34 protein-coding genes and 1 pseudogene are annotated in these 45934 nt (G+C 67.7%); 17 read left to right on the top strand and 18 right to left on the bottom strand.

Annotation, left to right across the window (positions count from 1 at the left end):
* The coding region (rho, locus tag RWO33_RS06360; RefSeq protein ID WP_314103342.1) for a transcription termination factor Rho at positions 1–1590 on the top strand (1590 nt) is incomplete at its 5' end.
* 99 nt (positions 1591–1689) lie between these two features.
* Here rho and RWO33_RS06355 read toward each other — a convergent pair.
* Together RWO33_RS06355 and RWO33_RS06350 are read right to left on the bottom strand one after the other, a co-directional pair.
* A complete protein-coding gene (locus RWO33_RS06355; protein ID WP_314103340.1) occupies positions 1690–1920 on the bottom strand; it encodes a hypothetical protein in 231 nt (76 codons plus the stop codon).
* Positions 1921–2065: 145 nt separating this feature from the next.
* Positions 2066–4594 (bottom strand): exo 1,3/1,4-beta-D-glucan glucohydrolase, encoded by a 2529-nt coding sequence (locus RWO33_RS06350; protein WP_314103339.1) that lies wholly within the window; start codon positions 4592–4594, stop codon positions 2066–2068.
* Between the two features lie 331 nt (positions 4595–4925).
* Here RWO33_RS06350 and RWO33_RS06345 point away from each other — a divergent pair, with 331 nt between their 5' ends.
* Complete coding sequence (locus tag RWO33_RS06345) at positions 4926–5933, top strand: LacI family DNA-binding transcriptional regulator (protein ID WP_314103337.1); 1008 nt, start codon at positions 4926–4928, stop codon at positions 5931–5933.
* Positions 5934–5937: 4 nt separating this feature from the next.
* On the opposite strand, the gene RWO33_RS06340 is transcribed toward RWO33_RS06345, so the two are convergent.
* The gene (locus RWO33_RS06340) at positions 5938–7209 is read right to left on the bottom strand and encodes a sugar MFS transporter (protein ID WP_314103334.1); all 1272 of its coding nucleotides are present in this window, start codon (positions 7207–7209) and stop codon (positions 5938–5940) included.
* A gap of 422 nt (positions 7210–7631) precedes the next feature.
* Here RWO33_RS06340 and RWO33_RS06335 point away from each other — a divergent pair, with 422 nt between their 5' ends.
* The 3 genes from RWO33_RS06335 to RWO33_RS06325 all read left to right on the top strand — a co-directional run bounded on the left by RWO33_RS06335 (position 7632) and on the right by RWO33_RS06325 (position 13540).
* On the top strand, positions 7632–10640 hold the full coding sequence (locus RWO33_RS06335) for a TonB-dependent receptor (protein WP_314103331.1): 3009 nt from the start codon (positions 7632–7634) through the stop codon (positions 10638–10640).
* A gap of 64 nt (positions 10641–10704) precedes the next feature.
* Positions 10705–11721, top strand: a complete 1017-nt coding sequence (locus RWO33_RS06330; protein ID WP_314103328.1) for a cupin-like domain-containing protein — start codon at positions 10705–10707, stop codon at positions 11719–11721.
* 232 nt (positions 11722–11953) lie between these two features.
* The gene (locus tag RWO33_RS06325; protein ID WP_314103326.1) at positions 11954–13540 is read left to right on the top strand and encodes a sensor domain-containing diguanylate cyclase; all 1587 of its coding nucleotides are present in this window, start codon (positions 11954–11956) and stop codon (positions 13538–13540) included.
* A 14-nt stretch (positions 13541–13554) separates the two neighbouring features.
* On the opposite strand, the gene RWO33_RS06320 is transcribed toward RWO33_RS06325, so the two are convergent.
* The 9 genes from RWO33_RS06320 to RWO33_RS06280 all read right to left on the bottom strand — a co-directional run bounded on the left by RWO33_RS06320 (position 13555) and on the right by RWO33_RS06280 (position 21835).
* Positions 13555–14424 (bottom strand): hypothetical protein, encoded by an 870-nt coding sequence (locus RWO33_RS06320; protein WP_314103324.1) that lies wholly within the window; start codon positions 14422–14424, stop codon positions 13555–13557.
* Positions 14425–14481: 57 nt separating this feature from the next.
* The gene (gene aceK / locus RWO33_RS06315) at positions 14482–16218 is read right to left on the bottom strand and encodes a bifunctional isocitrate dehydrogenase kinase/phosphatase (RefSeq protein ID WP_314103321.1); all 1737 of its coding nucleotides are present in this window, start codon (positions 16216–16218) and stop codon (positions 14482–14484) included.
* A 69-nt stretch (positions 16219–16287) separates the two neighbouring features.
* Positions 16288–16614 carry a hypothetical protein gene (locus RWO33_RS06310; protein ID WP_222116611.1) on the bottom strand — a complete coding sequence of 109 codons (327 nt, stop codon included), beginning with the start codon at positions 16612–16614 and terminating at the stop codon, positions 16288–16290.
* A gap of 63 nt (positions 16615–16677) precedes the next feature.
* Positions 16678–17115 (bottom strand): roadblock/LC7 domain-containing protein, encoded by a 438-nt coding sequence (locus RWO33_RS06305; RefSeq protein WP_314103318.1) that lies wholly within the window; start codon positions 17113–17115, stop codon positions 16678–16680.
* Positions 17108–17656 carry an ATP/GTP-binding protein gene (locus RWO33_RS06300; protein ID WP_314103316.1) on the bottom strand — a complete coding sequence of 183 codons (549 nt, stop codon included), beginning with the start codon at positions 17654–17656 and terminating at the stop codon, positions 17108–17110. The genes RWO33_RS06305 and RWO33_RS06300 overlap by 8 nt, the downstream gene beginning before the upstream one ends.
* Before the next feature lie 2 nt (positions 17657–17658).
* On the bottom strand, positions 17659–18309 hold the full coding sequence (locus tag RWO33_RS06295) for a hypothetical protein (RefSeq protein WP_314103314.1): 651 nt from the start codon (positions 18307–18309) through the stop codon (positions 17659–17661).
* Between the two features lie 299 nt (positions 18310–18608).
* The gene (locus RWO33_RS06290; RefSeq protein WP_314103310.1) at positions 18609–20834 is read right to left on the bottom strand and encodes an NADP-dependent isocitrate dehydrogenase; all 2226 of its coding nucleotides are present in this window, start codon (positions 20832–20834) and stop codon (positions 18609–18611) included.
* A gap of 151 nt (positions 20835–20985) precedes the next feature.
* Positions 20986–21495, bottom strand: a complete 510-nt coding sequence (locus RWO33_RS06285) for a hypothetical protein (RefSeq protein WP_314103308.1) — start codon at positions 21493–21495, stop codon at positions 20986–20988.
* Between the two features lie 43 nt (positions 21496–21538).
* On the bottom strand, positions 21539–21835 hold the full coding sequence (locus tag RWO33_RS06280) for a LysM peptidoglycan-binding domain-containing protein (RefSeq protein ID WP_314103307.1): 297 nt from the start codon (positions 21833–21835) through the stop codon (positions 21539–21541).
* Positions 21836–21979: 144 nt separating this feature from the next.
* On the opposite strand from RWO33_RS06280, the gene queF reads away from it, so the two are divergent.
* Positions 21980–22798: an NADPH-dependent 7-cyano-7-deazaguanine reductase QueF gene (gene queF, locus RWO33_RS06275; protein ID WP_314103305.1), complete on the top strand. Its 819-nt coding sequence runs from the start codon at positions 21980–21982 to the stop codon at positions 22796–22798.
* A 229-nt stretch (positions 22799–23027) separates the two neighbouring features.
* Here queF and RWO33_RS06270 read toward each other — a convergent pair whose 3' ends face one another.
* Positions 23028–24341, bottom strand: coding sequence for a M20 family metallopeptidase (locus RWO33_RS06270; RefSeq protein WP_314103303.1), 1314 nt, complete (start codon positions 24339–24341; stop codon positions 23028–23030).
* A 253-nt stretch (positions 24342–24594) separates the two neighbouring features.
* Here RWO33_RS06270 and RWO33_RS06265 point away from each other — a divergent pair.
* The 10 genes and pseudogenes from RWO33_RS06265 (at position 24595) to RWO33_RS06220 (ending at position 41287) form a co-directional block, all read left to right on the top strand.
* A pseudogene (locus RWO33_RS06265) lies at positions 24595–25839 on the top strand (efflux RND transporter periplasmic adaptor subunit).
* An 86-nt stretch (positions 25840–25925) separates the two neighbouring features.
* Positions 25926–29156, top strand: coding sequence for an efflux RND transporter permease subunit (locus RWO33_RS06260; protein WP_314103301.1), 3231 nt, complete (start codon positions 25926–25928; stop codon positions 29154–29156).
* Positions 29153–32275 carry an efflux RND transporter permease subunit gene (locus RWO33_RS06255; RefSeq protein WP_314103299.1) on the top strand — a complete coding sequence of 1041 codons (3123 nt, stop codon included), beginning with the start codon at positions 29153–29155 and terminating at the stop codon, positions 32273–32275. The genes RWO33_RS06260 and RWO33_RS06255 overlap by 4 nt, the downstream gene beginning before the upstream one ends.
* Positions 32276–32624: 349 nt before the next feature.
* Complete coding sequence (locus tag RWO33_RS06250; RefSeq protein ID WP_314103296.1) at positions 32625–34685, top strand: TonB-dependent receptor; 2061 nt, start codon at positions 32625–32627, stop codon at positions 34683–34685.
* A 112-nt stretch (positions 34686–34797) separates the two neighbouring features.
* Positions 34798–35763, top strand: coding sequence for a hypothetical protein (locus RWO33_RS06245; RefSeq protein WP_145478943.1), 966 nt, complete (start codon positions 34798–34800; stop codon positions 35761–35763).
* 94 nt (positions 35764–35857) lie between these two features.
* Positions 35858–38041, top strand: a complete 2184-nt coding sequence (gene yccS / locus RWO33_RS06240; protein ID WP_314103294.1) for a YccS family putative transporter — start codon at positions 35858–35860, stop codon at positions 38039–38041.
* A 51-nt stretch (positions 38042–38092) separates the two neighbouring features.
* Positions 38093–39982 (top strand): MFS transporter, encoded by a 1890-nt coding sequence (locus tag RWO33_RS06235; RefSeq protein ID WP_145478941.1) that lies wholly within the window; start codon positions 38093–38095, stop codon positions 39980–39982.
* 199 nt (positions 39983–40181) lie between these two features.
* Positions 40182–40472, top strand: a complete 291-nt coding sequence (locus RWO33_RS06230; protein WP_260844119.1) for a CD225/dispanin family protein — start codon at positions 40182–40184, stop codon at positions 40470–40472.
* Positions 40473–40515: 43 nt separating this feature from the next.
* Entirely contained in the window at positions 40516–40794 is a 279-nt protein-coding gene (locus tag RWO33_RS06225; protein ID WP_145478939.1) for a CD225/dispanin family protein, read from the top strand.
* A 64-nt stretch (positions 40795–40858) separates the two neighbouring features.
* The gene (locus RWO33_RS06220; protein ID WP_145478938.1) at positions 40859–41287 is read left to right on the top strand and encodes a DUF2752 domain-containing protein; all 429 of its coding nucleotides are present in this window, start codon (positions 40859–40861) and stop codon (positions 41285–41287) included.
* 71 nt (positions 41288–41358) lie between these two features.
* Here RWO33_RS06220 and ampE read toward each other — a convergent pair whose 3' ends face one another.
* The 5 genes from ampE to RWO33_RS06195 form a co-directional block, all read right to left on the bottom strand.
* Positions 41359–42252, bottom strand: a complete 894-nt coding sequence (gene ampE / locus RWO33_RS06215; protein WP_314103289.1) for a regulatory signaling modulator protein AmpE — start codon at positions 42250–42252, stop codon at positions 41359–41361.
* Between the two features lie 114 nt (positions 42253–42366).
* Positions 42367–43272, bottom strand: a complete 906-nt coding sequence (gene nudC, locus RWO33_RS06210; RefSeq protein ID WP_145478936.1) for an NAD(+) diphosphatase — start codon at positions 43270–43272, stop codon at positions 42367–42369.
* 36 nt (positions 43273–43308) lie between these two features.
* Positions 43309–43698, bottom strand: a complete 390-nt coding sequence (gene erpA / locus RWO33_RS06205; RefSeq protein WP_145478935.1) for an iron-sulfur cluster insertion protein ErpA — start codon at positions 43696–43698, stop codon at positions 43309–43311.
* Positions 43699–43744: 46 nt separating this feature from the next.
* Positions 43745–44209 (bottom strand): polymer-forming cytoskeletal protein, encoded by a 465-nt coding sequence (locus RWO33_RS06200; protein ID WP_314103284.1) that lies wholly within the window; start codon positions 44207–44209, stop codon positions 43745–43747.
* Positions 44210–44213: 4 nt separating this feature from the next.
* Positions 44214–44969: a DUF6776 family protein gene (locus RWO33_RS06195; RefSeq protein WP_314103282.1), complete on the bottom strand. Its 756-nt coding sequence runs from the start codon at positions 44967–44969 to the stop codon at positions 44214–44216.
* Positions 44970–45152: 183 nt separating this feature from the next.
* On the opposite strand from RWO33_RS06195, the gene RWO33_RS06190 reads away from it, so the two are divergent.
* Positions 45153–45770, top strand: a complete 618-nt coding sequence (locus RWO33_RS06190) for a DUF4126 domain-containing protein (RefSeq protein ID WP_314103279.1) — start codon at positions 45153–45155, stop codon at positions 45768–45770.
* The last annotated feature ends 164 nt before the right edge of the window (positions 45771–45934 follow it).

Raw genomic sequence — 45934 nt, 5'->3', positions numbered from 1 at the left:
CCCCAGGCCCCGGCCGCATCCGGTGGCGATGCCCCGGCCCCGCAGGGCGGTGGCCAGGACGCCGGCGACGGCGGCCAGCGCAACAACAACAACAACCCGCAGGGCGGCCAGAACCCGTACCAGCAGGGCCAGAACCAGGGCGGCCAGAACCAGGGCCAAGGCCAGGGCAACCGCCGCGACCGCTTCCGCAATCGCCGTGATCGCGACCGCAACCGCGGTGGTGGTGGCGGCGGCGGTGGCTACCGCGACGACGGCATGCCGCAGGACAACGGCGAGCAGCAGCCGTTCGTGCGCAGCCAGCAGGCCAACGTGCCCGAAGGCTTCCCGGTCTATTCGCTGAGCGACCTCAAGCGCATGCCGGCACAGAAGCTGCTGGAAATCGCCGAGCAGCTGCAGATCTCCGAAGGCGTCGCCCGTGCCCGCAAGCAGGACGTCATCTTTGCCCTGTTGAAGGTGCTCACCCGCCATGGCGACGGCGTCGCCGCCGACGGCGTGCTGGAAATCCTGCCGGACGGTTTCGGCTTCCTGCGCGCGGCCGAAGCCAGCTACCTGGCCGGCCCGGACGACACCTACATTTCGCCCAGCCAGATCCGCCGCTTCAACCTGCGCACCGGCGACCACCTGTCCGGCCGCATCCGCTTCCCGAAGGACGGCGAGCGCTACTTCGCGCTGTCGATCGTGGACACCATCAACGGTGAGCCGCTGGAAGCGTCGAAGAACAAGGTGCTGTTCGAGAACCTCACCCCGCTGTTCCCGCGCAAGCGCTTCACCCTGGAACGCGGCAACGGTTCGTCCGAAGACATCACCGGCCGCATCATGGATCTGATGGCACCGCAGGGTAAGGGTCAGCGTGCGCTGATCGTCTCCCCGCCCAAGGCCGGCAAGACCATGCTGATGCAGCAGGTGGCCACGGCGATCACCACCAATCATCCGGACGTGCACATGATCGTGCTGCTCATCGACGAGCGTCCGGAAGAAGTGACCGAAATGCAGCGCACCGTGCGCGGCGAAGTGATCAGCTCCACCTTCGACGAACCGGCCGCGCGCCACGTGCAGGTTGCCGAAATGGTGATCGAGCGCGCCAAGCGCCTGGTCGAGCACAAGAAGGACGTGGTGATCCTGCTCGACTCGATCACCCGCCTGGCGCGTGCCTACAACAACGTGGTGCCCAGCTCCGGCAAGGTGCTCACCGGCGGTGTCGACGCGAACGCCCTGCACCGCCCGAAGCGCTTCTTCGGTGCCGCGCGCAACGTGGAAGAAGGCGGCAGCCTGACCATCATCGCCACGGCGCTGGTGGACACCGGCAGCAAGATGGACGAAGTGATCTACGAAGAGTTCAAGGGCACCGGCAACAGCGAAGTGCACCTGAACCGTCGCATCGCCGAAAAGCGCGTGTACCCGGCCATCGACATCAACCGTTCCGGCACCCGCCGCGAAGACCTGCTGATCGAACCGGAGCTGCTGCAGAAGATCTGGATCCTGCGCAAGCTGCTGCACCCGATGGACGAGATCGCCGCGATGGAGTTCCTGCTCGACAAGATGAAGAACACCAAGTCCAACGACGAGTTCTTCGGTTCGATGAAGCGCTGACCGGCGCGGAATCGAAAACCGGAAGGCCCCGCATTGCGGGGCCTTCTTCGTAGTGGCTGCCGCACCTTCCGGCAGGTGCCGACCGTTGGTCGGCACGCCTCACGGCCGCATGCGATCCAGCAACGGTCCGAAATGCAGCGGCCCCACCGGCCCCAGCGAGACCACCGGCTCCAGCGGCGGCTCCTCCACCTCCCCTGCATCGACCTCGGCGGCCTCCTCCTGCACTGCCGCCCCATCCCCGTGCTCGAACCCGATCCCCGCCCGCACCATGCTCGCTACCGCGACCAGGATCAGCAGCGACAGCCCTCCCAGGACATGCATCAGCGTCACATCGATTCCCCCGCGCCCGTGGAGCTCACACGCTACCCGTCACCCGGCGGGAATCCCCTGCAACAACTCCCATTTTCGCGGCAAACCCGACACATCCTGGCGTGGTAGCGCCGGCCGTTGGCCGGCCCACGCATCACCTGGCGCTTCACCGGCACGCCACCACACCCTCGGCCTTGTCCGCGTTCGTCGCCACCCGCACCTGGGTGAACGCAGCCGAGAACGGCGTGTCCGCGCTGACCACGAAGGGGGCTTCCACCGCGCCCAGGTCCACGCCCCTGCTGGCGAAGCAGGCCAACGGGATGGTCACGGTGCGCTTCTGGCCCGGCGCAAGCGACGCCAGCGCCGGCGCGATGTCGACCCCGCCTTCGCAGCCGGTCCCGCACTGCATGGTCACCTTCACTGCCGCGGCGGGTTGCCGCTGCACCATCACGTCGAACTGCAGCGCGCCGTTGCTCCGGGCCAGCGCGCCCAGGTTGCGCCGCGAGGTGCTGCGTGCGATCAGTTGCGCCGGGGCGAGCCAGGTCACTTCGCGCGCGTCCTGCTGGGTGTTGATCTGCACGGTGCGCACCTCGGCCACCGGCTTCTCCTTCGGCCAGCGCAGGCTGGCGTTGAGGTCGTTGCCGAGCGGCTGGGTGGCGCCGTTGGCGGCGATGTGCAGCGAGAACGGCACCGTGTCCACGCGGTTGAAGATCGGCAGCGTGGTCACTTCGCCGCAGTGGTCCGGGTTGGCTTCGGGCAGGCGTGCGACCTGCGCCGGCCTGGCATAGCTCAAGCCATAGCCGAATTTGAACAGGTCCGGGCGCTTCGGGTCCGGGCGGTCGATCGGCGCCGGGCACGGCACGCCCGGCCACGGGAAGCTCAGGCGGCCGCGGAAGTCGTGCGCCGGCCTGCCATCCGTGCCGGCCACCAGGACGTCGGTGATGCCCTTGCCTTCGGTACCCGGCAGCCACGCTGCCACGAACGCCTGCGACAGGTTCAGCAGGTCGTTGGTGTACATCGGGCGCCCGGAGAAGTACACGGTCACCAGCGGCTTGCCGGTGGCGGCAGCGGCCTTGAGCACGGCCAGGTCCTGCGGCTGCGCGCGGGTGTGGCTGACGGTGTCGGAGGCGAGGATGTCGCCGTTGGTTTCGGCGTACGGGGTTTCGCCGACCACCGCCACGACCACGTCGAACGCCGACGCATCGAGGTTGCTGGCGTCCGCGTTGAACGTGACCTGGCCCGCACCCAGCTCGGCGCGGAGCGCGCCCAGGACCGAATCGGCATGCGGGAAATCGGCATTGGTGTTTTCGGTGCCCTGCCAGGTCAGCGACCAGCCACCGGCCTGGTTGGACAGGTTGTCGGCGCTGCTGCCCACCACCAGCACGCGGGCGTTGCGCTTGAGCGGCAGCACGCGGTCCTGGTTCTTCAGCAGCACCAGCGATTCGCGCACCGCCTCGCGCGCCAGTTCGCGATGCTGCACGGCGCTGTCGTCGCCGGCGAAGCGGCTGTCGGAAGGCTTGTGCTCGAACAGGCCGGCGCGCAGCTTGACCCGCAGGATGCGGGCGACCGCATCGTCGATGCGCGCCATCGGGATCTCGCCGCTCTCGACCTGGGCGATGGTGTTGGCAATGAAGGCTTTCCAGTCGTCGGGCACCATCACCATGTCGATGCCAGCGTTGATCGCCTGCGCGCAGCTGTCGTTGCGGCAGCCGGGAACCTGCGCGATGCCGTTCCAGTCCGACACCACGAAACCGTCGAAGCCCATCTTCTCCTTCAGCGCGCCGGTCAGCAGGGCCTGGCTGCCGTGCATCTTGCCGTAGTCGACGCCAGCGGCGCGGTCGTTCCAGCTGTTGAACGAGGCCATCACCGTCTGCACGCCTTCGCCCAGCGCACCGAAGTAGCCCTGGCCATGCACGTTGATCATGGTGGCCTTGTCCACGGTGGCCTCGCCCTGGTCGCGGCCGTTGTCGGTGGCGCCGTCGCCGATGTAGTGCTTGGCCGTGGCCACCACGTTGCCGTCGCCGGTGAAGCGCCCCTGCGCGCCCCTGACGTAGGCGGTGGCGTACTCGCGGACGATGGACGGGTCGGAGGAGAAGCTTTCATAGGTGCGGCCCCAGCGCGGATCATGCGCCACCGCCAGGGTGGGTGCGAACACCCAGCCGATGCCGGTAGCGCGGGTCGCGGTACCGGTGGCCGCACCGATCCGCTCGATCAGGGCCGCGTTGCGGGTGGCGCCCAGCCCGATGTTGTGCGGGAACAGGGTGGCGCCGTACACGTTGCTGTGGCCATGCACCGCGTCGGTGCCCCAGATCACCGGCACCGGGGTGCGCGCATCGGTGGCCAGCGACGCGGCGTGGTAGGCGTCGGCGAGCTTGACCCAGTCTGCCACCCGGGCGTGCTTGTCCATGCCCGGCCACGAGCCGCCGCCGTTGAGCACCGAACCGATGTAGTACGTGCGCACCTGCTCGGGGGTGATCTGCTTGATCTCGGGCTGGGTCATCTGCCCGACCTTCTGCGCCAGGGTCATCTGCCCCAGGATGATGCGCACGCGGCTCTCGATGGCCGTGTCGCTGGCGATGGCGCTGGTCACCCGCGGCCAGTCCTGCAGCCGTTCCGTGGCGGGGGCAGCGTGTGCCTGGGCGGCCAGGGCGGTCATGACACAGGCGGCGAGAAGAGTCTTGCGGGCGCGGCTCACGGACAACTACCTCCAGGGAAAACCAGGGACAGGGAAGCCGATGCGGGCCGGTGCGGCGCATCCGCTGACAGCGCTGTCATATAAGCCGGACCGGGCGCTGTCAACCGCTGGCGCAGCGCATTGTCCTGCCTTCACCGTGGTTGCTGGGCTGGCGCCGGTACGGCCCGCTGTGCCGGTGCGGCTGCTGCTGCAACGCCGCATGGTTTTTGCCAGCTCGTGCACGAGCGCCTCGCGTCGTGGCACCATCCGCCTGCTTGGGTAACCCCGAAACGACACAGGCGCATTACCATCGGCAGCGGCCGACCGGGTCTTCCAGAGGAACCATCGCACCATGCGTAGTCGTATCGAGGATGTCGCTGCGGTTGCGGGCGTTTCGATCAAGACCGTGTCGCGCGTGCTCAACCATGAGCCGAACGTGCGCCAGGAAACCCGCGACCGCGTGCTCGCGGCGGTCACGCGGCTGGGCTACAAGCCCAACCTGTCGGCGCGCAGCCTTGCCGGACAGCGTTCGTATGCGTTGGCGCTGGTGTACAACAATCCGTCGCGCAACTACCTGATGGAAATCCAGAACGGCATGCTGGAGGCCTGTCATGCGCACCACTACAACCTGATCCTCGGACCGGTCGGGATCGGTCGTCGCACCCTGCCCGACCTGTCGGCCCTGTTCGAGAATTCGCGGCCCGACGGCGTGGTGCTGATTCCGCCGCTTACCGACGCTGCAGTGGTGCTGGCCTACCTGGAAGAGAACGACATCCCGTTCGCCAGCATCGCGCCGCGCCATGCCGATGGCATCATCGGCGTGCGCATGGACGAGACCACGGCCGTGGTGGAACTGATCGGCCACCTGGTCAGGCAGGGCCATCGCCGCATCGCGCACATCAAGGGCCCGCGCGCGCACGGCGCCTGCCAGTGGCGCCTTGCCGGTTACCGGCAGGCACTGCGCGATGCCGGCATCGAGTACGACCCCGCGCTGGTGGTGAACGGACAGTTCTCGTTCGAATCGGGGATCGACGCGGCCAACGCGCTGCTCGACCTGCCGGAGCCGCCCACCGCCATCTTCGCGGCCAACGATGACATGGCCGCAGCGGTGTTCCGCGTGGCCGGGCAACGCGGGTTGCGCGTGCCGCGCGACCTGTCGGTGTGCGGCTTCGACGATACGCCGATCGCCGGCCACATCTACCCTGCTTTGACCACCGTGCGGCAGCCGACCGACACCATGGGCCGGCTGGCGACCGAACAGTTGATCGAGCGCATCCGTACGCCCGGCGCCGGCCGCATGGTCACCGTGGACCATGCCGTGCTGGTGCGTGAATCCACCCACGCACCGCGCCGCCGCTGATCGCTCAGGTGGCCCGGCGCGAACCGCGCCAGGCGTAGAACACGATGAACAGGTAGCACAGCAGCGGCAGCAGGAACGACGCCTGCAGGCCATGCTGGTCTGCCAGCCAACCGACCGCGAGCGGTACCACCGCGCCGCCTACGATGGCCATCACCAGCAGGCTTGAGCCCTGTCCGGTGAGCGGGCCGAGGCCGCCGATGGCCAGCGCGAAGATGGTGGGGAACATGATCGAGTTGAACAGGCCCACGCTGACCACGCTCCACTTGGCCAGGTTGCCGCTGCCCAGCATGGTCACCGCCAGCAGCCCCATCACGATCAGCGCGAACAGCCCGAGCAGGCGCCGCGGGTCGAAGCGCGCCAGCAGTACCGTGCCGACCAGGCGCCCGACCAGCGCGCCGCCCCAGTACAGCGACACGTAATGCGTGGCCTGCTGTTCGGTGAGTCCTTCGCCGATGCCGGGCATGGACAGGAAATTGACCAGCACGCTGCCGATGGACACTTCGGCGCCCACGTAGAAGAAGATCGCCAGCACGCCAAACGCCAGGTGTCGGTGGCGCAGCGCCTGGCCCAGGGTGCCGTGCCGGGTGCTGTCTTCCACCCCGGCAATGCTGGGCAGGCGGAACATCCAGATCGCTGCGGCCAGCACGAACAGCGCGATGGCCAGGCCAAGGTACGGCACCTGCACCGACTGGGCTTCGGCGGCGCGGTAGGCCAGCGCCTCCGCCTGCGGCAGCAGCGCCAGCTGCTCCGCACTGCGCGGTTCCGCCGCCAGGATCAGCAGCCCGCCGAACAGCGGCGCGATGGTGGTGCCCAGCGCGTTCATCGACTGCGCCAGGGTCAGCCGGCTGGAGCTGGTCTGCTCCGGGCCCAGCAGTGCCACGTAGGGATTGGCCGCCACCTGCAGCACGGTGATGCCGGTGGCCAGCACGAACAACGCGCCCAGGAACAGGCCGTACACGTGCAGCGCCGCGGCAGGCCAGAACAGCAGCGCACCGACGCCGGCGATGGCCAGGCCGGCCACGATGCCGCGCTTGTAGCCCACGGCCGCGACCAGGCGCCCGGCCGGCAGCGACATCAGGAAATACGCGCCGAAGAAAGTGAACTGGATCAGCATCGCCTGCACCCAGGTCAGCGAGAACGCCGCCTTCAGGTGCGGGATGAGGATGTCGTTGAGGCAGGTGATGAAGCCCCACATGAAGAAGATCGCCGTCACCACGGCCAGGGCCGTGCGCGTGCTGTGTACGTGTTGCCCGCGAACCGCGGTGGAAGTGTCCATTGCCTGTCCTTCTGGAAGGGATCGCCAGCCACGCGGCGGCCAGACATGGAACCCGCTGGCGGCATCGTTGTCCAGCGCTGTCAGACAATCGGTCATATCGCGCGACAGCCTTGCCAACATCCGCTCCCTCCCGTTTCGCGCAGTTTCGTTCTGCACTGCACAACGGCCCGTCCAGACTGAATCGGGATCGACACGTCCCATCGAAAACCGCCGCGGAGGCCTGCATTTCAGCGCTTTCCGGCAATGCGCGCGTTCTCTTTTTGCATAGCTTTGGCAAGGCACCCTTCGAGGCCGAGGACGCGCCGCATGGCAGTTTGTTGACAACGCTGTCAGGCGTGGGCCCAATCCGCCCCACATCGTTGTTGCTTCGTGCCAGACGCCGTAGGACCGCCATTACCGATTTCCCTGGGGAGGGAGTGTTCATGAAGACGTACAAGGCCGTACCCCGCAAGGCAATGCTCACTTCCGCGCTGCTCGCCGTACTGGCCGGGCCAGCGTGGGCCCAGGATACGACCCGCGACGGCGCTGCCTCGTCGTCGCAGGGCCTCGACCCGTCCACCCTGGACACGGTGCAGGTCACCGGCATCCGCGGCAGCCTCACCTCGTCCATGAACCTCAAGCGCGACAGCCAGGGCGTGGTCGACGGCATCGTGGCCGAGGACATCGGCAAGTTCCCGGACACCAACCTGGCCGAATCGCTGCAGCGCATCAGCGGCGTGTCCATCGACCGCACCTCCAGCGGCGAAGGCTCCAAGGTGACCGTGCGCGGCATCGGCCCGGACTTCAACCTGGTGCTGCTCAACGGCCGCCAGATGCCGGCGTCCAACCTGGGCAACGGCGGTGGCGGGCTCTCCAGCTCGCGTTCGTTCGACTTCGCCAACATCGCATCCGAGTCGATCTCGGCAGTGGAAGTGTTCAAGACCACCCGCGCCGACAACCCGACCGGTGGCATCGGTGCCACCATCAACGTCAAGACCCTGCGTCCGCTGGAATCCGCGCCGGTGGTCAGCGTGGGCGTCAAGGCGGTCAACGACACCTCCAACGACAACCTGCCGCGCACCCTGAAGGGCTCTGAGTTCACCGGTGAGCTCTCGGGCATCTTCAGCGACACCTTCGCCGATGGCCGTGTCGGCCTGATGCTGAGCGGCAGCTACCAGGAACGCGACTCCGGCTTCAACCAGGCCACCGTGGCCGAAGGCTGGGCCACGTTCCAGGGCGACAACACCACCGACTGGCGCGTGCTGCCGCAGCCGGGCCAGGGCTATGCCGACCGCATCCAGAACCGGCCGGGGCCGAGCGATGTGTACGGCCGCCCGCAGAACACCGCGTACAACGTCAACGGCGTGCAGCGCCAGCGCACCAACGGCCAGGCCACCCTGCAGTGGAAGCCGGTCGACAACGTGACCACCACGCTGGACTACACCTATGTGGAAAACAAGGTGCAGCAGCAGCGCAGCGAACTGTCGGTGTGGTTCAACTATGGTCCCGGCGACAGCATCTGGACCAATGGGCCGGTCGCCGCACCGATCATCTACAGCGAGGACATGGTCAACTCGGACGTGTCGATGGGCGGCGCGCAGCTGGCCACGAAGAACGAGATGGACTCGCTGGGCTTCAACGTGGAATGGGAAGTCAACGATGCGTTGACCCTGTCCTTCGATGCGCACCACTCCACCGGCGAATCGCAGCCGGACAGCCCGTACGGTTCGGCCGGCGTGCTCGGCGTGGCCGCGTTCGTACGTGGCAAGACCACGGTGGACTACAGCGGCGACCTGCCGATCATCAACATCGCGCTGCCGCCCGGTGGCGTGCAGGCGGCCGACGCGCTGGTCACCGGTTCGGTGTTCCAGAACAGCTACAACAAGTCCGAGGTGGAGCAGTACCAGAGCCGCGGCACGTTCACCTTCGAGAACTATTCGGCGCTGGACTTCGGCGTCGGCTACACCGACGTGAAGAACCGTTCGGCCTCGGCGATCATGCAGCGCAATACCTGGGGCGGCCTGGGTACCCCGGCGGACTACGATGACAGCATCTGGTACGCCGATGACATGGCGCGGTACTTCGATGCCTTCTCCGGGCACAACGATCCGCGCCTGACCGGCCAGTTCCTGGTGTTCGACTTCGACCGGCTGATCAACCGCGCCGCACAGGTCGGCACCGCATCCGACCCGGCCTGCCCGACCTGCTATGTCGCCCCGACCGAATACTCCGAAGACATCCGCACCAACGAAAAGTCCAAGAGCGCCTTCCTGCAGTACCGCACCACCTTCGACTGGTCGATGCCGCTGAACGTCGCGCTGGGCGTGCGCTATGAGCAGACCGACGTGGACTCCACCGCGATGGTGCGCGTCCCCAACGGGATCAGCTGGAGCTCGGCCAACGAGCTCAACATCAACTACGCCAGCGAAAGCGGCTTCATCAGCGACAGCGGCAAGTACGACTACGTGCTGCCCAACCTCGACCTGAAGCTGGATATCAGCGACACGCTGGCCCTGCGCGGCAGCTACAGCCGCAGCCTGGGCCGCCCTGGCTGGACCCAGATCCAGAGCGGGCAGACCCTGGCCGACATCGTGCGTACCCAGGGCGGCAGCGGGTCGCGTGGCAATCCGGCGCTGGAACCGCTGCTGTCGGACAACTTCGACCTGTCACTGGAGTGGTACTACGGCGAGTCGAGCTACGCGTCGGTGGGCTTCTTCCGCAAGAACATCAAGAACTTCATCAGCGACACCATCGTGCGCGAGAATACCGGCAACCTGCACACGCCGGTCGGCGGTGCGTACTGGAACGCGGCGCTGGCGGCCGGCTGCGGCGTGTCGGACATGCCGTGCATCCGCGACTACATCTTCACCAACTTCAACGGCCAGCCCGGCGTGACCGCCACCGGCACCAACTCGGCCGGCCAGCTCACCGGCACCATCGTCGGCCAGCCCGGCGACCCGGTGGCCGGATTCGACATCACCCTGCCGGCCAACCAGCGTTCGGACCATCTCGATGGCTGGGAAGTCGCCGTGCAGCACCTGTTCGGGCAGTCCGGCTTCGGCCTGGCCGCCAACTATACCAAGGTGAAGTCAGGGCTGACCTTCGACAACCTGAGCCTGGGCGACCAGTACCCGATGATCGGGCTCAGCGATTCGGCCAACGTGGTGGCCTTCTACGATAAGAACCAGTGGCAGATCCGTGCGGCCTACAACTGGCGCGACAAGTTCCTCAACGGCATCGGCGGCCAGGGTCCGAACCCGAACTACACCGATGACTACGGCCAGCTCGACCTCAACATCAGCTACGCGGTCAGCGACCAGCTGTCGCTGAGCCTGGAGGCGATCAACCTGACCGACGAGACCATGCGCACTTACGCGCGCCACACCAACATGCTGCGCTACGCCACCCAGACCGGCCCGCGCTACATGTTCGGCGTACGCTACAAGTTCTGAGTCCGTTGACGGTCTGGCGGGTCTACACTCGCCAGACCGTCCCTGCCCTGCAAGCGACCCCGCCATGCCTGCGACACCCGGCCCGATCGACGAAGTCCGCGACCTCGACCGCAGCCGGCTGCCGGACCTGCTGCCCGGCTGGACCACCCCGAAGGTGATCCGCGGGCTGGTCGGCGACTGGCCCATGGTGGGCGCCGCACGGACCTCGGCCGAAGCAGCCGTGGCTCACCTCAAGCAGTACGACCACGGCAGCCTGCCGGTCACCGCCACCACTGCGCCACCGGATGCGCAGGGCCGGATCTTCTACAACGCGGACATGAGCGGCTTCAACTTCCGCCGCGAACAGATTCCGTTGAAGGTGGTCCTGGACACCCTGCTCAAGTACCGCAGCGCGCACGCCGCGCCCACCATCTACGTGGCCTCGACCACGCTCGACAGCTTCCTGCCCGGCTTCCGCCGCGACAATGCGCTGGAGCTCGGCGTGGCCGACCCGCTGGCCAGCATCTGGATCGGCAACCGTTCGCGCATTGCCGCCCATCACGACGTGCCCGACAACCTGGCCTGCGTGGCCGCGGGCCGCCGCCGGGTGACGCTGTTCCCGCCGGACCAGGTGGGCAATCTGTACGTGGGGCCGCTGGACTTCACCCCGGCCGGGCAGGCGATAAGCCTGGTGGACTTCGCCGCACCCGACCTCGAACGCTTTCCCCGCTTCGAGCGGGCCTTGGCCAGCGCCCAGGTGGCGGAGCTGGGGCCGGGCGATGCGGTGTTCATTCCCTCCCTGTGGTGGCATCACATGGAGGGGCTGGAGGATTTCAACGTGCTGGTGAACTACTGGTGGCGTCCGGTGCCGGCCTGGGCCGACGCGCCCATGAACGCCTTGATGCTGTCGCTGCTGGCGTTGCGCGGACTGCCGCCTGCGCAGCGCAGGCACTGGCAGGCCCTGTTCGACCACTACGTGTTCGCCGCCGGTGCGGAATCCCATGCGCACATCCCCGACGCGGTACGCGGCGTGCTGGGGCCTCTCGACGAGGGCATGGCGGCCAATGTGCGCAGCGTCGTGCGCAAGCGGCTGGAGCGCTGAGCCGGCGCCGCATGCAGCCGCCGCCGCGCAGCCGGTGGTGTTTAACCACAGCGGCGGCGAATCCGTGATAATCCGCGCCGTGATCCATCGTTCGCCCGGGGGCAGGGGTGGCCATGGCAGGCGCGCCGCACGGCGTACCGGCCCGGCGCCATGCAGTTCGCCTCTGACCGCTCCCTCGTTGCAGCCTCATCGGTAGGACCGGTCGGCGCAGCACCCTGCCGGTTGTCCGTTCATGCCCCTGCTGTCTTCCCGCCTGAACCTGGGCAAGCTGATTCTGGCGTTGGCGCTGCTCAGCGCGCTGGTCGCCCTGGCCAACACGCTGCACGCCAGCTACCGCGTACAACGCGAGCAGCTGATCGACACCACGCTCGAATCCAACCGCGTGTACGCCAGCAAGCTTGCCGAAAGTACGCAGAACTTCGTGCTGTCGGCCCAGCAGCAGCTGGCCTACGCCGCCACGGGCCTGGGCCAGCGCGCGCACAGCCGCGCCGAACTGGAGGCCGAGGCGGCGCGCCTGCAACTGCAGACCAACAGCTTCAATTCGGTGCTGATCGTGGACCCCGCCGGCACGGTGCTGGCCACCTCGCCGCTGAGCCTCGCGCTGCAGGGCGTGGTGCTCAACAGCCAGGGCAACCGCGAGGCGCTGAAGCGGCGCGAGCCCTACATCAGCGACCCCTACCAGTCGGCCACGGGCCGGTTGCTGGTCGCGATCTCGCATCCCATCTTCAATGCACAGGGCACATACCAGGGCTACGTGAGCGGCACCATCTACCTGCGCGAACGCAGCATCCTGCAGAGCCTGCTGGGCAAGCATTACTACCGCGATGGCTCGTACCTGTACGTAGTCGACCGCAATGGCCGCATCCTGTACCACATCGAACCCGGCCGGGTCGGCCAGTTCGCGCTGGAGAATCCGGCGGTGAAGGCGGTCAGCGAAGGGCATTCGGGCGCGCAGGAAGTGCGCAACAGCCATGGCGTGCAGATGCTGGCCGGCTACGCGCCGGTGCCCAGCGTGGGCTGGGGGGTCGTGGCGCAACGGCCCACCGACGCCACGCTGGCGCCACTGTCGCGGTTGATGAAGGCGGTGATCTGGAATGCCATTCCGCTGGGCGTGCTCTCGCTGCTGGTCACCTGGTGGTTCGCGCGGCGCATCTCGCTGCCGCTGTGGCAGATGGCGCGCAACGTGCAGAACCGCGATACCGGCATCGCCATCCGCCACGTCACCGGCATCAAGGCGTGGTACTACGAAGCCTCGCAGCTCAAACAGGCACTGCTGTACAGCTTCAACCTGCTGCAGGATCGGATCGGCAAGCTCAACCGCGCCAGCATGACCGACCCGCTGACCGGGCTGCAGAACCGGCGTGGGCTGCAGGAAGGGCTGGAGGACTGGCAGGCGCGCGGGCAGCCGTTCGGGATCATCGCGCTGGATATCGACCGCTTCAAGACCATCAACGACCGCTTCGGCCATGCGGTCGGTGATGCGGTGATCCTGCGCATCGCGCAGCAGATGCGCGACGATTCGCGCGACACCGATCTGCTTTGCCGTAATGGTGGCGAGGAATTCCTCATCCTGCTGCCTGGCATCGATGTGGCGGCCAGCGCCGGCATCGCCGAGCGCCTGCGCGCGCAGGTGGAAGCCGAAGTGTTCGAGCAGGTGGGCACAGTGACGGTCTCGCTGGGCGTGGCCCATTACCCGTCCTACCATCCTGATCCGCAGCAGGCGCTGCGCCTGGCCGACAAGGCGCTGTACATGGCCAAGGAACAGGGTCGCAACCGCACCGTGGTGTACCCGGCGCCGGAGGGGCCCGGCGCGGGTTGAGGGGGGAGCGCGGGTCAGCCGCCCAGCGGCGTCAACAGGCGCGGACCGTCATCCAGGTCTGCCATGTAGGTGCCGCCGGCAGACAGCAGGTCCGGTGCCGCGTCCGCGCCGGCCTGCGAGGTGCGCCACGGCGCGTGCTCGCGCGGACCGGGAATGTAGGCTTCCCAGGTTCCATAAGCAGCGCGTTCGCCCATTGCGTAACGGACCGGGATCCGCACGGTCCACGACTCGGCATCCTTGAGCCTGCCGGTGGTCGGCGGCCGGAAGATCCAGCTGCGCGCGGCGGACACCGATGCGCGGGCGAACTCATTGCGCACCTGGCGCATCTGGCTTTCCTTGCCCACCACGCGCAGGTTCACCTGTTCGGCGACCACATCCTCCACGGCACCGTCGCGGCCGACCTTCAGCAGCAGCAGCACGTCACCCTTGGCGCGCATGGCGGCCAGGTTCTTCGGGTAGGCCGGTGCACGCGCCTCGACGGAGGTCACCCGGCTGGTGTCCTCCGGGTCGTACCGCGTGAAGCTGGCCCCCGCCACGCGCACGTTGTCGCCTGCGCCATCCGGGCTGGGCCGGGAGACCAGGCGCAGGCTCACCGGCGTCTGTGCCGTGACCGGCGTGCCGTTCGCCACGACCGGCTGGAACTGCCATGCCTGCACCTGGCCCTGTACGAACGCCGCGAGGTCGGCGGGCAGCTTGTCGGCATGGTCCAGCTGGAAGCCGGTGACGTGGCCGTCGGTGCCGATATCGATCCTGCCGGTCAGCGTCATGCTGGCTTCGGCGGCATCACGCACCGCACGTGCGGTCTGTGCAGTGGTCTCGGGCGTTGCGGCCAGCCCGGCGCCGCCCAATGCGAGGGCGAGGGCCAGGATGTGGGGATAACGCATCTCACCTGCTCCTTGTGGATGAAGGCCGAGGATAGCCCAGTGATGTGCCAGGGGGAATCACGCCAGCCGATGGCTGGCAGCGTAAGGCGGCGTATCGGGGTAGTCGCCGGCCGCGAAGCGGGCCTGCAGTGCCTGCCACCATTGGGGATCGAACAGATGCGCATGGTGCTCGCGCACGGCCGCCAGCTCTTCGGCGGGCAACCCCATGAACGGTGCGAAGCGTTCCGGGAACACGTCGCGCGGGCCGACATGGAACCAGGGCTCGTCGGCCATCGCCTCCTCGGCATTGCGCGGCTGCGGCCAGGCACGGAACACGCAGTCGCTGACCAGGCAGAGCTCGTCGTAGTCATAGAACACCGCGCGCCCATGCCGCGACACGCCGAAGTTCTTCGGCAGCATGTCGCCCGGGAAGATGTTGTTGCGCGCCATGTCGGTGATGGCCTGTGCGTAATCCAGTGCTGCCGCGCGGCGCGCCTCCGCGGTCTGCTCGCGCAGGTACAGGTTCAGCGGGCGGAACCGGCGCTGCACGTAGCACAGCGCGATCACCAGGCTGTCGCCCTCTTCGCGCACGCTGGCCGCGCACTGGGTCAGCAGCTCTTCGCGCAGCGCCTGCGAAAAGCGTGCCTTCGGAAAGCGCAGGTGCCGGTACGGCTGCGCGTCGAGCAGTCGGCCAACGCGGTCCAGGTTGAAGACCAGCGCGTACTTTTCCTCCACCTGGTGCCGGGTCATGGTCTTGGGCCAGGCGAAGCGGTCACGGATCAACTTGAACACCAGCGGGTAGCTGGGCAGGGTGAACACCGCCATGACCATGCCGGGGGTGCCATCGGCATGCACCAGCTGCTCGTCGGGGTGGTCCAGGAAGTGGCGGAAGAAGGTACGGTAGCGCTCGGTCTTGCCCTGCTTGGCACGGCCCAGCACGGTGTAGATCTCATCGATGGGCTTGGCCGGCAGCAGGCTGCGCAGGAACACCACCGCGTCCCCGACCGTGGCCAGGTCGGCCTGGAAGTAACTGCGCGAGACGCCGAACAGATGGGCGACGTCGCGACGCCGGGTAAGCACGGCCTCGGCACGCAGGCCCTCCTCGTCGTTCACCAGCGCGATCACGCACGGCGAGAAGCGGTGCTCGCCGAACACCCTGCCCACCAGGTAGGCACGGCGCTCGCGATGGAACACGGTATCCAGCAGCTCGATGCTGCGCACCGGATGCGTGCCCCAGTGTTGGAGGTCGTCCTGCAGGCGAACCGCGATGGCTGCCGCGCAGCGCAGCTGGTGTGCATAGGGAATCCCGAACCGGTAATCGCCCAGCACGCGCATGAACGCCTCGGCCGGCCGTGTCGCCGACAGCGCGTAGGTGTGCCGCGCAACCGGATGGGTGATCGCATCGGACGGTTCCACGTCCAGCGCCATGAACTCCACGTCCGCATCCACGCCTTCCGTGGCGAACAGGCGCCGGGCCAGCGTGTTGTAGAAGGTCTTGTACAGTTCGGCGTCGATCAGCCCGCATATCAGCCCCGCATAGGCCACGCGGACCTTCAGCCACAGGCTGCGGTGGCCCACGGCCTCCCCTGCCGCGCGACGCAGGCCGTCGACGGTCCGCGCGACGCACTGGTCGTACAGCCCGATGCGTTCCACCGCATCGCGGCGCGCACCGGCCCAGTCCCGGGTCTCGAAGCGCACCCGCGCCCGCCGCGTGACCTCGGCAAAGCGTGCGTGATAGTCCTCGAAGCCATCGCGGACCAGCGCGGCAAGCCGCGACGCGAGCGCTTCTTCAGCATGGAAATCGACAACAGGCATGCGCGGCAACCGGAAGGACCCGCCCCATGGTAGCGCCGGCCACCGGTCCGGTGGCCGGCGCTACCGCAGTTACACCGCGAGCTGCCCTTCCACTTCCTGCACCTTGCGCCGGGCCAGGGCCAGGTTGGACTTGTTGCGGTCTAGCACCAGGTACAGGAACAGGCCCTTCCTGGACGCGACCGGACGCATGATGTGATACGCCTTGCCGAGCGAGATCAGGATGTCCTCGATGGAGTCGTTGAGGTTGAGCGAAGCGGCGGTCTTCATTTTCGCGCGGATCACCTCCGTGTTGCCCGCCGCTGCCACTTCCATGTCCATGCCCGAGCCGGCTTCGCCGAGCAGCATGCCGCTTTCATAGTCCACCAGTGCTACCGCCTGCGCGCCGTCGATCTGCATCAACGCATTCAAGGTATCGCTGACTCCAGTTGCCATGTTGCACCCCATTTGGTTGTCGAGCCCCTAGGTTCCCCGCGGATCGGCTCGTGATCCGCTGAGTTCGGCCATGATGTTGCGGCCACATTCCTTCGCACTCCAAAGCACCTTGCCGGTCACGCAGCGCGTGTCGCAGGCCGTCATCAACAGCAGCGGCGCCGGCGAGCACGGCAGCGCCAGCATCAGCACCTTGCCGTCGTTGGCTTCCAGCATCAGTACTTCCAGTTCTCCCAGCGCCAGTTCGCGGCCCACCGCAGCGGCCAATGCCAGCATCGCGCTGGTCATCGCCGCCAGCCGTTCGCCGTTGCCGTGGGTACCGGCCGCCGGCACCAGCGCGAAGCCATCCACGCTGGCCAGCACCACGCTGCGCACGCCGTTGATGTCGTCGGCGAACGCCTGCAGGTGCCCCAGCACGCGATCGCGCGCCGCCGGGTCCAGCCCGACGCTCTCGTATCCGTCAGCCATCGCCCACCACCAGGTCACGGGTTTCCATCTCGCTCATCAGCACGTCCATCAGCAACAGCCCCTGCGCGCGGTCGCGCGCGTCCACCGGCACCACCGGCAGCAGGCGCTGGCCCCAGCCGGCCGTGGCCGCGCACGATTCCAGGTCGAAGGTCGGCGCCAGATCCAGCCGCGAGACGCCGATCACCGCCGGCACGTCCGCGGCGTGCCGGTGCAGGACCGCCAGGTAGGCCTGCAGCTCATGCACCGCCGCGGTACGCGTGGCGTCGAGCAGCAGCACCACGCCGCGGGCGCCCTGCAGCAGGATCGGCCAGATGAAGTCGAAGCGCTGCTGGCCGGGCGTCCCGTACAGGCGCAGGCGGTCGCCGTTGGGCAGGTCGATGTCGGCGTAATCCATGGCCACGGTGGTGGAGGCCTTGTTCGCGCCCTGGCGGTCGCTGTTGGGCACGTCGGTGTCGACCACCGCACCGGCCGCAATGGCGCGTACCAGGGTGGATTTGCCGCTGCCCATGCCGCCCAGCACCACGATCTTGTGTTCGCGCATGCTCAGCCTCCGGTACGCTGGCGCACGCTGCGCCACATCCGCGCCAGCAGCGTGCCGCTGCCGCTGGAACGCACCGGCGCCGGCGTCGGGCCCAGGTCTTCCAGCGCGGCATAGCCACACAGATAGGCAGGCCGGACCACGCTGCGCACGGCCTCTTCCGGGACCTCCAGCAGGGTGGCGCACTCCGCCACGCTGCTGGCGCGCTTGAGCAGCAGCGAGCACAACCGGAAGCTGTCGTGCTGGTGGCCGAGCACGCGGAAGTCCGGCCAACGCAGGAGCCTGACCCGCGTGCCGCGCCGCAGCCGCGCCTCCAGGTCCTGCCAGTGCGCCGGACGCTGGCCCCATTGCCACAACAGCGGCCGCAGCGGCTGGCGCGGGAGCGTGTCCGCGAGGTCGAGGTAGCGGCGTTCGGACAGGCCGTGGAGCGACAGCGACGGGAACAGGTCCGACAGGTCCTGGGCCAGGCTGCCCATCGGGACGCCCAACGGAACCACCATCTGGTCCTGCACGAAGTCCAGCAGCAGGTGCGGCGCGTCGTCCACCACCAACGCTGCATGCCCCTGCCGCAGCAGCAGGCGCTCGCGCAATGCACGGGTGATCGCCTTCGCACCCTGCGCGGTGGGCGGCTCGTCGATGCGGGTGGTACTGGCCACGGCCTTCCCCCTGGTTGCGCTCCGGCAGCCCGCTCCTACGCTTACGCACCGACAGGATGCTCATTTCGCCACTGGCGAATCAGCAGGATCCATCCGCTGCACAAGCCCTTGGGAGCAGGCCTCTCCCCGCCACGCGGCACGGCCGTGGCGGACGACAGCGTGCCAGAACCCACGCAACGGGCGTCACCTATTTGCAGGCAAAAAAGGACGGCCGTGTCGGAATTGGGATTGACCACAAAAAAAACCCGCGCCGGGGCGCGGGTTTTCCTGGTCCACCGCTGCGTGAGCGGGATCGACGCTTACAGCGCAGCCAACGCCGCGTTGAAGGTGCTGCTCGGACGCATGGCCTTGCTGGCCTTGGCCACGTCGGGGCGGTAGTAGCCGCCGATGTCCACTGGCTTGCCCTGCGCCGCGATCAGCTCGGCCACGATGGCCTGCTCGTTCTCGGTCAAGGCCTTGGCCAGGGGAGCGAAACGAGCCTTCAGGGCCGCATCGTCATCCTGCGCGGCCAGGGCCTGGGCCCAGTACAGCGCGATGTAGAAGTGACTGCCGCGGTTGTCGATGCCACCCAGCTTGCGCGAGGGCGACTTGTCGTTGTCCAGGAACTGGCCGTTGGCCTGGTCCAGGGTCCTGGCCAGCACGCTGGCACCGGCATTGTCGTAGCGATTGCCCAGGTGCTCGAGCGACGCGGCCAGGGCCAGGAATTCACCCAGCGAATCCCAGCGCAGGTAGTCCTCTTCGACGAACTGCTGCACGTGCTTGGGCGCCGAACCGCCGGCACCGGTTTCGAACAGGCCGCCGCCGGCCATCAGCGGCACGATCGACAGCATCTTGGCGCTGGTGCCCAGTTCCATGATCGGGAACAGGTCGGTGAGGTAATCGCGCAGCACGTTGCCGGTCACCGAGATGGTGTCCTCGCCCTTGCGGATGCGGTCCAGCGAGAACGCGGTGGCTTCCACCGGGGCCAGGATGCGGATGTCCAGGCCGTTGGTGTCGTGGTCCTTGAGATAGGTTTCGACCTTGGCGATGACCTGCGCATCGTGCGCGCGCGACGCGTCCAGCCAGAACACCGCCGGGGTGTTGCTGAGGCGCGCGCGGTTGACCGCCAGCTTGACCCAGTCCTGGATCGGTGCGTCCTTGGTCTGGCACATGCGCCAGATGTCGCCGGTCTGCACGGCGTGTTCGAACACCACGTTGCCGGCGTCGTCGGTGACGCGCACGGTGCCATCGGCCGGAATCTGGAAGGTCTTGTCGTGCGAACCGTATTCTTCGGCCTTCTGCGCCATCAGGCCGACGTTCGGCACCGAGCCCATGGTGGCCGGGTCGAACGCGCCGTGGGCGATGCAGTCGTCGATGACCGCCTGGTAGACGCCGGCATAGCAGCGGTCGGGGATGACCGCCTTGGTGTCCTGCAGCTTGCCCTCGGCATTCCACATGCCGCCGGAGTCGCGGATCATCGCCGGTATCGAGGCATCGACGATGACGTCGCTGGGCACGTGCAGGTTGGTGATGCCCTTGTCGGAGTTGACCATGGCCAGGCCCGGGCGCTTGCCGTATTCGGCAGCCAGGTCGGCCTTGATCGCTTCCTGGGTGGCTTCGGGCAGCTGCGGCAGGCGCGCGTACAGGTCGCCGATACCGTTGTTGGGGTCGAAGCCGGCCTGCTTGAGCACGTCGGCGTGCTTGGCCAGCACGTCCTTGTAGAATTCTTCCACCACCACGCCGAACATGATCGGGTCGGAGACCTTCATCATGGTGGCCTTCAGGTGCAGCGAGAACAGCACGCCCTTGGCCTTGGCATCGGCGACCTGCGCCTGCACGAACGAGGCCAGCGCGTTGCGGCTCATCACGGCGGCATCGACGATTTCGCCGGCCTTGACCGCGGTCTTTTCCTTCAGCACGACGGTGTTGCCTTCAGCCTGCTGCAGTTCGATCTTCAAGGTGCCGGCGACGGCCAGCGTGGCCGACTTCTCGCTGCCGTAGAAATCACCGCCGTCCATGTGCGACACGTGCGACTTCGATTCCTTCGACCATTTGCCCATGCGGTGCGGGTGCTTGCGGGCGTAGTTCTTGACCGACAGCGGCGCGCGGCGGTCGGAGTTGCCTTCGCGCAGCACCGGATTCACCGCGCTGCCCTTGACCTTGTCGTAGCGCGCCTTGATGTCGCGGGAGACATCATCGGTGGGCACGTCCGGGTAGTTCGGCAGCGCGTAGCCCTGGTCCTGCAGCTCCTTGATGGCCGCCTTCAGCTGCGGCACCGAGGCGCTGATGTTGGGCAGCTTGATGATGTTGGCGTCCGGAGTGGTCGCCAGCTGGCCCAGCTCGGCCAGGTGGTCGGCTTCCTTCTGGTCGTCCTTCAGGAAATCCGGGAACAGGGCCAGGATGCGGCCGGACAGCGAGATGTCGCGGGTTTCGACCGCGATGCCGGCGGTGGCGGTATAGGCCTCGACGATCGGCAGCAGCGACTGGGTCGCCAGGAACGGGGCTTCATCGGTAAGCGTGTACAGAATCTTGGGCGTGTTCGACATGGGGGACAGTGCTCTCCGGGTAACTCCCGCATTGTCGCGGTTTCAGACCCCGGGAGCAAAGCCGGGCCATACGCGGCGGTACTGGAACAAAAAAGACGCAGCCTCGCGGCTGCGCCTATGTGAGTCCGTGCCGGGAGAGACTCGGCGGGACTTACTTGACCTCGAACTCCTGCGGCGTTCCAGCCGCCTTGCCATCTACCATGACTTCCGCGCGGTACTTGCCGGTCGGCCAGCCATTGGGGTTGTTGAAGGTGATGTTGGTGGTCTCGGCACCAGTGGTGTTGAGCGTAGCGGTCTGCTCGCCGGCGACCTGGCCGTCCTGGTAGGTCAGCTTGGCACCCACGTTGGCGTTGCTTGCGGTACCGTCGGTGCGCACCGAGATGATGATGACGTCCTTCGGTCCGAACAGGGCGACCGGGGTCACGGATTTGTCGGCTGCGGCGGTCTTGCCGACGGTGACGGCGGACACGTTGACCGGAGCAGCGGCGGTCATCGGCTGCGGGGCCGGCTCAGCCGGGGCGGCTGGGGTCATCGGCGCCGGGGTGGTGGCTGCCGGCTGGGCATTGTTGTCGACGGTGTCATCGTTCTTCTTGCAACCGGCCAGCGCAGCAGCAGCGAGCAGGGCGGTGAGGACGGCGGTACTGATGGACGTGTGCTTCATGGAGTTTCTCCGTGGGACTGGATGACGTGCAGTTCGGGTGGGATCAGGCTTTGGGCGGCAACTTCAGGACCTGGCCGGGGAAAATCTTGTCGGGGTCGTCCAGCACGTCGCGGTTGGCCTCGAAGATCTTCTGCCAGGCGTTGCCGTCGCCCAGTTCGTTCTTTGCGATTTTCGACAGTGAGTCGCCGCTCTTGACGGTGTAGCTGCTACCGCCCACCAGCTCGGCGGTGCTGTCCACGGACGCGGTCACGCCGGAAAAATCGGCCTTTTCCACCTGTTGTGCAGTGGTATCGACGCTGGCTTTGACACCGGAGAAATCGGCTTTCTTATCGGTACTCATCCACGCGCTCCCTTTCTGGATATGACAACCTGGATCGCAAGGTGTCACAGGCCTTGTTAATGGGGCATGGCGCGGGCGTGAAGGATTCGGGAGGGTTTCTGAACAGGGCTCCGGCAGACCCGTCGCGCACGCTAAAATGGGGGCATGAATACCCCCCAGGACTCCAGCCTCGGTCGCGAGGTTGCTTACCCCTCCCAGTACGACCCCACCCTGCTGTTCCCGATCCCCCGCCGCGCCGCGCGCGAGGAGATCGGGGTGGACGACGCCAACCTGCCGTTCGTCGGCCATGACCGTTGGCAGGCCTACGAGCTGAGCTGGCTGGACAGCCGCGGCAAGCCGAGGGTGGCGGTGGCGACCATCAGCGTGCCGTGCACCTCGCCGAACCTGATCGAATCCAAGTCGTTCAAGCTGTATCTCAACTCGCTCAACAGCACCCGCTTCGATGACGATGCACAGGCCCTGCAGCGGATTGCCGGCGACCTGTCGGCCTGCGCCGGCGCGGTGGTGAACGTGGTGGTCGGGGTGCCGCCGCTGGTGGACGATGCCGAAGGCGAATCCGTGGATGCGCTGGACGTGGTGATTGAACGCTACGGCCCGCCGGCACCGGAATACCTGTCGTCCAATGCCGGGCAGGTGGTGACCGAAACGTTGAGCTCGGCGCTGCTCAAGTCCAACTGCCCGGTCACCGGCCAGCCGGACTGGGCCAGCGTGAGCGTGCGTTACCGCGGCCCGCGCATCGACCGCGAAGGCCTGCTGCGCTATCTGGTGAGTTACCGCGAGCACGCCGAATTCCACGAGCAGTGCGTGGAGCGCATCTTCAACGAGATCAGCCTGCGCTGCCGGCCGGAGTGGCTGGAAGTGGAAGCGCGTTACACGCGCCGTGGCGGACTGGACATCAACCCGTGGCGCGCCACGGCGGGGATCGAGCAGCCGGCGCGGACCGTGCGCGACCTGCGGCAGTAAGTTCAACGGCCCGGCGCGGTGCGCCGCGGCCCGACCAACGGTCGGGCCCTACCGGTGGGGCGTGGGCGCGCGATTGACGTCCGGTCGCCGCACGGATATCGAGATGCCACCCGATCACCCGCACCCCGCGTACACCCCGCCGTAGCGCACGACCGTTGGTCGTGCGGCCCCTGCCACCCCGCGGTAGCGCACGACCGTTGGTCGTGCGGCCCATGTCGTCCGTGTCGCGTCAGCCCTTCGGCGCGTTGAGGTAATCCAGGCTGACCTGCAGCAGCGCGCGCAGGCCGACATCCAGCGCCTTTTCATCCAGCAGGAACTTCGGCGAATGGTTGGCCGGGGCCTTGGCCGGGTCGATCCCTTCGCTAGTGGAACCCACGAAGAAGAACATGGCCGGTACCTGCTGGGCGTACAGCGAGAAGTCCTCGGCGCCCATCTGCAGCGGCGGCTCGTAGACGTTGGCCTCGCCGACCACGGCCTGCAGGCTGGGCAGCATGCGCGCGGTGAGCGCCGGGTCGTTGACCGTGGCCGGGTTGCCTTCGGCTTCGAAGATCTCGGTCTCCGCCTTGGCACCATGCGCGGCTGCGGTGTGCTCGGCCACGTTGCGCAGGTCGGCGAAGATCTGCTGGCGCATGCCCTCGTCGAAGGTGCGGATGGTGCCCACCATCTCCACTTCGTCGGGAATGATGTTGTAGCGGATGCCGCCCTTGATCGCGCCGAAGGACACCACCGCCGGCTGCTTGGAGATGTTGGAGCGGCGGCTGACGATGGTCTGCGCGGTGCCGACCAGGTCGGCGGTGGCGACGATCGGATCCACCCCGTTCCACGGTGCCGAGCCATGGGTCTGGCGGCCGATGACCTTGATCCCGAAGCGATCCGAGGCCGCCATCAGCGGGCCGCCGCGCACTGCGATCTGGCCCGCCTGGACGCTGGAAAACACATGCAGGCCGAACACCGCATCCGGCTTGAAATCGGCGAACAGGCCCTGCTTGAGCATCAGCGCCGCCCCGCCCCCTTCCGGCGGCGGCGCCCCTTCTTCGGCGGGCTGGAAGATCAGCATCACTTCGCCGGGCAGGTTTTCGCGCATCTTTACCAGCGCATCAGCCACGCCGAGCAGGGTGGCGGTGTGCGCGTCGTGACCGCAGGCGTGCATCACGCCGACCTCCTCGCCGCGGTAGGTGCTGGTGGCCTTGGAGGCAAACGGCAGGCCGGTCTGCTCGGTCACCGGCAGCGCGTCCATGTCCGCACGCAGGGCGATGCGCGGGCCCGGTTTGCCACCCTTGATGATCGCCACCACGCCGTGATGGGCGATGCCGGTCTTCGGCTTGAGGCCCATGGCGCGCAGCTGTTCGGCGACCTTGGCCGAGGTGCGCTCCTCGCGGTTGGAGAGCTCCGGGTGCTGGTGGAAGTCGCGGCGCCACTGCACGACCTGGGCCTGCAGGCGGGCGGCGGCGGCGGTGACTTCCGGGCGCTCGGCCGGGGCGGTGGCGGCCAGCGCGGGCGAAGCAAGCAGCAGGGCGGACAGCAGCAGCGACAGACGGGGCATTCGGGGGTCTCCAAGGCGCGTCGAGGGGATGAACCTGAATGTAGGGCATCAGGGTGGTTTTCGCTGTAACTTTCCGCGTCTCCAGGCGTTTCCCGGACGGCAGCAGACCGACCGGCGGTGCCCGTTGAACCTTGGCGGCGCTTCCCGGTCTGACCGCCCGTCCCATCCGTCATGCATGAAAGGTCGCGGGCGGCAGGTATGCTTTCACCCTGCCAACCGGGCCCTGCCCTTCGCCAGCCTCAGGAGTTTTTGAATGTCGCGTTTCTGGAAGATCGTGCTGCTGGTGATTGCAGTGCTGGTGGTGGGGCTGGTGGGCATGCGCATGCTCGGCGGCGGCAAGGGTAAGGATGCCAAGGCCGGTCCGCAGGCCGAGGCCGGCAGGGACGGCGAGCGCGACAACGGCCCGGTGCCGGTCACCGTGATCGATGCGGCGCGCCAGGACGTGCCGGTGTACGCCAGCGCGCTGGGCACGGTCAGTGCGATGAACACGGTCACCGTCAGCCCGCAGGTGGGTGGCCAGCTGATCAGCATCAACTTCAAGGAAGGCCAGGAAGTGAAACAGGGCGACCTGCTGGCGCAGATCGACCCGCGCACCCTGCAGGCCAGCTTCGACGAGGCCGCCGCCGCCAAGAAGCAGAACTAGGCCCTGCTGGCCACGGCGCGCTCCAACTACCAGCGCTCCAACTCGCCCGAATACCGCCAGTACGTGGCCAGGACCGACCTGGACACGCAGCGCAACCAGGTGGCCCAGTATGAAAGCGCGGTGTCGGCCAACGAGGCCAGCATGCGTGCGGCCCAGGTGCAGCTGCAGTACACCCGGGTGACCGCGCCGATCTCCGGCATCGCGGGCATCCGCGCGGTGGACGCGGGCAACGTGGTGAGCGCCGGCACCGCGCTGGTCACGCTGACCCAGATCCACCCGATCCACGTGGTGTTCAACCTGCCGGAACGCCAGCTGCCGGACGTGCGCCAGGCCCAGCAGGCCGGCCCGGTCGCCATTGCCGCGCTGGACCGCAACGACGCCCACGTGCTCACCGACGGCGGCAGGCTGGACGTGGTGGACAACCAGATCAGCAGCGACAGCGGCACCTTCCGCGCCCGCGCGGTGTTCGACAACACCGACAACACGCTGTGGCCGGGCCAGTTCGTCAACGTGCGCATGCAGCTGCGGACCATCGCCGGCGGCGTGGTCATTCCCACCCAGGCGGTGATGCGCGGCCCGGACGGCGAATACGTCTACATCGTCAAGCCGGACGACACCGTGGCCATGCAGACGGTGAAGAGCGGCGTGGAAGTGGGCGACAGCGCGGTGCAGATCACCGAAGGGCTGAAGGGCGGCGAGCGCGTGGTCAGCGAGGGCCAGTTCCGGCTCAAGCCGGGCAGCAAGGTGACCGCGCTGAAGCCGGGCGAAACCCCGGCCGCGCCGACCGAAGCCGAACTCAAGGCCGCCCAGCAGAAGCAGGGTCCGGGTGGCCGCCGTGGCGGTGGCCCGCGCTGACCGCGCGTTCCCCGTCTTCCACGCCGGACCTGGTTCCGGCGTGGGCTCTCCGCATCGCAGCGTGACGTAACAGCAAGGATCCGCCCGTGGGCTTTTCGACGATCTTCATCCGCCGCCCCATCGCCACCTCGCTGTTGATGGCGGGCCTGCTGCTGCTCGGCATCCTCGGCTACCGCCAGCTGCCGGTGTCGGCGCTGCCGGAAATCGATGCGCCCAGCCTGGTAGTCACCACCCAGTATCCGGGTGCCAACGCCACCACCATGGCCTCGCTGGTGACCACGCCGCTGGAGCGCCAGTTCGGGCAGATCTCCGGGCTGGAGCTGATGACCTCCGACTCGTCGGCCGGCCTGTCCACGATCATCCTGCAGTTCTCGATGGACCGGGACATCGACATCGCCGCGCAGGACGTGCAGGCGGCGATCCGCCAGGCCACCCTGCCCTCGTCGCTGCCCTACCAGCCCGTTTACAACCGGGTGAACCCGGCCGACGCGGCGATCATCACCCTCAAGCTCACCTCCGACACGCGCCCGCTGCGCGATGTGAACAATTACGCCGACTCGATCCTGGCCCAGCGCCTGTCGCAGGTGCAGGGCGTGGGCCTGGTCTCGATCGCCGGCAACGTGCGCCCGGCCGTGCGCATCCAGGTCAACCCGGCGCAGCTGTCCAACATGGGCCTGACCCTGGAAGACCTGCGCAGCGCGCTGACCCAGGCCAACGTCAACGCACCCAAGGGCTCGCTCAACGGCAAGACCCAGTCCTACAGCATCGGCACCAACGACCAGCTGACCAGCGCCGCCGAGTACCGCGAGACCATCATCAGCTACAAGAACGGCGCACCGGTGCGGCTGTCGGACGTGGCGCAGGTGATCGACGGGGTCGAGAACGACCAGCTCGCCGCCTGGGCCGATGGCAAGCCGGCGGTGCTGCTGGAGATCCGCCGCCAGCCCGGTGCCAACATCGTGCAGACGGTGGAACGCATCCGCGCGCTGCTGCCGCAGCTGCAGAACGTACTGCCGGCCGACGTGCAGCTGGAGGTGTTCTCCGACCGCACCGAAACCATCCGTGCCTCGGTGCATGAAGTGCAGTTCACCCTGATCCTCACCATCGGCCTGGTGGTGGCGGTGATCTTCGTGTTCCTGCGCCGGCTGTGGGCCACGATCATTCCGTCGGTGGCGGTGCCGCTGTCGCTGGCCGGTACCTTCGGGGTGATGGCGTTTGCCGGCATGTCGCTGGACAACCTGTCGCTGATGGCGCTGGTGGTGGCCACCGGCTTCGTGGTCGACGATGCGATCGTGATGATCGAGAACATCGTGCGCTACATCGAACAGGGCAAGAGCGGCCCGGAAGCGGCCGAGATCGGCGCGCGCCAGATCGGCTTCACCGTGCTCTCGCTGACCGTCTCGCTGGTGGCGGTGTTCCTGCCGCTGCTGCTGATGCCGGGTGTGACCGGGCGGCTGTTCCATGAGTTTGCGTGGGTGCTGAGCATCGCGGTGGTGCTGTCGATGCTGATCTCGCTGACGCTCACCCCGATGATGTGCGCCTACCTGCTCAAGCCCGACGCATTGCCTGAAGGCGACGACGCGCACGAGCGCACCGCCGCAGCCGGCAAGCGCACCGTCTGGAGCCGCACCGTCGGCCTGTACGAGCGCAGCCTGGACTGGGTGCTGGAGCACCAGCGCATGACCCTGGCAGTGGCCGCCGGGGCGCTGGTGTTGACCGTGGTGCTCTATATCGTCATTCCCAAGGGTCTGCTGCCCGAGCAGGACACTGGGCTGATCACCGGCGTCGTGCAGGCCGACCAGAACATCGCCTTCCCGCAGATGGAACAGCGCACCAAGGCCGTGGCCGAAGCGCTGCACAGCGACCCGGCGGTGACCGGCGTGGCCGCCTTTATTGGCGCCGGCAGCATGAACCCCACGCTCAACCAGGGCCAACTGTCGATCGTGCTGAAGGAGCGCGGCGACCGCGACGGGCTGGAGGACATCCTGCCGCGCCTGCAGAAAGCCGTGGCCGGCATCCCCGGGGTGGCGCTGTACCTCAAGCCGGTCCAGGACGTGACCCTGGATACCCGCGTGGCCGCGACCGAGTACCAGTACTCGCTGTCGGACGTGGACAGCGCGCAGGTCGCGCTGCAGGCCACCCGCCTGACCGAGGCGCTGCGCCAGCGTCCGGAGCTGGCCGACGTGGACAACAATCTGTCCAACCAGGGCCGCGCGCTGGAACTGAACATCGACCGCGACAAGGCCAGCGTGCTGGGCGTGCCGATGCAGACCATCGACGACACCCTGTACGACGCCTTCGGCCAGCGCCAGATCTCGACCATCTTCACCGAGCTCAACCAGTACCGCGTGGTGCTGGAAGTGGCACCGGAGTTCCGCACCAGCACCGCCCTGATGAACCAGCTGGCGGTGGCCTCCAACGGCGCCGGCGCGCTGACCGGCAGCAACGCGACCAACTTCGGACAGGTCACCTCGTCCAACTCGTCCACCGCCACCGGAATCGGCGCGCAGAACACCGGCATCCCGGTGGGTGCCGGTAACATCATTCCGCTCGCCGCGCTGGCCGAAGGCAAGGTCACCAGCACCCCGCTGGTGGTCAGCCACCAGCAGCAGCTGCCGGCGGTGACGGTGTCGTTCAACATTGCCCCGGGCTATTCGCTGTCCGATGCGGTCAAGGCGATTGAGGAAACCCGCGCCAGCCTGGACATGCCGGCGCAGGTGCACGCGCAGTTCATCGGCAAGGCCGCCGAGTTCACCGGCAGCCAGACCGACGTGGTGTGGCTGCTGCTGGCCTCGCTGGTGGTGATCTACATCGTGCTCGGCGTGCTGTACGAGAGCTACATCCACCCGATCACGATCATCTCGACCCTGCCGCCGGCCGGCGTGGGCGCACTGCTGGCGTTGATGGTGTGTGGTCTGAGCCTGTCGGTGGACGGCATCGTCGGCATCGTGCTGCTGATCGGCATCGTCAAGAAGAACGGCATCATGATGGTGGACTTCGCCATCGAGGCGCGCCGCGCCGGTGCCAACGCGCACGAAGCGATCCGCCGCGCCTGCCTGCTGCGCTTCCGCCCGATCATGATGACCACCGCCGCGGCCATGCTGGGCGCGTTGCCGCTGGCGCTGGGCACCGGCATCGGTTCGGAGCTGCGCCGCCCGCTGGGCATCGCCATCGTCGGCGGCCTGCTGATCTCGCAGCTGGTCACGCTGTACACCACGCCGGTGATCTACCTGTACATGGAGCGCTATTCGGAATGGCTGCGCGAGCGCCGTGAACAGCGCGCGCTGCGCCACGCCGCCGCCCAGGACCGCGCGTGAACATCTCCGGTCCGTTCATCCGCCGCCCGATCGGCACCGCGCTGCTGGCCATCGGCCTGTTCGTGGTGGGGTTGATGTGCTACCTGAAGCTGGGGGTGTCGGCACTGCCGAACATCCAGATCCCGGTGATCTTCGTGCACGCCAGCCAGTCCGGCGCGGACGCCACCACCATGGCCTCCACGGTCACCGCCCCGCTGGAACGCCACCTAGGCCAGCTGCCCGGCGTGGACCAGATGCGCTCCTCCAGTTCCGAAGGCAGCTCGCTGGTCTTCATGATCTTCCAGAGCGGGGTGGACATCGATTCGGCCGCGCTGGACGTGCAGACCGCGATCAACTCGGCCCAGGCCGACCTGCCCTCCGGGCTGGGTTCGCCGATGTTCCAGAAGGCCAACCCGAACGACGATCCGGTGATCGCCATTGCGTTGACCTCGCAGACGCAGTCGGCCGATGAGCTGTACAACGTGGCCGATTCGCTGCTGGCCCAGCGCATCCGCCAGATCAGCGGGGTGTCGTCGGTGGACATCGCCGGTGCCTCCACCCCGGCGGTGCGGGTGGACGTCAACCTGCGCCTGCTCAATGCGCTCAACCTCACCCCGGATGACCTGCGCAATGCGGTGCGCGCCGCCAACGTGACCTCGCCGACCGGCTTCCTGACCGACGGCAATACCACCACGGCGATCATCGCCAACGATTCGGTGGCGCGCGCGGCCGACTTCGCCAACCTGGTGATCAAGACCCAGGACGACGGCCGGGTGATCCGCCTGAAGGACGTGGCCACCGTCTACGACGGCCAGCAGGACGCCTACCAGGCGGCGTGGTTCGACCACAAACCGGCCGTGGTGATGTACGTGTTCACCCGTGCCGGGGCCAACATCGTGGAGACCGTGGACCGGGTCAAGGCGCAGATCCCGATGCTTCGCGACTACCTGCAGCCAGGCACCACGCTCACCCCGTACTTCGACCGCACCCCGACCATCCGCTCGTCGCTGCATGAAGTGCAGATCACCCTGCTGATCAGCCTGGCGATGGTGGTGCTGACCATGGCGCTGTTCCTGCGCCGGCTGGCGCCGACGTTGATCGCGGCGATCACCGTGCCGCTGTCGCTGGCCGGTGCGGCACTGGTGATGTACGTGTTCGGCTTCACCCTGAACAACCTGAGCCTGCTGGCGCTGGTGATCGCGATCGGCTTCGTGGTCGACGATGCGATCGTGGTGATCGAAAACATCATGCGCCACCTCGACGAGGGCATGCCGCGCATGCAGGCGGCGCTGACCGGCGCGCGCGAGATCGGCTTCACCATCGTCTCGATCACCGCCTCGCTGGTGGCGGTGTTCATTCCGCTGCTGTTCGCCAGCGGCATGGTCGGCGCCTTCTTCCGCGAGTTCACCGTGACCCTGGTCGCGGCGATCGTGGTCTCGATGATCGTCTCGCTGACGCTTACCCCGGCGCTGTGCAGCCGTTTCCTGAGCGCGCACAACGAGCCGGACAAACCGTCGCGGATCGGCCGCTTCCTGGATGCCGCGCACGACCGCATGCTGCGCGTGTACACGGTGTGCCTGGATTTCTCGCTGCGCCACGCGCTGCTGTTGTCGCTGACCCCGATCCTGCTGATCGTGGCCACGGTGATGCTGGCCGGCGCGGTCAAGAAGGGTTCGTTCCCGCCGCAGGACACCGGCCTGATCTGGGGCCGCGCCAACTCCAGCGCCACCGTTTCGTTTGAAGACATGGTCAACCGCCAGCGCCGCATCACCGACATGCTGATGGCCGACCCGGCCGTGAAGACCGTCGGCGTGCGCCTGGGCAGCGGCCGCCAGGGCTCCAGCGCGCAGTTCAACATCGAGCTGAAGACCCGCAAGGAGGGTCGTCGCGAAACGACGGCGCAGGCACTGGCCCGACTGAGTGCCAAGGCCGACCGCTACCCGGACCTGGAATTGCGCCTGCGCGCGATCCAGGACCTTCCCAGCGACGGCGGCGGCGGCAACAGCCAGGGTGCGCAGTACCGCGTGTCGCTGCAGGGCAACGACCTGGCCCAGCTGCAGGAGTGGCTGCCCAAGGTGCAGGCCGCGCTTAAGAAGAACCCGATGCTGCGCGACGTCGGAACCGACGTCGACACCGCCGGACTGCGCCAGAACATCGAGATCGACCGCGCCAAGGCCGCACGCCTGGGCGTTTCGGTGGGTGCGATCGATGGCGCGCTGTACGGCGCGTTCGGCCAGCGCCAGATCTCCACGATCTACTCCGACATCAACCAGTACAGCGTGGTGGTCAACGCGATGCCGGAACAGACCGCCACCCCGCGTGCGCTGGACGAGATCCACGTGCGCGCCGGCAATGGCGAGATGATTCCGATCACCGCGGTGGCACGGCAGGTGCCGGGGCTGGCGCCGCCGCAGATCACCCACCAGAACCAGTACACCACCATGGACCTGAGCTACAACCTGGCCCCGGGCGTGAGCACCGGCGAAGGCGAGGCGATCATCAAGGCCACCGTGGACGGACTGCGCCTGCCAGGCGACATCCGCATCAGCGACGGCGGCGGCTTCAACGTGCAGCTCAACCCGAACTCGATGCTGATCCTGGTGCTGGCGGCCATCATCACCGTCTACCTGGTACTGGGCATGCTGTATGAAAGCCTGGTGCATCCGGTCACCATCCTGTCCACGCTGCCGGCAGCGGGCGTGGGCGCGCTGCTGGCGCTGTTCGTGACCAACACAGAGCTGTCGGTGATCTCGATGATCGCGCTGGTGTTGCTGATCGGCATCGTCAAGAAGAACGCGATCATGATGATCGACTTCGCGGTGGTGGCCCAGCGCGATCACGGCAAGAGCCCGCTGGAAGCGGTGCGCGAAGCCAGCATCGTGCGCTTCCGCCCGATCATGATGACCACCATGGTGGCGATCCTGGCCGCGGTGCCGTTGGCGATCGGCCTGGGCGAAGGGTCCGAGCTGCGCCGGCCGCTGGGCATCGCGATGATCGGCGGGTTGCTGTTCTCGCAGAGCCTGACCCTGCTCAGCACGCCGGCGCTGTATGTGATCTTCTCGTGCCTGCAGCAGCACTGGCGCGGCTGGCGCGCGCGCCGGCGAGAGAAGGCCTTGGTAAGGCGGGCAGCGCGCGCGTAACGCCCGCCGCTGCGCGGCGCCGCACGACCAACGGTCGTGCGCTACCGCGGTCCATGCATTCCTGGCCCATGCATTCTCGGCCCATGCGTTCGTGGTCCTACATCCGTGGTGTTCGCAATCCCGGTAGGTACCGACCGTTGGTCGGTACGCTCTTGGCGGCGTCCCTGGCAATCATTTGACGCGGACCACTCAAAAGAGAACAATTCGCATCAGCCACGGTCCTGCCGCGCGTCGCGCATCGCGCTGATTCCGCCTCCTGCGGACAGTGCCCCGACTCAGCCACGCCCTCTTCTTCCGCTTTCAACTGATCGCGGACGGTGTGCTGCTGTCCGCAGAGGACCCCCGCTAGATGCCTGTCTCCACCCTTCCGCGCCGCGCCCTGCGCCCGGCCCTGCTTGCGCTGTCGTTGTCCCTCGCCTGTGCGGCCCACGCCCAGAGCACGCGCGCGGCCACCGAACTGGATGCGATCAGGGTGACCGGTGAGCGCACCCATGCCGACACCGGCGCGCTCGGCGACCGTGCGCTACGCGATACGCCATTTGCGATCTCCGTCGTCGGCCGCGAAGACATCGAACAGCGCCAGGTGGTGTCGCTGGGCGAAGCGTTCCTGACCGACCCCTCGGTGGTCACCCAGGTCAGCGCCTATGCCAGTGGCTGGAGCTCGCCGATCCGCAACCGCGGCATCGATCTCAGCTACGACAGCTACCGTGTCAACGGCCTGCAGGTGTCCTCGTGGGGCACGGAGTGGCCGCTGGAAGTGATGGAGCAGGTGGAGCTGCTCAAGGGTCCGGGCGGCTTCATGTACGGCTTCGGCCAGCCCGGCGGCATCATCAACTACGTCACGAAGAAGCCCACCGACAGCCCGACCTTCGCCGCGCAGCTCGGCTGGCGCGAGCAGGGCATCGTCAGTGGCCAGGTCGATGCCGGCGGCCGCTTCGGCAACGCGGAGATGTTCGGCTACCGCTTCAACGCGTACCAGGAGAAAGGCGAAACCTTCAACGGTGGCGAGGTGGACCGCAAGGTCGGCGCGCTGTCGCTGGATGCGCGGCTGGGCGATTCGCTCACCTGGACCTTCGATGGCGTGTTCCAGCAACGCGACCTCAGCGAAGAGTCGCCGCAGTACTACTTCATCGGCCTGACCGGACTGCCGCGCCCGATCGCCGGTGATGTCGACAACGCCATCCCCGGCACCTTCTACGACACCCGCTCCAGCCTGCTGTCCACGGCGCTGGACTGGCAGATCAACAACGACTGGAAGGCCAGCCTCAGCTATGGCTACACCTCGTCGTGGAACGACGTGAACAAGATCTTCGCCTACATTGACGACGTCAACGGCGACTACGACGTCAACGTCTACGAGCTGGGCGGCAAGAGCGAATGGAAGCTGGCCCAGGCCATCGTGCAGGGCCGCTTCCACACCGGGCCGCTGTCGCACCAGCTGGTGGCGGGCGTCTCGCACCAGACCGGGCTCGGCTGGGATCGCCCGTACGAATGGAGCACGATCGGCCGTGGCAACCTGTACCAGCGCCCGACCCTGCGCCATGACGCGGTCGGCTCGCAGGTGCTGACACGTAGCAGTGAGACCATCCAGCAGGCCGTGTTCGTCAGCGACACCGTCGATGTCGGCCGCGGCTGGTCGCTGCTGGCGGGCGCGCGCTACAACGACTTCGAGAACAAGGGCAGTTACCACACCTACCCGGTCACCCCCACCTACGCGGTGATGTACAAGCCGGCCGAGGAGGTCACGCTGTACGCCAGCTACGTCGAATCGCTCGAAGCAGGCAACCGGGTGGGCAGCGACTACATCAATGCCGGCGACGTGCTCGACCCGACCATCAGCAGGCAGTACGAAATCGGCGCAAAGATGGAGTACGCGCGCTGGAACGCCAACCTGGCCGCCTTCCGCCTCGAGCGCGGCGCCAACATCGACCGCATCACCCCGGCCGGGGTGCTGCTGGTGCAGGACGGCATCACCCTGTACGAAGGTATCGAAGCCAGCGGCGCCGTGCACCTGACCGACGCCTTCACCGTGGGCGGCGGCGTCACCTGGCTCGACCCCACCTACGACAAGCTTTCGCCCGACAGCGCCAGCCAGCAGGGCAACCGCACCACCGGCGCAGCGCGCTGGAACGGCGTCATGCACGCCAACTACCAGCTGCCCTGGGTCGACGGCATGGACGTCTACGCCGTGGCGCGTTACTACGGCGATGTCTACTACGACGCCGACAACGCCCTCAAACTGCCCGATTACACCCTGTTCAACGCCGGTATCGGCTACCGCATGCAGGTCAGCGGCCACCCGCTCACCTGGCGCGCCGGCGTGGAGAACCTGGGCAACAGGAAGTACTGGTCGAATGCCGGCATCGGCCTGCCACGCACGTTCGCGGTAAGCGTGCGGTTCGACCTGTAAACAGGTCGGCGTGGAACGGGCGGTGTGTGCGGGCTTTGGCTATACTGCGCGCCGCCCTGCCGTGGCGTCACGGTCGACAGGGCGTTCATGACACGGAGGTTGGATTTTCTACATGCGTCTTCAGACCGTTCTGCTGCTTTCCCTGTTCTGCCCCCTTGCAGGTGCCCAGACCCCTGCAGCCGCCGAGGCAGCGGAAGCGCCCGCGACGACGGCACCTGACCTCCAGGCTACCGGCACCGCCCGGGTGCGCGTTTTCAGTACCAACGGCGCCAGTGTTTCGGTGATCACCCGTCGCCAATGCGGCAAGCGCCCCGAGCCCGGCGAGTCGCACGACATCCGGGTCGCCCCGGGGCTGCTCAAGGCACCCGACAACCTGCGCATCGGCATGCCAGACACCAGCTACTCACGCCAGGTGAGCGGCAGCACGGGCATGTTCAGCCGTACCAAGCCCTACTTCCATGAGATCACGGTGCCTGCCGGTCTGCCTGCGTCGGTCTATGCCAGCTACCTGACCAGTACTGCGTACTGCAAACGGGGCCTCAGCATGGCGTTCATCCCGGTCGCCGGCATGGACTACGAGTTTGCCATGACCACCACCAGCGGCCGCTGCGCCCTGGAGGCACGGCGGATCGGTGCCGACGGCGTGACCTACCCGCTGGCGACGTCGCCCCGCGAGGAGTCCTGCGGCGACACGGCGGCGTTTCCCGGCAGCGATCTGATGGTGTTCCTGTTCGAGCCGGGCGCGGTCCAGTACAAGGTCGAAGGCAGCCTGCTGGCGCCGCCGGAAACCGTCGCCGACGAGGAAGCGTTCGCGCAGGCGTTCGAACGCCGCGTGGCCAGCGTCGCAGACCGCAAGGTCCGCGCCTGCCTGGTGATGCCCGAGGCCGGATACCGCAGCCCCCTGCTCTCGCGGCTGATGGCGGTGATCGGTCCGGAAGGCAGGAACCTCCAGACCACGGTCACGGCAACCGAGGATGTCCCGCGCATGCCGGGCAACCCCGGCAGCCTCGGCTATCGGGAAGCCGCCCTGCACTGCACGCTGCCCGGCATGGCGCTGCCTGCGGTCGCCGCGCCCTAGGCACCGCGTCTGCCCGGTTGGGCTGCTACCAACCGGCTATGTCGACTTCACTGCGATGACGCAATAATGAGGCGCCCCCGCCCCACGAGTCCGCATGTCCGCCCGAGAATCCCGCCTGACTCGCCTCTGGGCGCATGAAAAGGCCAGCTATGGCCTGCGGGTGTTCATCGCATTGTCGGTCGCCATGGGCGTGTGCTGGCACCTGGACCAGCTGCCCGCCCTGCCGGGCGTGTTCCTCGGCATCATCGCCAGCGCCATTGCCGAAACCGACGACAACTGGTGGGGCCGCACCAAGTCCGTCGCGCTGTCCCTGCTCTGCTTCGTGCTGGCCGCCGCCGCCGTGGTCGAACTGTTCGCCTGGCCCTGGCTGTTCATCGCCGCCCTCGCGGTGGCCACCTTCGGCCTGACCCTGCTCGGCGCGCTCGGTGAGCGCTACGCCTCCATCGCCCAGGCCACCGTCACCCTCGCCATCTACACCATGATCGGCCTCGAGCAGCATGGTGCCGCCGACCGCGCCCAGGCCTTCAGCGCGGTCAGCCACCTGCTCGCCGGTGCGCTCTGGTACGGCCTGCTCTCCATCCTCTGGACCGCGCTGTTCGCCAACCGCCCCGTGCGCGAACGCGTCGCCCGCGTCTTCCTCGAACTCGGCCGTTACCTCCAGCTCAAGGCCGACCTGTTCGAACCGGTCCGCGATGCCGACGTTCAGAAGCGCCAGCTCGCCCTGGCCGAACAGAACCGCCGCGTGGTCGAAGCCCTCAACATCGCCAAGACCGCGATCCTGGCCCGCTTCGGCCGCTCCGGCCGGCCCGGCGTGCAGTCCGGCCTCTACCTGCGCCTGTACTACATGGCGCAGGACTTCCACGAACGCGCCAGCTCGTCCCACTATCCCTACGGCGCGCTCACCGACGCCTTCTTCCACAGCGACGTGCTGTACCGCTGCCAGCGCCTGCTCGCGCTGCAGGGCGAGGCCTGCGCCAGTCTCGGCACCGCCATCCGGCTGCGCCGTCCTTTCGACTACGGCGAGCGCACCCGCCAGGCCACCGCCGACCTCACCGACTCGCTCGCCTGGCTGCGCGCCCAGCACAACCCACAGTGGCAGCGCCTGCTGTCCTCGCTCGACCTGCTCGGGCAGAACCTGCAGAGCATCGAACGTCGCCTGGCCGAAGCGGCACGGTCCGAATCCACCCTCGACAACGTCGACACCCGCCTGCGCGACACCAACCCGCACACCCTGCGCGAAATGGGCGTCCGCATCCGCCAGCAGCTCACCCCCGGCTCGGTGCTGTTCCGCCACGGCCTGCGCATGGCACTGGCCCTCATCGTCGGCTTCATCGCCATCCGCCTGTTCAACACCCAGAACGGCTCCTGGGTCCTGCTCACCATCGTGTTCGTCTGCCGCCCCAGCTTCGGTGCCACCCGGCAACGCCTGGCCCAACGCATCGCCGGCACCCTGATCGGCCTGGTCCTCACCTGGGCGCTGCTGCAGCTGTTCCACGACCTGCGCATCGAACTGCTGATCGCCCTGCTCTCGGCCCTGCTGTTCTTCTTCACCCGCAGCGACCGCTACCTGGTCGCCTCCGCGGCCATCACCGTCATGGCGCTGACCTGCTTCAACCTGATCGGCGACGGCTTCCTGCTGATCTGGCCGCGCCTGGTCGACACGCTGCTCGGCTGCGCCATCGCCGCGGCCGCCGCGTTCCTGATCCTGCCCGACTGGCAGGGCCGCCGCCTCGACCTGGTCATGGCCCGCGTGCTGCAGCGCTGCGCCGGCTACCTGCAGGCCGTGCTCGGCCAGTACGGCAGCGGCATGCAGGACGACCTGGCCTACCGCATCGCGCGCCGCGACATGCACAACGCCGACGTCGCCCTGTCCACCGCCCTGTCCAACATGCTGCGCGAGCCCGGCCACGTGCGCGGCAACCTCGACGCCGGCTTCCGTTTCCTTGCCCTGTCCAACACCCTGCTCGGCCACCTCTCCGCGCTCGGCGCCCATCGTGCCCAGCTCGACAGCTACGCCCAGGATCCGCTCGCCCGCTCCAGCGGCGAACGCGTGCAGCAGGCCATGCAGCAGATCGCCGCCGCCCTGGAACGGCGCGAGCCCGTTCCCGAAGACGGCAACGACAGCGACCGCGCCCTGGCCGAACAGCTGGAGCAGCTGAGCGACGACATGCCGCCCAAGCTGCAGCTGATCCGCACCCAGATCGGCCTGATGCTGCGCCTGCTGCCGAAGCTGCGCGCGGCCGCGAATGAAATCGGCGGCAGGTCCCCGCCGCGCTGATGTCGGGTGTGACCCCTGGAATGGTAGGCTGCCGGCTCGCAAGGAGATCCCATGTCCGGCCATAGCCAGTTCGCCCTGCTCAAGCAGCGCCGCTTCCTGCCGTTCTTCATCGTCCAGTCGCTGGGTGCGTTCAACGACAACGTGTACCGCCAGGCCATCATCGGCCTGCTGTTCTACCTCGGCGTCAGCCAGGCCGAGCAGTCGCTGTACACCACGCTGGCGCCGGCCATCTTCATCCTGCCTTATTTCCTGTTCTCCGCGCTGGCCGGTCAGATCGCCGAGAAGCTGGAGAAATCGCGCCTGATCGTGATCACCACCACGATGGAGATCGCGATCATGTCGCTGGCCGCGGTCGGCTTCCTCACCCAGAGCATGCCGGTCCTGCTGGTCGCGCTGTTCTGCACCGGCCTGCAGTCCACCCTGTTCGGCCCGGTGAAATATTCTGTGCTGCCCTCGGTACTCAAGCCCGAAGAACTCACCGGCGGCAACGGCCTGGTCGAAATGGGCACCTCGATGTCGATCCTCACCGGCATGATCAGCGGCGGCATCATCTTCACCCTGGCCGGCAGCCATGGCCCGATCGTGGCCGCAACGGCGGTGATCGCGCTGGCCATTGCCGGCAACATCACCGCACGCATGATTCCCAGGGTGGACGCCGGCGCGCCGGACCTGAAGATCAACTGGAACCCCATCCCCGAATCGCTCGCGGTACTGCGCCTGGCCAAGAAGCAGAAGGCCGTGGCCAACGCGATCCTCGGCGTGTCCTGGTTCTGGTTCGTCGGCACCATGCTTACCTCGCAGCTGCCGACCTATGCGGTGGTCAACCTGGGTGGTCAGCCGACCCTGTACATCTTCGCGCTGGCGCTGTTCTCCGTCGGCACCGGCGTGGGCTCGCTGCTGTGCGAGAAGCTGTCCGGGCGCACCGTTGAAATCGGCCTGGTGCCGCTGGGTGCGTTCGGCATGACCGCCTTCATGCTGGACCTGTACTTCGCGCGCGCGGGCACCGCGACCACCGCCGGCCTCGGCGTGGCCGCCTTCGTGGCGGCGCCGGGCAGCGTGCGCATCATCATCGACCTGGTCGGCATCGGCCTGTTCACCGGCTTCTTCGTGGTGCCGCTGTTCGCGCTGATCCAGAGCCGCACGCCGAAGTCGGAAATGTCGCGCGTGTTCGCCGCGCTCAACATCCAGAACTCCGGTTTCATCGTCGCCGCCGCCCTGATCGCGCTGGCCACGCAGAAGTTCCTGCACTGGACCATCCCGCAGCTGTTCCTGGCCCTGGCCATCGCCAACGCCGTGGTGGCGATCTACATCTTCACCATCGTCCCCGAATTCCTGATGCGCTTCCTCAGCTGGGTGATGGTGCGCTTCCTGTACCGGCTGCGCCCGCACGGCATCGAAGCCCATGTGCCCGACGAGGGCGCGGCGCTGATCGTGTGCAACCACGTCAGCTACATGGACGCGCTGATCCTGTCGGCGACGATCCCGCGCCCGGTGCGCTTCGTCATGTACTACAAGATCTTCAACATCCCGGTGATGCGTTGGATCTTCCGCACCGCCAAAGCCATTCCGATTGCCGGTGCGCGTGAAGACCCCGCGCTGATGCAGGCCGCGTTCGATGAAGTGGACCGCGCGCTGGCCGAAGGCGAACTGGTCTGCATCTTCCCCGAAGGCGCGCTCACCCGCGACGGCGAAATGGCCGCCTTCAAGTCCGGGGTGGAGAAGATCCTGGAGCGGCGGCCGGTGCCGGTGGTGCCGATGGCGCTGCGCGGCATGTGGGCCAGCATGTGGAGCCGGCGCGACAGCCGGCTGGGTCGCATGCGGGTGCCGCGCCGCCTGCGCGCCCACATCGAGGTGATCGCCGCGGCGCCGGTCGACGGTGCCAGCGCGACCGCCGAAGGGCTGGAAGCGCAGGTGCGCGCGCTGCGCGGCGATCACGGATAAAAGCGGCCAAAGCTGGCGGAACGGGAGGCCAACGGCGTCGATGGCGCGCCCTTCCGTCCCTGCCGCATCCGCCGGAAGGCGCCAGCGGCGGTCATGTAAACGCATACATTGGCAGGAACATCGGTTAGATTACCGCCCATAGGGGATGTCACTCGGCATTGGGAGATGCCAAGAGACAACCAATGGAATGGAGTCGCACGTGAATCATTTACCGCCGCCTGCCCCGTCGGGTGTTGTCGTTCCCAACCATCTGGTCTGGGCGATCCTGACGACGCTGTTCTGCTGCCTGCCGTTGGGCGTGGTGTCGATCGTGTACGCGGCACAGGTCGATGGCCGCCGCGCGGCGGGTGACCTGGCCGGTGCGTACGATGCATCGCGCAAGGCCGGTGGCTGGGCATTGGCCTCGGCCCTGGCCCTGCCGGTGCTGCTGCTGGCGTGGTTTGGCCTGTTCGGCGGCATGGCCGCGCTGGGCGCTCTTTCCGACCTGTGAAACATCCTTTGTTCAACCCACCCGAGAAAATGGAGCTTCACCGATGAACGCCACTGCCCCGCAAGTCCCCAACAACCTGGTCTGGGCGATCCTGACCACCCTGTTCTGCTGCCTGCCGGCCGGCATCGTCTCGATCGTGTACGCCGCGCAGGTCAACGGCAAGCTCGCTGCCGGTGACATCGCCGGCGCGCAGGAATCGTCGAACAACGCCAAGAAGTGGGCCATGTGGTCGGCCATCATCGGCGTGGTCGCCATCACCCTGTACATCATCCTGGTGGTGGTGATGGGCGTCGGCGGCGCGATGGGCGGCAGCAACTACTGATCGCCCCGTGGACGGCCCGGTCCGGCACCCGCCCAGGGTGCCCGGCTCGGGCCGTTCTGCCGTCATGACCCTGCCATCCCGTTCCACCCTCGCGCGTTGGGCGCCCCTGGCGGTCACGGCCACCCTGGCCGCTGGCGCCGCCGTGGTGCTGCGCCACGTCAGCCCGTACGCGGCCAACAGCCCGCTGCCGGGCTGCCCGATGTATGCACTGACCGGGCTGTACTGCCCTGGATGCGGCAGTACCCGCTGCCTGTACTCACTGGTGCACCTGGACTGGGCCGGCGCGATGGCGATGAACCCACTGCTGGTGATCTCGCTGCCGTTCCTGCTGCTGATGCTGCTCAACACCGCGGGCGTGCGCATGCGGGCACTGGACCCGCTGATGCGGGTCCTGGCCAATCCCATGGTCTGGCTGGTGGTGCTGGTGGGGTATGCCGTGATGCGCAACCTGCCATGGATGCCATTTGTCCTGTTGGCTCCGGGCGCGGCATAGACCGCCTGGGCCGGCCAACGGCCGGCGCTGCCGATCAAGCACGGGTTGCCCGGACCGACGGTGCGTGCGCTTCAGGTCACCCAGCCGGCAATCACCAGCAGCGCCAATGCCGCCATCCACAGCAGCAGCATGCGCCAGACCAGGCTCATCGCATCGCGCAGTTCCGGCAACCGCCGCCAGACCGGCACCATGCCTGCATCGCTGTAATCGTGCGCGTCTTCGCGCAGCTCGGCGCTGACGCTGGCACGCGCCACCGCGCCGAGGAAGTCGGTGGAGGCTGTCCAGCGGTTGCCGTGCGCCTGGCGCCATGCCTTGTACGCGGTATCGAAGTTGCCCACCAGCGCCATCGACAGCGACATCAGCTGCGCCACCGGCCATTCCAGCCACGACAGCACCTGGCGCGCGCCGACCACGGTCTCCACGTCCGCCAGCGATCGCATCGGGCCGACCGCCAGCAGGGCGAGCAGGCGGTACGCCAGCGCGCCCACCGGGCCCAGCAGCAGGAACCAGAACAGCACCGCGAACCAGCGCCGCAGCGCGTTGCGCAGGGTCACCTCCACCAGCGACGGAAGGTCTTCATGCAGGCTGCCACCGGCCGACTGCAACTGGCCGATGGCCGCGTGCCGGGTTGGCGCATCGTCGGCGTCGATCACCGCTTCCACATCGCGATCCAGGTCGCGCGGGCCCCAGCAGATCACCAGCGTGGCGATCCCCAGCAGCAGCGACGGCAGTCCGAACAAGCGGTCGTGGAACAGCCATTGCAGCAGGGCCAGGCCCAGCACGAACGGCAGCAGGGCCACCACCCAGCCATGCCGCCCGCGCCAGAAGCCGGCTTCGGCCGCGTGCCGGTCCAGCCAATGCAGCCACCGCCGGTAGATCCCGAACCGGCGCAATGCCACCGCTGCGGCGGGCGCGACATGGCCCAGCGCCAGGGCAACCAGGACTGCGACCAGGGTGGTGAACATGACTGCCTCCGTTCGGTTTCTGGCCGCTACTATGCCGTGCGCCCCGGCCAGTGCCCGGGGTCCTGGGCAGTGTATGCCGCCGCGTGTTCAGGCAGCGGCAATGCAGTGCCCCGCTCAGCTGACCTGCGTGCGGTACCAGTGTTCGATCAGGCTGCGCGAGATCGAGATCGGCGGCGACAGGCGGATGCCTTCCCCATCATCTTCGATGTCCCGGGACAACGCCGCGCCCACTTCCTCGGCGGTGAACCAGCGCGCGTCTTCCAGCTCGCCGTCCACGGTAGGCACGTCGTCCTCGGCGGTGGCGCTGAAGCCCAGCATCAGCGCACCCGGGAAGGGCCACGGCTGGGTGCCCAGGTACCGGCACTGCCGCACCCGCACCCGGCTCTCCTCGAACACTTCGCGCACCACGGTCTGTTCCAGCGATTCGCCGGGCTCGACGAAGCCGGCCAGCACCGAATAGCGGCGCGGCGCCCAGTTGGCCTGGCGGCCGAGCAGCAGGCGGCCATTGTTCTCCACCGCGACGATCACCGCCGGGTCCACGCGTGGGTAATGTTCGGTGTTGCACTTGGCGCAGCGGCCGATGAAGCCACCGCGGGTAAAGGCGACCGCGCCGCCGCAGACGCCGCAGAAACGGGTGCGCGACTGCCAGTACGCCATGCCGCGGGCGTAGCAGAACGCGCTGGCGTCGGCGGCCGACCAGGTGCTGGCCGATTCGCGCAGGTCCACGCGCTGCGGTGCGCTGGCGTCAACGGCGGCCGATTCGACCGAGAACCAGGCCTGCTCACCGCGCAGGCCCAGGAAGATGGCGGTACCGGGGCCGCCGCCGAGCTGTTCGCCGGTCAGTGCCAGCGGTTGACCGTCGTCGCCGGCCAGCGCGCGGCCGTCGGCGTCGATGACCAGCACGCGCGCGGCCGGCCACAGCCGCAGCAACGCATCGGCGTCGTCGCGCAGCGTGTCGGCGCGTTCAAGGGGATCGGTGGTGAAGGCGAAACCGGCGAGCGGCAAAGAGACGTTGGACATCGGTAAAGCCTGCCGCTATTCACCCCGAACAGCAAGTCACATGCTGAAACTGCTGCCGCAGCCGCAGGTGGTCTTTGCATTCGGATTGCGGATCACGAACTGCGCGCCGGTCAGGCTTTCGGTGTAGTCCACTTCAGCGCCCATGAGGTACTGCAGGCTCAGCGGATCGACCAGCAGGGTCACACCGTTGGTGTCCACGGCGAGGTCGTCGTCGGCGCGGTTCTCGTCGAACTCGAAGCCGTACTGGAAGCCGGAACACCCGCCGCCCTGGATGTAGACGCGCAGGGCCAGCGCATCGCTGGCTTCGTCCTGGATCAGTTCCTTGACCTTGGCCGCAGCGGCCTCGGTGAAGTTCAGCGGACGGTCCAGCGACTGGTAGTTCGGCGCGGCGGCAGGGGCGCCGGGCAGGGAAACAAGCGTGCTCATGCACCCAGCATGGGGGCGCATGGGCACGCTTTCAAGCACCGTCCATTCAGGCCATGGCGTCGGCGAGCTTCCTGCGGGCGTTGCCGTCCTTGCCGTCCTTCCCCGCGTCGGCGGGTTCGGCCGGCGGCGGCAGGGCCATCTGCGCGCCGCCGTGGATCAGGCGACCGGTCAGCTGGGCGCCGGCGTTCATTTCCACCACCTGGTAGTGGATGTTGCCGGTGACGCGGGCACTGGGGGTCAGCTCGACCCGCTCGCTGGCGTGCACGTCGCCGTCCAGGCGACCGCTGACCACCACCACGTGGGCACGGATCTCACCCTCGATGCTGCCCTGCTCGGCCAGGGTCAGGGTGGCGCTGGTCGCGCCCTCCTGGGCGATCACCTTGCCCAGGATGGTGCCTTCCACGTACAGCCCGCCACTGAATTCCACGTCCCCACGGATCACCACCTGCGCGCCGATCAGCGCGTCCACGACCAGGTGCCCGTCGCGGTTGGATTTGTTGCTGCCAAACATCGGTTTACTCCCCTTCATTTGCCGTTGCTGCTGCAGCCGGTGCACCGGCCTGCTTCCAGTCGAATACCTGGGTGGCGCCCCCCGCGCCGGTTCCCAGCGTGACCCGCACGCGCTGCGGGGTGAAGTCCTTCGGCAACATGACGCTGCCGGTGAGCTGCTGGAAGTACCGGAAGGAATACTCCTGGCCCGGCACCTTGGTGCGCTGGTGCAGCTCGTCCCAGCTGACCGAGGTCAACTTGCCGTCCTTGACGCCTTCGATCGTAAAGCGCATCTGGCCCTGGCTGATCGCGCCACGGTTCAGGTTCTGGGTCAGCACCACGGCGTACTGCCAGGTACCGCCCGCTTCCGGCGAGAACTGGATGGAATGGGTGTTGAGGCCCTTGCGCTGGCTGGTAGCGCCGACCAGCCGCTCATAGAAGGCCACGTCGGCGCGCAGGCCGGCGATTTCCTCGTCGCGCTCGCCCAGCGAGGCCTGCACCTCGTTGTTGGCCGCGCGGCTGATGCGATCGGAGGCCTGCAGGGTGGCCTGGGCCTGCTGCAGTTCCACCACCTGCTTCTGCAGGGTCTCGGCGCGGGTCTGCGCGGCGTCCAGCTGGCGGCCGACATCGCCGCCCGGGCTGCCCAGCCAGCGGCCCAGCAGCGTGGCCACGACCAGGCTGGCCAGCCAGATCCCGGCCAGGATCAGCAGCCGACGGCGATCGGGCGCGACCGGGGTACCCGGGCGCCGGATCTGGATTCGGGAAGGTGTCGGATTGTTCATGGCGGATACGGCGGCAACGCCCGTAGGCGATACCGACACAACCCCTGACGGGATGAGCGACTTCCTAGTGTAAGTCACGGGTGGCACATTTTTCGCCCCTGACCCCACCCCGGGCAGTAGCGTTCAGTCACGTCATCCCCGATAGTGTGGGCCTGTGCACACTTTGCCGCCGGAGCGCCTGTCATGACCGAGGCCCACCTGTTCGTGATCGGCATCCTGCTGGCCTGGCTGGCCGGCATCCGCGTGTACCTGACCGTGTTCGGCGTCGGCCTGGCCGGCCTGCTCGGCTGGGTCGAGCTGCCGCCGGCCCTGCAGGCCACCGAATCCTGGTGGGTGCTGGGCACCTCGGCCGCGCTGGCCGTCACCGAGTTCGTGGCCGACAAGATTCCCGGGGTGGACTCGGCCTGGGACCTCATCCAGACCGTGGCCCGGGTACCGGCCGGCGCGTTCCTGGCTGCGGCGACGCTGTCGCCCAGCGGCGAACTGAGCCCGTCCGTGCTCGCCGCCGGGGCCGGGGTGGCGCTGGCCAGCCATGGGCTCAAGTCCGGAACCCGCGCGCTGCTCAACACCTCGCCCGAGCCGGCCAGCAACTGGGTCGCCTCGGCTGCCGAAGACACCGTGGTGGTGGGTGGATTGGCGCTGGCGCTGGCGCATCCGTGGATCGCCCTGGTCGTGGTCGTCGCCTGCAGCCTGATCGGGGCGGTGGTGGTCTGGCTGGTCTGGCGCACGTTGTGGCGGGGCATGCGCTGGCTCATGCGGCAACCGGCCAGCCGCGATCCCGCCACCCGCGATACCGCATAATTGCGCCGCAGACTGGGAGTACTGATGGCCGTCCAAGACAACGCTGTTGCATCCACCCGCGCCACCCGCGCCGAGACCCCGCCCGCCGACCACTGGCAGCGCTGGGCCAGCGCGGAGACGCCCGCTGCGAGCCGCGCGCCCAGCAACGTGGTGCCGCTCAACGC

Source organism: uncultured Stenotrophomonas sp. (assembly GCF_963519925.1).
Lineage (GTDB): Bacteria > Pseudomonadota > Gammaproteobacteria > Xanthomonadales > Xanthomonadaceae > Stenotrophomonas > Stenotrophomonas maltophilia_AE.
This window is presented reverse-complemented; position numbering and strand designations above follow the sequence as displayed.

Bases quoted from the DNA above. Each gene is read 5' to 3' on its own strand.
- RWO33_RS06345 (WP_314103337.1), top strand. From the start codon at position 4,926: ATGCGTAGTCGTATCGAGGATGTCGCTGCGGTTGCGGGCGTTTCGATC.
- RWO33_RS06340 (WP_314103334.1), bottom strand. From the start codon at position 7,209: ATGGACACTTCCACCGCGGTTCGCGGGCAACACGTACACAGCACGCGC.
- RWO33_RS06335 (WP_314103331.1), top strand. From the start codon at position 7,632: ATGAAGACGTACAAGGCCGTACCCCGCAAGGCAATGCTCACTTCCGCG.
- RWO33_RS06330 (WP_314103328.1), top strand. From the start codon at position 10,705: ATGCCTGCGACACCCGGCCCGATCGACGAAGTCCGCGACCTCGACCGC.
- RWO33_RS06325 (WP_314103326.1), top strand. From the start codon at position 11,954: ATGCCCCTGCTGTCTTCCCGCCTGAACCTGGGCAAGCTGATTCTGGCG.
- RWO33_RS06320 (WP_314103324.1), bottom strand. From the start codon at position 14,424: ATGCGTTATCCCCACATCCTGGCCCTCGCCCTCGCATTGGGCGGCGCC.
- aceK (WP_314103321.1), bottom strand. From the start codon at position 16,218: ATGCCTGTTGTCGATTTCCATGCTGAAGAAGCGCTCGCGTCGCGGCTT.
- RWO33_RS06310 (WP_222116611.1), bottom strand. From the start codon at position 16,614: ATGCAGATCGACGGCGCGCAGGCGGTAGCACTGGTGGACTATGAAAGC.
- RWO33_RS06305 (WP_314103318.1), bottom strand. From the start codon at position 17,115: ATGGCTGACGGATACGAGAGCGTCGGGCTGGACCCGGCGGCGCGCGAT.
- RWO33_RS06300 (WP_314103316.1), bottom strand. From the start codon at position 17,656: ATGCGCGAACACAAGATCGTGGTGCTGGGCGGCATGGGCAGCGGCAAA.
- RWO33_RS06290 (WP_314103310.1), bottom strand. From the start codon at position 20,834: ATGTCGAACACGCCCAAGATTCTGTACACGCTTACCGATGAAGCCCCG.
- RWO33_RS06285 (WP_314103308.1), bottom strand. From the start codon at position 21,495: ATGAAGCACACGTCCATCAGTACCGCCGTCCTCACCGCCCTGCTCGCT.
- RWO33_RS06280 (WP_314103307.1), bottom strand. From the start codon at position 21,835: ATGAGTACCGATAAGAAAGCCGATTTCTCCGGTGTCAAAGCCAGCGTC.
- queF (WP_314103305.1), top strand. From the start codon at position 21,980: ATGAATACCCCCCAGGACTCCAGCCTCGGTCGCGAGGTTGCTTACCCC.
- RWO33_RS06270 (WP_314103303.1), bottom strand. From the start codon at position 24,341: ATGCCCCGTCTGTCGCTGCTGCTGTCCGCCCTGCTGCTTGCTTCGCCC.
- RWO33_RS06250 (WP_314103296.1), top strand. From the start codon at position 32,625: ATGCCTGTCTCCACCCTTCCGCGCCGCGCCCTGCGCCCGGCCCTGCTT.
- RWO33_RS06245 (WP_145478943.1), top strand. From the start codon at position 34,798: ATGCGTCTTCAGACCGTTCTGCTGCTTTCCCTGTTCTGCCCCCTTGCA.
- yccS (WP_314103294.1), top strand. From the start codon at position 35,858: ATGTCCGCCCGAGAATCCCGCCTGACTCGCCTCTGGGCGCATGAAAAG.
- RWO33_RS06235 (WP_145478941.1), top strand. From the start codon at position 38,093: ATGTCCGGCCATAGCCAGTTCGCCCTGCTCAAGCAGCGCCGCTTCCTG.
- RWO33_RS06225 (WP_145478939.1), top strand. From the start codon at position 40,516: ATGAACGCCACTGCCCCGCAAGTCCCCAACAACCTGGTCTGGGCGATC.
- RWO33_RS06220 (WP_145478938.1), top strand. From the start codon at position 40,859: ATGACCCTGCCATCCCGTTCCACCCTCGCGCGTTGGGCGCCCCTGGCG.
- ampE (WP_314103289.1), bottom strand. From the start codon at position 42,252: ATGTTCACCACCCTGGTCGCAGTCCTGGTTGCCCTGGCGCTGGGCCAT.
- nudC (WP_145478936.1), bottom strand. From the start codon at position 43,272: ATGTCCAACGTCTCTTTGCCGCTCGCCGGTTTCGCCTTCACCACCGAT.
- erpA (WP_145478935.1), bottom strand. From the start codon at position 43,698: ATGAGCACGCTTGTTTCCCTGCCCGGCGCCCCTGCCGCCGCGCCGAAC.
- RWO33_RS06200 (WP_314103284.1), bottom strand. From the start codon at position 44,209: ATGTTTGGCAGCAACAAATCCAACCGCGACGGGCACCTGGTCGTGGAC.
- RWO33_RS06195 (WP_314103282.1), bottom strand. From the start codon at position 44,969: ATGAACAATCCGACACCTTCCCGAATCCAGATCCGGCGCCCGGGTACC.
- RWO33_RS06190 (WP_314103279.1), top strand. From the start codon at position 45,153: ATGACCGAGGCCCACCTGTTCGTGATCGGCATCCTGCTGGCCTGGCTG.